This is a genomic window from Quyinboa sediminis (assembly GCF_042219855.1).
In the GTDB taxonomy this organism is placed as follows: domain Bacteria; phylum Bacteroidota; class Bacteroidia; order Bacteroidales; family UBA5342; genus JBHJHP01.
This window is the reverse complement of the sequence record NZ_JBHJHP010000004.1, coordinates 107,290-164,960: the sequence shown is the minus strand read 5'-3', so window position 1 is coordinate 164,960 and position 57,671 is coordinate 107,290. Positions and strand designations below refer to the sequence as shown.

Below are 57,671 nucleotides of genomic sequence, written 5' to 3'. Positions count from 1 at the left end.
TCCTGTTCTTATTCCTCTCAATTAAAGGGATGTATTTTAACAACATACAAATATAACCACTACCGGATGAGAAATAAAACTGAAGTCTTGAATTTACAATTTCATGCTAGTTTTTGCAGAATCTGTAATAATGAACCGTTAAAAAGTCCATCGCTTATTTATACAATATTCATGAAATGATTCGCAGTATATTTTCTATTTTAGCCGCACGGAATAAACAGGCATCATTTGGCAAATCTAAAGCACATCATATGGGAAGGCTTTAAAACCGGATTAAAAATATCGGGCAGTATCCTTTTGTTTATGATCCCAATATCTTTTGCCATAACCGTCCTGCAGTTTTACGGCATCATCGATAAACTGGCTGTTCCTTTTACTCCACTCTTCAAACATCTGGGTTTATCTGGTGAAACAGTGATCGTATATTTTACCGGCGTTCTGGTAAACTGTTATTCAGCTATTGCCATTATGATAACCATGCCACTCACCTTAAAGGAGATTACCATTCTTGCCGCCATTCTGCTGATTGCGCATAATATGCCCATTGAGTCCATGATCCAGAAAAAAGCAGGTGCAAATGCTCTGCTTATTACAATTATCCGGCTGGTAATGAGTATTTTTCTTGGTTATATCCTGAATCTTATTATCCCGGAGAGCGGTGAAATTCTGCACCGCAATTTTTCCCCGGAAGCCACTTTAAGCCTCACAGGAACTTTGCTGTTATGGTTGAGTACCAATTCAATACTTATTCTGAAAATTCTGGTCATCATTAATGTATTGACTGTACTAAACCGCATTCTGGATCATTACGGCATCATCAGAACAATATCAGGACTATTTAAACCACTAATGGCTTTGTTTGGCATCTCATCTGAGACAACTGTTGTCTGGCTTGCAGCAAACCTGTTTGGTTTGGTTTACGGATCCGGAATAATCCTCTCACAGGATAAGGAAAAGCTGTCGGTCTATGATTTGAATAAACTGCATATTTCCATTGGCATCAGCCACTCCTTAATCCAGGAAACCCTGATATTTGTTGTCATCGGAGCCCCCTTATTCTGGGTCACAATACCAAGAATTATCAGTGCCATTGTTGCGGTCTGGATCTTTATACTGGTTAAGCAGTTGCGCATTAAAACGATTCATCCCGAATTCAATAATTAAATACAGAAAGTGATCTACAATTATTTCCGGCTATATCGGAACTGGCTGTTTAATTAAATTTGAAATACAACCTGTTTTGCATGTCGGGCGTCGCACTGAATCCTTTAAACCGGTGCAACTGAGATTGCGGACCGAAATTTTCAGCGGTCTGAAATTTAGTCCCTACAGCAGGTATAGCATCCAAAAATGAGATATCGCCTGAAGGATACGGCGGAAATGTAAAATTCCGTTTCGGATCATAATGCTGTTGAATAGTCGGTGTAAACAGATGCAGAAAAACATCTTCTGAGGCACAGTATACTTCAAACGGTGTCGGGCATTCCAGTTTCATGCCGTAAAACAGGGAGTAGTAACCTTTAAACTCAGGATATTCCCATACCTCTCCCGTTATGGCATCGTTGTAAGTTTTATCCCATACATTAAGCGAACCACCCTTTAACCGGTTGTTATAAACCCTGTACGGTCCATTGGCAAACAACTTTGCTCCGGTTATTTCCTGGTCGGGGAAACTGAAGGTTATCCCGCTCATCTTAATCTTATCTGCAGGCCGGTAACTGTAATCCAGCTGCAGGATTCCGTTTTTCTGCATAGTCCACGAAAAACGATAGGCATCCCATCTGTTTGGATAACTGTAAACAACATCTATTGAGGAAACTCCATCTTCAGTTCTCAGCTTTACGCTCTTGCATCTTAACTTTTGATCCGTGATGAAAACAGGACCATTAGAAAGTGGAATCATCCCATCAGCATTGTCAACCTGTTGAAGCAAACCGGAAGTCTTACTTATTTTAACAGATACGCCGGATGCTGACAAAGTATATAATGAATCATCTTCGCTAATGAGCACATCCTTTTGTTCTGAAGGTTGCTTCTTCATCATTCTGTGTGCAAAAAATGCAGGGGAGCTTAATTCAAAACTCCAGGTGAACAGTTCACTGCCATCGGGGGCATTTGCCGTGACATAAAGCACATCATAATCTTTCCAGTCATCAGGTAACGAAATATTCAGTTTCCCCTTGTTCCAGGGTTCGATATCCGGAGCCTCAATTTCACCTTCCACTTCATTGACAGAGCTATTCAAAGAACTGAACTTTTTCAGGGCATACGAAAAACCACACTGCTTTGTATTGGTAAAATCATACCTGTTTTCAATATTCAGTGTCCCATCCCAGGCGGGTGTTATGTATTTCTTTTCAATGTAAACCGGCGACCAGATTTCCTTAATGGTGTAAAAGCTGCCTTCCTTTTCCCTGTAAGGCCCCAGAATACCATCGGCACCTGAAGCGTTATCGGTATCAAGTATGCCGTCTTTATCGGTTCGCACAACACCTTCGTCAGAAAAATCCCATAAAAACAATCCTGCCGATAAGGGATTGGAAAGCATCAGATTCCAGTAATCATCGAGGCCGGCACCATGACCGCCATCGTATAATCCATGTAACAATTCTGTGGGCATAAAAATATCCCGTCCGTTAAACATGTTTTTAATCCCTGAATTAAAGGATATGTAATGCACTGTATTAATGTCCTCATGCAATCCAAACGGATGTATCACGGGACGTTTCTGTAAATCCAGATCCTTGAAAAGCGGATCAAGATCAAAATTAAATCCACCCTCATTCCCATTTGCCCAGAATATGACGGAAGGATCATTCAGATCTCTTTTCAGCATTTCATTTACCAGTATGGTACCCACTTCAGTATCATAAGGCGGACGTTGCCAGGAACAAAGCTCATCAATAACATAAATCCCAGCGGAATCACACATTTCCAGAAAACCCTTATCCGGGGGATAGTGCGACATACGAACCGCATTCATATTCATCTCCTTTAACAGCTTAATATCCTCCAGACTGTGCGCTCTGCTGACTGTACGTCCGGTTGAAGGCCAGAAGCAATGGCGATTTACGCCTTTAAACATGATGCGCTTATTGTTAATATAAACCCCGTCCCTTTCACGGACTTCTATCGTTCTGAATCCAAACCGTTCTGTTACAGTGTGAAGCTGTTTTCCCTTCCTGCTCACTTTGATAACAGCATCATACAGGTTTGGCGTTTCTGCTGACCACGATTTAATATCCTTTATTACTGAAGAAGCTGTCAGTTTTTTATGCTTACCTTTTGATTCCGAATGGAATGATCCGACTTTATTTCCGGATACCGCTTCTATAATATCAACAGTAAAATCTGCGCCGGATACTTCTTTATCCAGGAAGACATTCATGTTGATCGTACCGTCATGTCTGGCATCAATTCCGGTGTACTCAATAAAAGTTTCCGGAACAGCTTCCAGGTATACCGGTCTGAAAATACCACCAAACACCCAGAAATCGGCATCACGTTCCGCACTGTTTACGCTTGAATTCGCGGATTGCTTGCTCACCTCAACCTCCAGTTTGTTCTCTGAATCCGGCTTCAGTAAATCGGTTATTTCTCTTTTGAACCGATAAAATGCTCCCTGATGAATATCGCCCGCCTGCTTGCCGTTGATTGAAACCTTTGTATCGGTCATTGAACCGTCAAAAACAATAAAAACGCGTTTATTCCTCCAGGCATCCGGAATAGAGAATGTGGTTTTGTACAATCCTTTTTCTGAAGATTTATGTCGTTCGTAGCCATAGTTATATTCTCCGAATCCTTCCAGCTCCCAACAGGACGGAACCCTGATCTTTGTCCATTCTCCACTGTTTCTTCCTGAAGTACAAAAGAAATCCCAGGTCACATTATCCTCTGTACTGTTGCCGGACAACATCATTTTCCCGGTTTCCTGCGCATTTATTGTACTGACAAAAACACCCAGAAATAAAATAAGAATAATAAAATGCCGGTATTTCTCAACCCGAACCTGAAACAGCTCCGGTAATGGAATTACCTGTTTCAATAAGAGACTTTTACGTATTGGTATCATAACAGATTTGAATTTAATCAACTCATAGCACAACTCAAATGGCACTACCTAAGAGGTTTAACCTATGTAAATTTTTCTGCAATATACAGAAATTTATTGATGCATAATTATGTTGTACGATGCTAATTCCATCAGCCAATGGTCAGAATTGATCAAAATCTTCATGCTCTGCATTTGTCTTCTAACACCAGTGTGGCATGCAGTATAATTCTGAACAACTTTTAATGTTAAACCTGCCGTTTTACTCTAAAACAGACCTTATAATCTGCGAACCGGAAGAATTCTCAATTTTAATCAGATAAACGCCTTTCTCCAGGGCGCTGACATTAACAGCCTGACTTCTCTGCCAAAGTCTTCCAGACAGTACTTCCTTACCACTGACAGTATAAAATGTGTACGTCCCGTTATAGTCATTACTGTTCATCTGTATTGTCATGATACCGTTAGCCGGATTTGGGAATATTTTTACCATTCCGGAACCGGTAAGCTGTCCAATTCCGGTTACCTCTGAAACGATCAGACTGAAATTATCAAAACTAAACCAGGTATCAGCGGTTCCTTCTGTAACGATATCAAATCCGATTAAAAGATTTTTGCCTTCCGCAGACTCCGGCAGTGTGTACGAAAAGATAAAATTGCCCCAGCCATTTTCGTCGTGTGCAACCGCATCAAAGGGTTGCGTTAAGGTTTCAAGCAGTGTAAAAGCGGAAGGATCAGGACCATCATATACAGCAAATTTAGCAACAACACTTACCCCTGATTGTCCTTTAGGAAAGCTTTCCCAGGCCCAGAACGATAAATCCAGATTCCGTTTATCTTTCTGAACAGTACCGGCAACAGCCCAAATTGAGCCGTAGTCATTATTAAAAGCATATCCTGTATATTTTCCGTCATAGGCAGGCTTGGAAGTATTCTGACGTCCACAATCTGTAGCATCACCATCAGCCCACCAACCCGGCACATTTCCATTAAAAAGTCCACCATCACTGTTTCCGTCGGCCCTGTATTTCAGATCCTCTTCTGGCAGTTCAAAACTTCCATTCTGAATTTCAAGTTTCGTATATATTATGCCCTCCAGCTGAGTTAAATAAATAAAGTTTATTTTGGCATTGGAAGCTCCGAATGCAGGTCTTACGGTCAGTTTGCCATCGGTAACCGTAACCGTATCCGTAGCTACCTTCATTGCTGTTGCTGTATTAAAACCTTCAAGAACAAGCTGTCCCTCCACAAGAATTTTGTGATAACTGTCGGTATAATCCGGATCACCACAGCCAATGCTTACCTGGTATACCCCATTATCCACGGCAATTTCCCAGGTATAAGCCACATCGTTTTTAATGATATGATTAAAGGTATTGAAGACCGGATCAGATATAAAACTTCTTTCCCTTGTGTTTTCTGTATTCGAAGGAATCCATCCGTAAGTAAAACCATTATCCCTGTCACCATAGGCTGAACCGACATCCGGCAGATAGCCTTCTGGTGTAGCACTCCCGGCAGGTTGGAAATTAATCTTTAAATCCCCCGGCAGCAAGGTATCATTTGCCGTCTTATTATAATTCCATACACAGGAATCGACAAATGTATTGCCTCCGGAATAACCATTTACCAGAATCTTATTCTCACCTTTAATCAGATTTATATCTTGCCAGGTAAAAATATGATTTTCACTTTTGAGGGATTCGAACAGTTCATTATTGACTTTTAATTCAACGGAATCACAGTTGGAATAGACCTTAACTTTTGTATTGCCATTGGTTCGTTCGGTAAAGCGCCGGCTTGTGATGTATACAAAAGGATCATCTGACCAGTTTGCCTTATAATAGAAAAACGCATCCTTTTTAACTTTCCGGTCCCTGGTGACGAGGCCTTTATCATTTATACCTGCTGCATCCCCTTCATTCCTGTAATCCGAAGCAAAATCAAATGCTACCCACACTGCACTCGACCATATAAAAGGTCTTTCAAGCATAGCCTGATAATAGGCTTCATGATAATCACACTGATATTCTTCAGGGTGAAACTGGCCACCCGGATTAGGCCGCACAGAACTTTCCTGGTGATGATATATGCTGGCACCGGCACCATACTCACTGAGTCCTATTTTTGTACCAGGATGGGCGGAACGCAGCCAGTCTGCCCAGGGGCCAAAATCTTCAAATGATCCGTCGTACCACCCCATGTATTTATTCCAGCCGCATACATCAAGCACCCAGTGTGTTTCTGCTTCATCATTTTGCGCTGCACCTGTCGTCAGACGGGTAGAATCAAGCTGATGAGCCAGAGTATTTAATTCGCTGATGAGCGCTGCCGGATCAGGTCCTGTATGAAAGTTGATTTCATTAAACATGCCCCAGAAAAATACGGAAGGGTGATTATAATTTTGTTTTATCAGTTCATTTAGCTGCGATCTGGAGTTTTGGGTAAATGCAGTTGTTGAATTAATCCGGTTTACCAGTGGAACCTCTGTACTTAAAATCATGCCGGCACTATCGCAGTAATCATAAGTATATTCCCCATGCTGATAATGCACCAGCCTTAGATAAGTACATCCCAGATCCTGCAGTATTTCAAGATCCTCCCTTCGGTTCTCATTACTGATAGCCCTACCTACATCCGGACGATCCTCGTGCAGACAAACGCCATGCAGGTTATATTTTTTACCATTTAACACAAACCCTGTATCGGCATCCACAGAAAATGTCCGAAAACCCAATGGCTGTATTACGGCATCGTTAATAGAATTATCAGATTTCAGACTAACTTCAACACTGTACAGATACGGATTAAGCATTGCATCCCATAGTACAGGATTCTCTACATCAATATCCATTGTAGCTTTTACGATTGCCTCCGGATCAACAGAAACACTGGTTTTAACACTGTCCGTCATTTCTCCGGCCATATTCCTTATATAGGCAGTCACTTCAACATTTTTGCTCCCGGTATTGTGATTTCCCACCAAAACCTGAATATTGACGTCAGCCTTATTTTCTGTAATGTTATGAGGCGTAATATAAACCCCCGGTGAGGCATAATCCAATGGGGATATAAACACTTTATCTGTAATGATTAACTCAACATCGCGTGTTATACCACCGAAAAAAGAAAAGTCGCCCGAAAGCGGTGGTGCATCAATTGAGGCAGAGTTATCTACCTTTACCGCAATTACATTTTCAGCATCAAAATTCAGGTATTCAGAAATATCAAAAATAAATGCAGCATATCCGCCGGTATGCGCCCCAACTGCGGTTCCGTTAATATACACATCGGTTTTCATATTGGCTGATCCGAATCTCAAAAATACTTTTTTGCCTTCCCAGGCTGATTCAGCAAAGAGTGTTTTTCGATACCATCTTACGCCTCTGAAAAGATCATTACCACCATCCTGTCCATCCAGACCATTCCATGTATAGGGAAGATTCACGATATTCCAGCCGGAATCGTTAAAATCAGTTTTTACAACTTCCGATTCGGTTCCAGACCCGAATCGCCAAGAATCGTTTATGTTCATATTAATGCGTTGAGCATATAAAGTACTTAAACCAACAGTAAACTGAATAGCAAATAGAATGCTGAGTAACCTTTCTTTCATATCTTACTTTTTCAAAATTTCATAAAACCGGATTTGCCTTAAAACATATCAGGCCAATACATTTATTATTTATCATTATTATTTTGAAGGGCGGAGAATAACAATGTACGCAGATTACCACTGCCAGTCGGATTAAATACCAACCTCTTATGGCAACGCCTATAAATCTTAAAAATTAAATAATTTAATTTAGCAAATCAATCAAGATCCGGTACACATCAGAAAATAAATTTTCTGATATTATTCCACCTTCAAATATATCTAATTATTTCATATTACAGAGACCATGCATTTACAAAGTCTGCAAAGCACAGGATTCAAATTTAACAGAACTGTTAAACGATTGAAAATCCTGTTGAATCTAAACGTTTAAAATACAACGGAACTGTGCGTTTAAAATATAAGTATAATTGTTCGTTTTTCAAAACTTTTGATCGGGCATATTGTTATGTCTAGCATGAATACTATACCGGAAACTCAAAACAAACCAAACGTAGAAAACAGATTTAAAACCATTCTCATTCTGGGTATACTAACTGCTTATGTGCCATTTTCCATCGATTCATATTTACCGGCTGTACCTGATATCGCAGATTATTTCGGAACAACTTCCGCGCAAATGACCTTTTCACTTTCCACCTTCTTTATCGGTTTTGCTTTGGGGCAGATCATATATGGCCCTCTTCTGGACAGATTTGGAAGAAAGACACCGTTGTATTTTGGCATAATCATCAGTATACTGGCCAGTTTGGCCTGTATCATATCCTGGGATGCCACCTCGTTTGTAATATTCAGATTTTTACAGGCCTTAGGAGCTTCGGTGGCTTCGGTTTCAGCTCTTGCGATGGTCCGCGACTTTTTCCCACCAGAGGAAAGCTCAAAAATATTCTCACTGCTTGTTCTGGTCATTGGTGCTTCACCATTACTGGCACCTTATCTGGGAAGTCATATCATGCAGTATTTTAACTGGCACTGGATTTTTGTGTTTCTCATTCTGATGGCCACTGCATTATTAATTCTTGTTCGGTTTGCACTGCCAACCGGATATGTACCGGATGAAAATGCGACCTTAAGGTTAAGGACAATTGGCAGAAATTATCTGAATATCATTACCACACCCCAGTTTTTAACCTATGCTGTTGGTGGTGCATTTTCTTTTGCTTCACTCTTTATTTATGTCGCAGGATCCCCAATAATTTTTATGGAACATTACCAGATCACACCAAAAAATTTCGGATATATATTTGCTGGACTATCGGTTGGGTTCATTGGCGGAAGCCAGTTGAACATCCTGATGCTGAAATTCTTTAAAAGCCAGAGTATTTTCCGTTTTGCCCTGATCAGTCAGTTCGTAATTGGTATTGTTTATTTTATAAGTGTATCCAACCACTGGCTGGACCGGAATATGAATATTGCATTTCTTTTTCTTATCCTCCTGTGTATCGGTTTTACTTCCCCAAATGGCATTGCACTGGCTCTGGCACCCATCCGTAAAAATTTAGGGAGTGCTTCGGCATTGGTGGGAATGATAAGAATAGGGGTGGCAGGCTTAACATCCACAAGCATTGGATTACTTAATGCGACCAACAGCATACCTGTGGCAGGAATGATTTCTGTTACTGCTTTTTTATCGCTTATTATTATGACATTTGGTCTGAAACGAATGAAGCTGAAAGGTGTCGAAGTGGTATTAAAATAGACTCAGGCCAGTTCTGCCAAAGCTTCCGTTCATCTGTTTCATACAGTTTTTACGTTTTGTAACATAATACACCAAAAGCTGTAATTCCCATCAACAAAGATGAAATTTACAGCTTTTAACCAGGTCCAATGGCAGACAATGTCATCGGATCAATTCAAAAAATGATATTCCGGTCAGTATACCCTGACCGTAGCGGCTTTAGCCCTTTCGCTGATCATTGAATTCAGGTAAGGACTCTTACTGTATTTCCGGCGGTAAGCATCATCAATCTGTTTATTGATATCTTCTCCTGAAACAGCTTCAAAATGTATGTCTTTTACCAAACCTGCCGCCTCAATTTTTCCGGCTTTTTGTTTCATGGCTGAACCATACCATTTGGAACTGGTTCCATTGTATGCCCTGACATAAAGCTTATCATCTACCGAAACCGACCATATCCAGGTTGGTGTGCCGTAGGTTTTCCCATCGTCCCGGAACGGTGCGATATGAAAATCATCCTTTTCAGCTATCTGAGCTATCTCTTCTTTTGATAATCCTGTTGTCATCTTCAGTATTTTTTACATTTCATAACCCGGCTCTTTATAGAGCATCTCCTTTTTCCCTATAATCTCATTCGGATAAATGTCTTTTCTCCATTCATCAAAAGTGAAATCTTCAATGGACACCGAGTATGACTCATCACCATACCCAATGACCTTCTGAGCAGCCTTAACGACTTCCTTAGCCAGTTTTTGTTTCTGCTCCTCAGTTTTACCTTCCAGTAAGCTTATATGAAAGTGTGGCATAGTACTATTTTGAGTATTGCTGATCTGAAACTTTTTCCATCCATGTAACAGCTTCCCCGTTAACCTCTTCCTGGATTGCAATATGGCTCATCGCTTTGTTTTTTGATGCACCATGCCAGTGTTTTTCATCCGGTTCAAACCATACTACATCTCCGGGCTGTATTTCTTCTATCGGGCCACCTTCGCGTTGTACCCAGCCTAAACCGGAAATTACAATGAGTGTCTGTCCTGCAGGGTGTGTATGCCAGGCTGTTCTTGCACCGGCTTCGAATGTTACAAGTGCACCTGCACCATGTGTTGACTCTTTTTTTGCATATAAGGGATCAATTCTTACATTTCCTGTAAACCAGTCTTCAGGTCCCTTTACTGAAGGTAAGGTGCTGTTTTTTATAATTTCCATAACTTATTTATTTAATTCATTACGAGGATTTAATGCAATAGCTTCATAACCGCTAAAACCTCTATCAGGTAACAAATCCCGAATAAAATCAGAATTTATCTTAACCTTATTTAACCCGTTCTTTTTGATTATTTTATCTGAGCATTCCAAAAACGCAGACAAAGAGAAAGACTTAAATCTGACACGTATTTAACAATATATGTTTACCGCTCCGGAATGTATCCGGAACGGTAAAAACCATATTATTTCATCTTCCCCCCATAAACCGGAAACATACTGGCATCGCCATAGTCCTTAATCTGTTCCATATTTTTCAGAACTTCCATATCCTCTGCCGAAATCGCGAAATCTACATCCGCATTGTTTTTCATGTGATCCGGATTCGCTGTTTTGGGTAATGGCAGCAGATCAAGCTCCAGACAATAGCGAATGGATAACTGTGGTATGGAGACACCATATTTTTCCGCCATGTTTTTCACTTCACTGTTCTTCATTAATTCTCCATGGGCAACCGGTGAGTAAGCTTCCACAAGAATATCGTTCTCCTTACAAAAGTCTATCAATTCGAAGGGTGTATTACTGATGTGTGTCAGAATCTGGTTCACCATTGGTTTTACTGTACACGACTGAAGAATATTTTCAATATCAGGCTTTTGAAAGTTTGACACACCAATGGCGCGAATTTTTCCGGCTTTATAAGCTTCTTCCAATGCTTTCCATGCTTCTCTGTTTCCTTCCTCATAATGATCATCTTCATGAAACTCCATCCATGGTTTGGGACTGTGAATAATCATCATATCAATGTAATCCAGCCCCAGTGTTTTAAGCGACCCGTCAATGGAAGCTACAGCGTCGTCATACGACTTAACTTCAGCAGCCAGCTTGGTGGTTACAAAAATCTCTTCACGTTTCAGTCCACAGGTTCTGATTCCTTCTCCTACGCCTCTCTCATTCTGATACGCCTGAGCGGTATCGATATGCCTGTATCCCATTCCAACAGCATCTTTTACTGCTTTTACCACATCATCATCACTAATAAACCATGTACCCAAACCCAGTTTGGGAATCTCAACTCCGTTAGACAGAGTGTAATTTTCTTTTAGTATCATAATTTTATTTTTATGTATTGTTTATAATTCTGTAATTCCAAGTCCTATTCCTGATATCTTTTCACATACTGACAGCAGCTTTTCCTGTAAAACTTCATCTGCAGCTTCGGGTTTAAATCTTTCCTCTTTTTTATGATACAGTAATCTGCCACTTTTTAAGGCATCCGGATCCTGAGAAACAGCCAGCCAGGCCTGTGTCTCATAACCCTTATCGAGATCGTCAGTCGCCCCGTTTCCACCCATTTTGGTTGGCACCCAACCCGGATCGACCGCATTAACAATCATATCCGGATATTTCCGTGCCAGCGCCAGTGCCAGCATTAAATCATGGAGTTTGGTATCCGAATAGCCTGGGAAATTGGTTCCGTCCACTATCAACTCCAAACGATCCTCAGTAACGGTACCACTACGATGCAAGCCGGAGCTGAGATATATCAGGCGCTCAGGACGATTAATTAGTGCAGTAAGGATATATGGGGCAAGACTATTGACTGCAAATAAAAGCGGAATGCCATCCCTGCTTTTAGCGTTTGATGCAACATGTAATATTCCTGCATTGTGAATAATGGCATCAAAGCTGCCCAACGCGTTCACATTTTGTGCCAGCTCTTTGGTCTCACCTATATCTGACAAGTCACCGGTTAGTACGGCCTCCGCATCGGGGACCAGTTCTCTGGCATCCTCTGCTCTTTTGTCGTTTCGTGCATGAAGCACAACGCGATGGCCTTCTTTAATAAGCTTTTGAGCTGTAAGTAATCCAAGTCCGTCTGATGATCCCGTTATAAATATCCGTGACATAATATCTTTTTTATACGTTTTCCTCCGAAATATATTTAATAACTTTTGCCGGTATTCCTCCAACAATCACATTATCAGGCACATCCTTATTGACAACAGCCCCTGCCGCAACAATTGAATTTTCTCCTACTGTGACACCGGGCAAAATAGTGGCAGCAGCACCGATCCATGCATTGCGTTTAATGATGACAGGCTTCACTTCCAGTGCCTTTCTTTTAGCCGGATCAACGGGATGTCCCTCAGAGATCAGATTCACCTTTGGCCCGATCAACACATCATCTTCTATGATAATTTTACCAAGTGCGAGCATGGTACACGCGTGATTGATGTAAATGTTTTTACCCACACGCACAAACCCGGCATGATTAACGAAAACCGGTTTCTGAATATACGTTGTAGGATCCAAAGGTTCACCCGACATTTCACCCCAGATCCGGCGCATTTTATCCGGTTCAAACGTAGCATTATACTGAATTAATAATTCGGATGTCCGCAAGCCTGATTCGCCAATCTGGTTATACTGAGGATCGCTGAAAGCAACTATCTCACCTGACTGCAGACGCTCAAAAACATTCTGACTCATTTCGCTTTTTAATCAATTTGTGCATATTCTTCATCTGTCACTGCGTCCTTCCATTCCACGATACCCTTCTCTGTATTTGGAACAAGATAGATATGACTCATGCTGGCATCTTTTGATGCTCCATGCCAGTGATCGACATTTGGGGGACATTTCACTACATCCCCTTTATGAATCACTTCAACGGGTTGCCCTTTAATCTGATGATAGCCAATTCCGGCTGTTACAATCAAAATCTGACCGGCTGGATGCATATGCCAGTTACTTCTGGCTCCGGGTTCAAAATAAACCTCGCCACCAGCAGTGGTAAACACAGAATCATTATCCACCAATCCTTTAACGTAAGCATTACCTGTAAAAAACTTTGCAGGTGCCAGCTGCCCCTTTTCAAAAACATGTTCAACTTCTGTTTTGGCATCCTTATTCTGACTGTTGGTACAGGATGCAAGGATCACCACAAAGGTCAGAACAGTTGTTTTTAAAATTATATTTAAATATCTCATCATCGTTTTATTATTTTTCAGATTAACATCAGATCCGGACTATGAACGTTTCTGTATCTTTTTTACGACAGTTCCATTTTGTCCCGTTTCAATTTTCACAAAGTAAATTCCTGAAGGAACATGATTTATATTTACTGTATTATCATGCGATGTCATGATGCTTTTACCATTAACATCGAGCAACGATATTCGGTCAAAACGCCCTGACACGTTCAGGCAATTCTCTTCCTGATCCAGATAAACCTGAAAAAGGTCCTCGTTTTCATCCTTATGTTTAATACTGGTTGCTGTATCAGCAAGTTCCAGTTTAACTGTCACATCTCCTTCACCCAACACAGCTTTTAATTCCTGCTGAGTTATGTTGTTAATTTTTCCAAGCCGGGTAAAGTTCCATGAATTTGGTGCATAATAAATGACCAGTGCACTTCCCTGGTATAGAATAATATCTCCCGGTTCTGTTGTAATCTGTTCATCATTTCTTGGTAAGCTTGTTCCAATTGAACCTACTTTTTCCATGCTGCCATAATCATGCATTTCTATGGTCAACGGCTTATTCTTTAACAACTCAATTAAAGCAGCTGTTGAAGAATTATCCACTAAAGTTGCCGTAAGCTCGGATGTATTATTGACAGTTAGTTTAATCATCGTTTGCTGAGCTGAAATTCCGGTTGCTGTTAAACAAAAAACCACCGTTAAAAAGAAGGTCCTTAATGATCTCATTGTTTTCGTTTATAATGTTTTTATGACTTATCCATAATTTCATGCTACAAAGGTGAGGAGAAAAGACAACTAAAAATTACCAAAATTACAGAGCCTCTTACCCCGATTACGGAATCATCTGCCATCGTTCTTACAACAATAAGAGTTTCGGCACTAATCGCTGAATTATAAAGGCATAACAGGTCTCACATGAAACCTTTACCGCTGCTATTCAACAGATAAAATTGCTTCGTTAACAGGAATATCACCCGTACTCAGGACCATTACCTTACCTATGGTTTCCTGATGCTTTAATGCTTCCAGAATGGTGGTAGCCACATCTTCCCGCGGTACCGTTTTCTGAAGATTCGCCGAACCGAGGGTTACTGTCACTTTTCCAATACCATCTTCATCAGTAAGCCTTACGGGCCGAATAATGGTATAATCCAGCAATGATTGTTGCAATTCCTTATCGGCAAAATGTTTGGCAATATAATAGGGCTTAATGCCGGATTGTTCCCATTTTGAACGATCATCGGCAAGGTAAGCACTGACCATCACGTAGCGTTTAACTCCGGACTGCTCAGCAGCAAGCATACTTTTTACAGCGCCATCCAGATCGACCTCCAGTGTTTTATCATAGCCTGTTTTTCCACCTGAACCAGCAGTAAACACAACGGCATCCGTACCGGTCATTGCTTCAGCTATTTCGTCAATACTGTTCTCAAGGCTTCCAACTTTTACCGAAATTCCCAGTTCATCAAAGAATGGTTTTTGTTCTTCCTTTCTGATAAAGGCAGTGGGAGAAAAATTATCTGATTCTTTCATTTTCTGCGCCACCAGTTTACCTATTTTCCCATGAGCGCCAATAATTAATACATTCATGATTATTTGGTTTTATTATTTAGTCATTTTGTTCTGAAGATTTCACAACAGCATGCAACAATTCATGCAGTTTCGCGGCACTTTTAAAAGTTGGTGCATTACGGGTATTATTCCGGATATCTCCGGCCAGAAGCTTATAGATACAAGCTACATTTCTTGCAATGGAAATGTCCGGCAGACCATCGTACATATCAGATGGAGGAGTCAATGGTTTCAGTTCCTCATCCTCTCCTTTTGCGCCTTTTATTTCAAGTTGTATTATTTGTCCATGACCGTTGGCTCCTGAAACCTGAATATCGCCATCTGTTCCATTAATTTCCCACAGAAGATTGGTGCCTTTTGACATACCTCCACGGTAATGCACAGATACTGCTGCTCCACTTTTAAGTTTCCCTGCGATTAAAATCTGATCTTCAGCTGTTTTTGGTTTCAGTTCGCCGGTATCTGTAAGCTTAACCTGTGGAACGTTATTGAACATCTGCGCTTTTAATGTTTCAAAATCGCCGAGCACGCTTGTTAATCCGGCCAGAGTATGACCTAAAGGTATGTTAAGCATATCAGCACCGTTCGCTTTATCAAACAGATAATAGGAATCCGTGGTTGCCATATCACCCCAGTTGCCTCCTGAACCAATTAAAGTGGTTGATAATACTTTACCAACATACCCGTCTTCAATCAGCTTTTTCAAATAAAGTACTTCGGGTGCATTTACCATTTGCGTTCCAACAACCGCGACTACGCCTTTACTTTCTGCTAATTCTGCCAATTGCCTGGACTCATCCAACCCATTGCCAAGAGGGTGTTCGCAGTACACATGTTTGCCGGCTTCCAATGCAGCCCTCACCAGTTCAAAATGGTGAGGAACCTTCACAGTAACTACTACTAAATCCACTTCGGGCGATGCAATAAGTGCATCAGCATTTTCAAATGCATGAGCTAAGCCCAGTGCATCTGCTGTTGCTTTCGCACTCTCCGGTGTACTGTTGGCAACACCAATGACTTCAAAATCGTCTGTTAAAGATTTCAGAGCCGGAATGTGAGCTGTTGCAGCCCAATGACTATCAGGATTCAATCCTATAAATCCTATATTTATACGTTTATTTCCCATAAACTTATTTTGTTTAAGTGTTCAATATTTAAAAAAGACCTGTATTCTAAGCCTTTATCTTTTCAAAACGGGTAAATGAGGATAACCAAAATTTAAAATTATGATACCGGACGGCATCTTTAATTTGGCCGTAGAATAAATGGGATGTGTAATACTTCTATCAAATATAGAAACTTACGATACAAAGATTGGATAAAATATCTTAAAGTATATTACCTGCATTACAGGTATCCTTACCATAATTACAGAAATGGCTTCAGTATACTTCTCCATCAATGATGAATTCCGCTTAAATAAGAATTTTCAGTTTAAATTACCGAATAATAAAAAGTCAGTTCCGCACCAACTACATCACGTCAATACGTTACACCTGTCATCTGTTCCGATAGTTCCCAAAGCCTTTTCGCTTTGCCTTCATCCCTTGAAAGTTCATTGGATTCTACTTTTACCGGATATCCCTTCATTTCCATAAAGCCATCAGGCCCGAAGTAATCACCCGGTTTTGCGTCCGGATCGGTTGCAGCTCTCAGAGTTGGCAGCGTTCCTTTCTCTACCTTTTGTGCAAAAAACAGGTTCATGAATCGGAAAAAGGGCGTATGCCTGGCCAGTTCTGTAGATGTAGCTCCTGGATGCGCCACAGTAACCAAAGGTCCATCAGGATCACCAGTCAGTTTTCTGCTTAGCTCATAGGTAAAATACAGGTTTGCCAGTTTGCTGTCGCCATAGGCACGGTTGGTGATATATTTTCGTTTATCCCAGTTAAAATCGGAAAAATCCAGTTTCCCCATACGGTGCCCCATACTCGAAGTCGCAACAATGCGGGAACCTTTTGTTTTTTTCAGGAGTGGCATCAAATGACCAGTCAGAGCAAAGTGCCCCAGGTGATTCGTTCCCATCTGAATTTCAAAGCCATCCTCTGTTCTTGAAAAAGGACACATCATAACACCGGCATTGTTAATTAAAATATCCAGCTGCGTGTATTTTGACATGAATTTATCCGCAAATGATTTCACTGATTTCAGACTGGCAAGGTCAAGGTCCATCACATCCACGTCAGCCGCAGGAAACTGATTTCTGATTTCTTCAGCAACACGATTTCCCTTTTCGGTATTTCTGACCGCCATAATAATTTTCGCTCCCTTACCAGCCAGAACCCTGGCCGCTTCCTTGCCTAAACCACTCGTTGAGCCGGTCACGATTACCACTTTTCCTTTTTGATCCGGAATATCCTGTGTTGTCCATTTTGTTTTCATTGCCTTATTATTTTAGCATTGCATTTAACCAGATTAACCTGTTCCTGTTATGTTGATGAGAATTTACATCTTCTCCATATCACTGTGATTCAATTGATAAACACATTAAGGACTAAATTGTGCGAACTTCCCCTGATAAATCTGCCATTATCCTATACGCATATACTTCAGGACTACGTATAACGATGTTACTCTTACAAATGTCCAATGCGTTAACCACTATTGCTTATTACCTAAATCCACTATTTCTTACCCAAATTACGGAATATGGTTTTACAGCGGGTCAAGCTGATAATTGTTGCCTATCTTTGTAAGTGTAACCGATAAGATTTTTATTATGAGTCAGGTTAACAGAATAAATTCAGTAAAGGAATACAACAATCAGGTTGGACAGGAAACCCTGCATCCATTGGTAAGTGTTATTGATTTTTCCAAAGTTAAGCCTTTTGAGTTTTTCAAGGTACATATGAATGTATATGCCATTTTTTTAAAGGATATCAAATGTGGTAATATAACGTATGGGATTAACAACTATGATTATGAAGAAGGCACGCTGATTTTTATATCTCCGGGCCAGGTTTATGGCGTTGAAAGCAATGGCGAAAAGCAACAGGCCTTCGGTACTGCCATCATCTTTCATCCGGATCTGATCCACGGCACATCGCTGGGCAAAAATATTCAGGATTATACCTTTTTCTCATACGAAGTGAACGAGGCATTGCACCTTTCTGCGAGGGAAAGAGAGATTATAAACGATTGTATCAATAAAATAAACTACGAACTTGAACATGCTATTGATGCACACAGTAAAACACTTATTGTTTCTTACATTGAACTCTTTTTAAACTATAGCAAGCGGTTTTACGAACGTCAGTTTATTACACGCAGCCACGTTAATAAAGACATTCTGACACGCTTCGAGCATATATTAAACAATTATTTTGCATCTGATGAACCTCTTGAATCGGGATTGCCGTCGGTTCGCTACTGTGCCGATAAGCTGTTTATTTCGCCAAACTACCTTGGCGACTTGCTAAAGAAAGAAACAGGAAAGTCAGCACAGGAACACATCCAGCTTAAAATGATTGGTGTAGCTAAAGAGAAGATTTTCGATTCTGAAAAATCCATCAGTGAGATAGCTTATGAGCTGGGGTTCAGGCATCCTCAGCATTTTACACGGATGTTTAAAAAGCAGGTGGGAATGTCGCCGATTGAATACAGGAACCAAAACTAAAATAACCTGGTACAATAAAAACCCCGACTTCTAACGTAGCCGGGGTTTGATTCCGATTATTTACTACTGCTTATAGCTTACAGTAAATACTTAATGCCTTAAATTACTTCGCTCACTGTAATTATGGTGCAATGCTGAATCAAAATCGAATGCATCCTAAAACGGATCGGTCAGTTTTTCCTGCCTTTTCTCTGCTTCATTATAAAACCAACAACACCCATAAATCCCCCCATGAATCCGCTTATAGCTCCACTCATGCCATTATTGAATGCATTCTGAGTATGTGTTTGCGGAAAAGAGATGATGAAATATACCATAATAAAACTCATAATGAATCCCATTATTCCTCCTATGAGTCCCTGTTTTACGTAAGTCTTAACCATGTTTTATTCTTTTTACAATTATCTAATTTATTGTCTACCCTACCAAAGCAGCGTACTAATGAAAATACCCCACTGGTGATCCTCCATTTTCATCGGTCCATACCAATCATAATTCAGAGCACAACCGAAAGAGAACGTTTTATACGAAAGTCCGAGTCGACCATAAGCATGGCTCCTGTCGTGTTTTCCTGTTTCGGTATTCTGATTATATAATGCCTGAGCCCTCGTGTACAGCGACCATTTGTCCTTTATTACGGGTCTGTATTCTGCCATAGCTAAGGCCTCATAATTATGGCTTTCACTTAAATATAGTCCTGATATAATAGCACACATAAAGGTTCTGCTCATGTATGCGTACTGCCCTCCGGCATATGGACGAAAGCCCCAGACCGAACTATAAGCAGCACCTGAAAGCACACTGACATTTTTAACCAGCTCATACTTCAAAAGCATCAGGTTCAAAGATTCTCTCAGGTATTCATCGTTGTCGTAATTTGCTTTTATATATGAAAGTGAAAAAAAACCTAATTTGCTTTCCGGACTAAATTTTTTATCGATGATTAGTTGTGATGTCCAGCTTTTGGTTCCTAAAACAACTTCAAGCGGAATTGGTGCAGATGTTTGTGCTGCCTCACTTTTGGATTGTGCACTGGTTGGAAAAGAAACGAACAATGCGATTATCAACAACACAACAGAAAAAGTATAAACTCTAAATTTATTCATGAAAATTATGCATTATAATGATTATAATGCAAAAGTAAAGGCCGGGAAAATGAAATCCTTTTACATTTGTTAAAAAATCATTTTCTTGATCGGATCCGGCTTAAAGAAACCTGTGAAATGCCAAGAAATCCTGCCGTATCACCTAGGCTAATCCGCTGTTGCAGATGGCCATATTCCTCAATAAACCGGGCATACCGTTCTGTGGCGTCCAGATAAAGCAGGTTCTTCAGATTTGAAATTGCGGTATAGGCTACCATGGAAACAAACCTGCGTGCAAAGCTTTCAAACGAGTGATATGTCTGGCAAAAGCGCTCAAAATCTTCATATTCGAGATAACTTATCCTTGTATCTTCGATGGCGATAGTTGAATACTCAGCGGGCAGATTATTAAAAAAACTGTCGGTAGCAATAAAAAAATCCTCCTCTTCAAAAAACCGTAGTACATACTGATTGTCCTTATGATAATAGTTATGCTTTACCAGACCTTCCTCAACAAAAAAAAGACATTTACATATTCTCCCATGTGCATGGATCACCTCTCCCTTTTTATAATCCCTGGTTTGAAAACAATCCGACAGTTCTGCAGATGCCTCTTCAGATAAAGGGAATAAACTATTTACACCTTTAATAAACAAACTCATAATTCTGCTTTTATGGCAAGAAGCCAGCATTGCTTATACCCGTATTTCAGATACAAGCAGAAATATAAGTCCATTATTGGAAAATAACAATTAATTAAGCCCTTTCCACCAACGCTCAAACACCTGGGTTGTATCATTTAAAAATACTACTTCTCCTATTTTAGGCGTTAAAACAGGTATATCTGAACCGGATTGGTTTTCCGTTATTTTATTTAAAGGTTCATCCCACGGATGGTTTGCCAGTGCAAATTTCGAATTATGAACCGGCAGAATCCGCTGAGCCTGTAATTGGCCTGCAGCCTTAAACAGCTGTTCCGGAAGCAGGTGAATCAGGTTCCAGTTTTGATCGTATTGCCCCTGCTCCATTACCGCTAAATCAAACGGTCCGTATTTTGAACCAATATCTGAAAAATGCGTATCATACCCCCCGTCGCCACCTATAAAGAGTTTAAAATCAGGAGCCTTAAGTACAAATGATGCCCACAGGGTTTTATTCCGTTTTAACCCTCTTCCTGAGAAATGCCGGGCCGGTGTTGCTGTCAATTGCCATCCCGCATCCAAATTCATTGCTTCATACCAGTCCAGTTCTGTAATAACTTCCGGATCAAACCCCCAATGTTCAAAATGCTGACCAACACCCAGTCCAGTCACAATATGCTTAATATTCTGTTTGAGATCAAGAACCGTCTGATAATCGAGGTGATCCCAGTGATCATGCGTGATGATTAAATAATCGATGGCAGGCAGATCACCGGCGTGAAAAACCGTGGTACCTTTAAATGCCTTATTGATAAATGAAAAAGGTGCAGCATAAGGACTGAAAACAGGATCGACCAGAAATGTTTTTCCGTTTAAACGGATAAAATACGATGAGTGGCCGAACCATACCAATGCATCATCTTTCGGATCTAATGCATTTATATCTGTTTTTATTACAGGCAGGCTATCGTCAGGTGTTACCCTGATCTTTTTTCTGAACATAAAATCCTTCATCACCTGAAACCTGCTTTTATCTGAGGTAAATGTTGGCGTCTCACTCAGATTTTTGAACTCACCATCTTCGTAATGCTCTGATTGTTTAATCCGTTCTAACCGTTCTCCTTTTGGAGACTGCCCGAATCTTGCCTGATTTAATATCACCATACCTGTGAGTGTTATAATTAGTGTAAGTGCAAAAAATAGTATAAAAACCCTTTTCATATTAACGAGGTGCTTTATGTTAAGCGCTAATTTCCATGTAATAACAGAATTGCCGGTTAACAGTTCATGATTAAGCGATTACAAATATGGCAATGATAACTCAAAGAAAAGTATCCCGATTACGGATTAACCTACCTTAATTACTTGTTGAAACAGAATTTTAAATTTGCCATTTTCGACATTAACCTTTTTTAAAAATTACACAATTCACTAGAATACAACCTAATACAATAATTCACAAAAAAACCTTCCCGAATACAATTGATAGAATCATGAATAATGCATAATTTTGACCAATTAAATATTTTAGTCAGATAGTAGATTATTATGAAACAGGAAGCCAAGCAAGCTGAAATTATTAATGCAGCGCAGGAATTGTTTACTGCATATGGGTTTGAAAAAACGACCATGACAGATATCGCACGACGTCTGGGAATTTCCAAAGCAGCGTTGTATTATTATTTTTCTGACAAGGAAAGTATTATTAAATCACTTGCCATCAGAGAACAGGAGCAATTTATTGCAGAAATTCAAACGATTACTACTGAGGCAACCAGCACGCTGGAAAAGTTGCTTGCGTATGCAACAAAACGCATAGAATTATTGCAGCGACATCTTACCTTAAGCAGCATGAACCTGGGAACATATGCATCTATTAAATCCTTGTTTGTATCGATATTAAAGGAATTTCGCAAACAGGAATCAGAGTTGGTAACGGAGATTATCAGTATTGGCATAGACAAACAGGAAATTCAAACGGAGTTGGCAGCAGCTGAATATGCCGAACTTTACCTGGATGTTCTTATGGGGCTGAGAAAAAATGCGTTTTACAGTTCGGAACGGATCGAAATGAATAATCTGCAGTTTGAAGCTATAAAACAGGTTAAACATCAATCGCAATTATTTACTGAAATTTTTATAAAAGGTATCTCTGATTAGCATGTAGAAAAAACCGGACTAAACTAAAGCACATGTGGCCTTCATGATGGTTTTGGATCAGTACAAATAAAACGGCCGCAGACACGCATCTTTTACCCCAGGAAAATATATTGTATGCATACTAATTGCTGACAACATCAGCTTAATGCAATAAATGATTACGAATAAAACAGAAATAATGGAAAAGGAAAGACCTGAAAAAAGCAGGAAGAGCAGAAAAAGCAGAATAATTGTTTTCGCACTTTTAGGTATCGGAGCAATAGTAGCCATTGTGGCTTATTATCGTTCACTAAGGTATGAAACAACAGACGATGCACAGATAGATACCGATATAACTTCAGTTACTTCAAGGGTATCAGGATATATTGCACAGGTAAAATTTAATGACAACGCCTATGTACATAAAGGAGACACCCTGGTTATTCTGGATGACAGAGAGCTAGCATTAAAAGAGGCTCAGGCTGAGGTAGCACTTGAAAATGCTGTTGCAATGTTAAATACAACACGTGAGAATACACGGTCAGTCAGACAAAGTGGCCAGACCAGTACCATCAAGATCGATGAACTCCGGATCCTGATGGACAATACCACTAAAGATTTTGAACGCTACAAAAAATTATACGAAGAGGGTACCGTTACCCCGCAGCAGTTTGACAAAATTCGAACTGAAAAAGAAACACTGGAAAAACGCATTGAAGCGGCTCAACAAACGGCAAAAGAAGTGGATTCAAGGATAAGTGCTGCAGATAAGCAGATTTCTGTTTCTGAAACTGTAGTGGAACAACGGCGCATTGAGCTGAAGTATGCAAAACTCAATCATTCTTACGCATTTATTACGGCCCCGTTTGATGGTATTGTATCAAAAAAGAATGCAGTTGCAGGTCAACTTATTCAGGCTGGACAGGCATTATGTTCCATCATTTCAACAGACAATATATGGGTGACGGCAAATTTCAAGGAAACCAAGATTAAAGATATTAAAGCGGGCATGAAAGTTGATGTCAGTGTGGATGCCTACCCTGATGAGACCATCGAAGGGCATGTTGCATCATTCTCTTCAGCAACCGGGTCAAAATTTTCACTCATTCCTCCTGACAATGCGAGTGGCAACTATGTAAAAGTAGTGCAGCGTATTCCCGTACACATCAACCTGGATCAAAACAGTCCGCTTTATAAACGGATTAAACCAGGCATGAATGTATTTGTTCGGGTCATTTTAAATTGAAGCGAATGTCAAAAATCAGTTTTGATAAAATATTAGTTATCATAACCGTAGTTGCCGGTGCATTATTACAACTCATCGATTCGTCAATTGTGAATGTTTCGTTGACCCAGATGATGGGTAACCTCGGCGCGACATTAGGCGATATCAGCTGGGTAGTGACAGGTTATACTACTTCCACAATTATCATGATAACACTCTCTGGATGGTTAAGTGCCAAACTCGGACGCAAGGTTTACTTTACAGCATCCATCATTTTATTTACGGTCGCCTCTGTGTTTTGTGGTTTATCAACATCTATTTCCCAGTTAATCCTATTCCGCATAATACAGGGCATTGGTGGCGGTGGTTTATTAACAACGGCACAGGCCATACTAATTGACACTTTTCCACGAGAAGAGCTGGGAACAGCTAATGCCATATTCGGTATGGGTGTTATTATTGGCCCATCCATCGGTCCGACACTTGGAGGTTACATCACGGATCATTTATCATGGCACTGGATATTCTTTATAAATATCCCGGTTGGCATCGTGGCATCCATCCTATCCATACTTTATGTAAGGGATTCAGAATACAGATTAAAAACAGGGAAAATGGACTGGGCGGCTCTTGTACTGCTTATTCTAACCATCGGTTCCCTGCAAATCATTCTTGAGAAAGGTCAGGAAAAGGACTGGTTCCAGTCAAATTTTATAACCGCACTAACGGTCATTTCCATTTTTGCGGGCATTCTTTTTGTGTTCAGACAACTGAAGGTAGAAAACCCGATTCTGAATTTACGTTTGTTAAAAAACAGGCAATACGCTATCGGAACCAGCTTCGGATTTGTGCAGGGAATCGGACTGTATGCCTCCGTATTTGTGATACCGATTTTTTGTCAAAGCATGCTCGATTACACAGCTAAAGACACCGGCTGGTTAATGCTTCCGGGCAGTCTGGCAGCTGGCGTCATGATGCCGGTGGTAGCCACAGTCATGAAAAAAACAAAAATTTCACCCGTTGTTCTTGCAGGCATAGGATTCTCATCATTTGTTCTTTTTGTATGGTTGTTGTCAGGTATGAACCAGAATACGGGAGCCGGAGACTTTTTCTGGCCGTTGATTCTGCGTGGTGTTGGCCTGGGTCTTTTATTTATTCCATTACTTACCATTACGATCTACCCGCTGCATAATAAAGATGTACCACAGGCAACTGCATTTACCACCATGGTAAGGCAATTGGGAGGTGCATTTGGCATCGCCATGGCTACCACTTATATTAGTATTCGCAGTGTATTTCATTACAGCAATCTGAGCGAACACGTCAGTATATTCAACTCCATTTCCTATGACCGTCTACAATCCTATGCTCATCTGTTCATGTCAAAAGGCAGCGACCTGGCATCATCTTACATTAAAGCAGCTGCTGCAATAAAAGGCAACCTGATGAAACAGGCTATGATCCTGACATATAATGATGTATTTTTGATTGTAGGCGTATTTTTTGCGGCCTGCATTCCATTTTTATTACTTTTTAAAACAAAACATAAAAAGGGAGAAGATTCAGAAATACGTACAGATCAGTTAATCGAATAAGCAACTAATCCTACTTGCGCGTTCGTAAAAACAAGTTTGTTTTACATCTGAAAAGTTGATTCAGCAAAGTGTTTTTTATCGATGCATGTTCATCTTTGAAAATGATCCGGGGCTTGAACCAATGTGCTTGGTGAAAATACGTGTAAAATAATACTGATCACTGTAACCCAGTCTGTAGGCCACTTCCTTTATTTTCAGCGACTGATTCGTTAGCAGCCTTATGGCTTCCTGCATTTTTAAATTGATAAAATAGTCCATGGGGGAAGTCCCTGTTTTATTCCTGAAGATTTTATTGAGATGCGATTCAGACAGCTTAACATGTTGAGAGATGTCGGCAATTTTAATGGTTGAATTAATATTCTTTTGCATAAAAATAATGGCCTGGTCTACAGGATTAGTCACACTAAACCCTTTCACTGCCCTATATGTTTCGACATAAAAGAATGATGCGAGTAAGCCATTCAGGCTAAGATTAGCATAATTTATATTTTCCTTCGAAAAGCCTGATTCAAGTGCTGTAAGTAATTCATTAAACTGTAAAATGCGATCATCAATACGTGATTTACTGGATTGCTTTATCCAGTTTACCTTACTAAAATGCTCCGTAAAGAAGGAGCTGCGTTCGCCCCCGAAATGCAGCCAGTAAATTGACCATGGATCTTTTTGTGAAGCCCAGTAGGAATGTGCATTATCAGCGTGAATGACAAAAAAAGTATTAGGTTCCAGTTGATGTTCCGTTTCCCCGATTTTAATCGTGCCATATCCATCAATACAATAAATGAGGATGTGTTCCTTTATGCCCAGAATTCTTTTTCTGTAGTGATGCTTAGCATTCGGGTAAAATCCTATATCTGTTATATAAAGTCCGCTTATCAAAGGATTTTTTCTGATCTTCTTTAATTGCTTCTTCGATAAAACGACACTTCTGTCTCCGGTAAAATTCTCCGATTTACCTATTTCAGGAGAACTTGTTTTATAATTTTTTGTACCTCTGTTTTGTTCTGTTCCCTGCATATCTAGTCAGTTTGTTAAAATAATCAGATTGTCAAAACCGTAAATTTTGTTAATATAGGGATCGAATAAATTTTATAAAATTGTCCACAAAAGCTTCTTTAAAAATATTCATTTCTAATTTATTTAATTATCTGTTTTATTGTTAGTTATAAATTAATCACAAAACGTTATTATATTTAAAACAGAATATAACTAAATGACATTAGAAAATATTTAGATTGATTTTAAAATTTACACTTAATAAATTCTTGTAATAAATAATCGGATTGTACAAATTTATGTAAAATTATCCATTTCCTTCACATGCCAATCTCCATAAGTTTGCATTTGTTAACTAAAAAATCTGATGTTTATGAACTCAACAAGCAGGAATAGCATTAAGAATGCACTTCTTATACCTGTTTGGATTTTTCTTATTCTTTTTTTGGGATTTGGTTCTTATTTGGAAGCAAATGCAGCCACTAAAGGTAAAGATGATTTAAATGCTATTCAACAAAAGGTGAAAATTTCAGGAACAGTCGTGGATGAAACGAATGAGCCCATTCCTGGAGTAACTATTATTGTTAAAGGAACCTCTGATGGTACGGTAACAGACATTAACGGTAACTTTAGCATTGAGATACCTGTAGATGGAATTTTATTGGTGTCTTCAATTGGCTTTGGAGCACAGGAAATACCAATTTCTAAAAGTGAGACAAACCTGACAATTGTTTTAAAGGAGGAAACTTCAAATCTTGAAGAGGTAGTTGTGGTCGGATATGGTATTCAGAAAAAGGAAACCGTAACTGGATCAATGTCTTCCATTTCTTCAAATGACATTGTACAGCAACCCGTAAGTAGTGTTTCACAGGCCTTAGCGGGCAGGCTCCCAGGACTTGTCGCAAACCAATCCGGCGGTAGACCCGGAAAGGATGCCGCCACGATAAAAATAAGGGGGATAGGTACCCTTGACGCAGGTTCAGGCTCAAATCCATTAATTTTAATAGATGGTATTGAACGGGATCAAAATGCATTTAATTTCCTTGACCCCAACGAAATTGAATCCCTTTCCATATTAAAGGACGCCTCATCAACAGCGGTTTTCGGTGTAAGGGGAGCAAATGGTGTAATTCTGGTTACGACTAAACGTGGTAAAAGCGGGCCGGCACAGATTAATTACAAAGGTTCCATGGCTGTCCTTGTGCCAAGTTTCAGGGTTAATCCCCTTGACAGCTATACCCAGACAGGACTGGCAAACGAGTATATGGGCTTTGCTGCTAATTCCACGGATCCTACAGCTCCTTATCCTCAGTCGGTCAGAGACAGGTTTAAAGGAGTGATTGACAATAATCCGTTGAACACAAGTGATCCATACTTCTTTCCCAGTAGCAACTATGCAGATTTGATGATTAAGGATTATGCATTGCAGGAACAGCATAACGTTACTATTAGTGGAGGGACAGACAGGTTAATGTATTTTGCTTCACTGGGATATTTTAACCAGGACGGTATGTTTAAAAACCTGAATCCAGATATTAATAAATCAACCAGTTATAAAAGATACAATTACAGAACTAACATAGACGTAAAAATAACCAATACTACTTCAGCAAAGATTAATATTGGGGGAAGTTTTAATGAAAATATTTCGTTGGGACAAGCAGGAAGGGAGCCTGCCGAAGGTTTTTACTGGAACATGCTGGTTCACTCGTCACCATGGGATGGATATGTGAAGGATGGTAAAGTTGTATTGCTTCAGGATAATGCAAACTCTGTTCTGCTGAACAGTGACATACGCGGTTATACTGTTGAACTTGAAAACACGGCAGACTATAGTTTTATTCTCAATCAAAACCTTGATTTTATTACCGAAGGACTTTCCGCAAAAGCTACAGTATCGATGGTAAGTTATTTTGAGAATTTCATTCGTAGAGACAAGGACGAAAAGAAACGCCCTTACTGGAGACCCTACTTAAATGGAGACGAGAGTGTAAGCTTTTACCAGGTTCAGGAAAATGTATTGCCTTATAATACAACTTCACAGGCAAAAACCAGAAAAGAGTACTATGAATTTGCCCTGAATTATAACCACAATTTTAGCGGAGGACATAATGTTACGGCTTTAGCACTCGTAAATGCTGATAAATCACACTTTACGGAAACGTATTGGAATGAAATACCCAGATCCTACCTAGGTTTAGTAGGACGTGTAACGTACAATTATGCCAATAAATACCTTTTAGAGTATAACCTTGGTTATAATGGGTCAGAGAATTTTGCAGAGGGTAAACGTTTTGGATTTTTCCCGGCATACTCTGCGGGATGGACTTTTACGGAAGAAAGCTGGATCAAAAACCTGATAGGAGAACGAATATTATCGTACGGTAAATTAAGGTTTTCCTATGGGCTGGTCGGAAATGACAGAATGAGCCAACGTTTCCTTTATCTTCCGGATGTGTATGTGATGAATAATGATGCCTATACCGGATGGCGTGAAATTGGAATTAACTTTGGTTTACCGGGTCAGATACAAAACTATCCCATGGCCTACCAGGGTGCTGCAGGAAACCCCAATGTAACCTGGGAAACTTCTAAAAAAATCAATTACGGAACTGATCTGTATTTTATTGATAGCAAGTTATCGGTAAAGTTTGATTATTTCACAGAAGACAGAAAGGATATATTAATAAATCAAAGAGTAGTTCCAATTTATCAGCAGACAGGAGAACTTGCATTGAACCTGGGCCGTGTCAAAAATTCAGGTTATGAATTTGAATTAGGCTGGAACCAAAAAATGAAAGATACCAGATTCTGGGTAGATTTAAACTATTCTTTTGCCCGAAACAAAATCATAGAAATGGATGAACCACAACAAGCCTATGATTACAGGATGCAAACCGGAAGACGTGTAGGTGAACTTTGGGGATATCAACAGGAAGATTTTTTCATGACTGAAAATGAAGCCAGTGCGTACCGTGATGAATTATGGGCTACCTATAGCGCTTTAAATCCAGGTGAAAGTAAAGAAGATTATCAGGCTTATCAGATCTTTACAGCAGGGCATGATGTTTCAGCCGGTGATTTAAAATTTATTGATCGAAATGCTGATGGTTTAATTAATAATCTTGATGAAGGATATTTAGATACACCCAGTTTTCCGGAAACTATGTTTGGATTAAATACCGGAATAGAACACAAAGGATTTTCGCTATCTGTATTGTTACAGGGCGCATCAAATTTTTCAATTAATACCCGGACAAATTATAGTCCTACTCCCAACCAGGGAACGGTACTGGATTTTGTATTGGATCGGTATACTCCTGAAAAATATGCAGCGGGTGAAAGTATTTCGTACCCTCGCCTGATTAGTACAAATGACAACTGGAAATACACAGGTTCATACTGGATTAAGGATGCAACATATCTTAGAATAAAGAATATAGAGGCCGGATATACCTTTAAATCTGGTGTGAGGTTTATTGAATACTTAGGCTTAAGAAGCCTTAGAATTTATGCGAACGGAATGGATTTAATGACATTCTCAAAAATTAAAAACATTGATCCGGAAACGACCAATGGAGTACTCAGATACCCCAGATCAAAAGTCATTAATTTAGGGATTAATGTTCAATTTTAATTGTAAATAAATTATCATGAAAAAGAATATAATTCATTCGGTAATATATACGTGTTTAGTAATAATTGCCACATCGTTGTTTTCCTGTCAGGAAAGTTTTCTTGAGAAGCCGGCAGGAGCTGACATTACTATTGACACCGTATTCGCATCGACCAATAATGCACAACAGTTAATTTTTTCGCTTTATCACGATAATTACTTTGGGGCTGACAATATAAACCTGAGCTGGTGGGACGGTTACCTTAGCTGGTCTGACATTGGTGAACAAATGTATGTTCCGAATATCAGCGACAACCAATATATGAAATATGTAAATGGAACACTCAGTTCTGCAACGACACAGATCTATCCGCTTGACTATTTATTCCAGGCGGTGAGAACCTGTAATACATTTATTGAAAAGGCAGCTTCAATACCTACTACATCATCAAGCGAAGAGGAATATATCCAACGCATGCTAGGTGAAGCTCATGCTCATATCGCCTACCAGTATTTTAAAGGTTTTAGAGTATGGGGAAGTTTACCCTGGATTAATAAAAGGATGGAAGGTGGTGAAGAACCTGTTCCAAGAGCTGCATTTGGAGATATGATCGATAGTATGGCTTATCATTTGGATTTAGCTGCCACGCTGTTACCCAGGAATTGGGAGGACCGATGGACCGGAAGGTTTACAAAGGCAGCAGCCAAAGCACTTAAAGCAAAAATACTGGTTTATGCTGCAAGCCCTTTGTATAACGGGCCGACTCCTGATTATGCAGCCGGATATGAACACCCGGAAGTTCTGGGTTATGGAAACGTAGATGATCAACGCTGGACAAGAGCTGCAAATGCCTGTAAAGAGGCGATAGACGAAGCAGAGGCAGCAGGCCATGCTCTTTACATGGCTGCAGGTGTTGAGCACAATGTGTATGAACTGGCTATAAACCATAATGATGAAAACATCATCTACCAGACGTTTGGTTCCTATAATTCAGAAGGAGGATGGGAGTATACGCATAACATGATGAACTGGCCTTATGGAATTGGTTGGTATAACCGTGTAGATGTCACCTATCAGCCTACTTTTCAGCATGTTGACGGATACCAGATGCGAAACGGAAAATTTCCTATTTCAGGTTATGAAAATGGAGACGGAACTAAACCAATTATCTCTGATGCCGGAATTGCAGCCGGATATAACGACCAGGAATACTGGAAAGACAGGGACCCACGATTTTATCAGAACATTGTATATCACGGTTCTGAATTTGGGACCAGCTATAATGACAAGCTGATTAATTTTGATATTGACCCGAATGTACCGGACAGAACACACGGTGACTGGCCCGAATTTAAAACCAGTTTTATGGTGCGAAAATTTGTAAATGAGGAGTTGGGAGCAGGTCCTTCAGTAGTATATACTCCTGTGCATCCGATTATTCGTCTGGCAGATTTATACCTCCTTTATGCTGAATCTTTAAGTGAAGCCAATAATGGTCCAACGGCAGAAGCCATTCAGTATCTGAACGATATAAGATCGCGTTCCGGAATGCCAGGATATGATGCGGCAAATTATCAGGGTTCAACCGAAAGGGAAAAGTTTCACAACGCAATTAAGTATGAACGCCAGGTAGAATTTTTCCTGGAGGGGCAGCGATACTTTGACCTTAGAAGGTGGAAAGAAGGAGACGAGTTGCAACTCGATATGGTTGGAGCGGTAATTGAAGATGGAGTTGTTTCGAGAAAGAAGATCAACTGGGTAGACTTCTTTGAGGATAAATATTATTTCCATCCATTTTATAACGACTGGGTTAATAATACTCCCGGACTATACCAAAATCCAAAATATTAACCAGCCAAATTATCGAATATTATGAGAAAGAATATAAATAAAATAGCATTGCTTGTTATCTCTTTTCTGGCACCAATATACGGATGGGCCCAGAATGATACATCTGAGATAGCAATGGCAGATCAGTTAAAAGAGATTAATATTGCTTACGGAATTCAGGAAAAAGGCACTATTACCTCTTCCATGTCTACTGTTACAGGAAATCAGCTTTCAAAAGGTGCGGTTAGCAACTTTGGCAATACCCTGTACGGGAAATTAGCAGGACTATTTGTTGAGCAGGGAGGCGGCGAACCAGGATATAACTCACCGACGCTCAGAATAAGAGGGGCAAACGGAGCACCGCTGGTTATAATAGACGGATTTGAAAGAGATATGACCTATTTGAATCCGGAAGAAGTTGAAACCATTTCTGTGCTTAAAGATGCTTCTGCAGTTGCATTATATGGAATGAAAGCAGCTAACGGTGCAATTATCATAACGACAAAAAGAGGTGAAGTGCAGAAACGTAATATACGGTTCAGAGTGCAATCCGGCATGCAAAGTCCAACTAATTTAATTAATGTTCTTGGTGCTCGTGATTACATGAACATCTACAATCAGGCAGCTGTGAATGATGGACTGAGCCCCAAATATTCTGACGCAGATATTGCAGCAGCCGGGTCATCACCTCTTTTTCCCGATGTGAACTGGTATGATCAGGTTGTTAAAAAGGCATCGAACGTTTCAAGGGCGAACCTTGAAGTACAGGGAGGCTCAGACTTTATCCAATACTTTATTAATGTTGGGTTCCTTTACAACGACGGGATTTATAAACCTGTAAACCCCGATATGAAAGCCAATGCGAACCTGACCCAGTTTAATCTGCGTTCCAATATAGATATTAATATATCGAAAAGAACGCGGTTTTCCATGGATCTGGCAGGAATGGTAAACAACAACAGTTTCCCGGCATATTCAGCAGGCGAAATATGGACAGCCATGTATACCTTGCCACCGAATGCGTTTAATGTAATAAATCCAAACGACAGTTACGGTGGTACCTCGTTGCTTACTAATAATCCTTATGCAATGATTGAGTATGGAGGTAGAAATAATTCAGTTACCAATTTTCTGAATGCAGGATTCTATTTAACACAGCAACTCGATTTTATTCTGGATGGACTTTCAGCCGGAATAGGTTACGTAATTGATAATGGAGCTGTTAACGGTGATGGCAACTGGAGGTATTTTCCCGTTCAGCAGATTGGGTCTGCTGCTGGAAATACCTACAGCTACTATAGATATGGCGAAGATTCTCCGTACAATACATGGAGCAATGCAAGTAGCGTAAGAAATAATGTGGTCAATGCCGATATCAGATACAACCTAACATCTGTAAAGAAGCATGACTTAAACGTTTTACTCCGTTACGAGGGAGATAGAGAATACCGTGCAAATTCCGATTTATCACCATACCTTACCAATAATTATGGAGCAAGAGTAAATTATGCATATGCAAAAAAGTATGTATTGCAGGCTTCGGCCAGCTACTTTGGCTCAGATCAGTATAAAGAGGGTAGCCAGTACGGTTTATTTCCTTCGGTATCTGCAGGCTGGGTATTTTCGAAAGAAGATTTCCTGTCTGACAACAGTTTTATCAACTTTGGTAAGTTAAGAGCGTCTTATGGTATTACAGGCTTAAACCGTTATGTTAACGGAAGGTATCCTTTTATGCAGTTCTATAATGGAGGTGGTTCATTCCCGATTGGTACAGAATGGAAAATTATTGAAGGTGGTGGTATTCAACCCGGCATGTTGGCTAATTCCGATATTCAGTGGGAGATTTCCAAAAAAATGGACATTGGTATTGATTTGGAGATGTTAAATCATGTGTCCTTGGCTTTTGATTATTTCATGGACAAAAGGTCGGATGTTTTGTATATTGATTATACTCATCCATCTGTTACCGGAGCTGATCTTCCGTATGAGAACATTGGCAAACTTACCAATTCCGGATTTGATCTCTCGTTAGGTTATTCCTCTCAGGACAAAGATTTTAAATGGCATACAAACCTGGTATTTTCATATTTCAATAATACAATAGATGAAATGGGAGAATCGCTTAACGGATCATCTTTAGCACATCTGAACAAAACGGGTAATTCTGTTTCCACTGTTTACGGGTACGAGGTTGATGGCTATTTTGAGAGCACAGGAGATATACAGGCATCTCCGGTTCAAACCTTTGGCACGCCAAGGGTTGGTGATTTAAAATATAAGGATTTGAACAACGATCAGATTATTGATTCAAGAGATATGGCAGCAATTGGAGATATGGTAGGCAATATGGATGCTGGTCTCAATCTTGGATTTGAGTATAAGGGATTTGACCTTGATGCCATGTTTCAGGGAAAGTTTAACAGGGATATTGTACTATCAGGAAATCAACTATACCAACCTTTCTTAACGGGTAATGCTGTGACTGAAATTGTAAACGAAAGTGGTTTTCCAGCTTTGTCGTTAACCAATGCCAATAATTATCAGCCTTCCTCTTATTGGGTACGTCAAGGTAACTTTATTAAACTTCGGAATCTGGAACTTGGATACTCACTTTCTGTGAATACTTCCAGAAAAATTGGATTAGAAAAAGTCAGGTTTTTTATCAGAGGTGTTAATATGCTGACAATGAGCAATTGGAAATATACAGATCCTGAATTTACAGGAATAGGATATCCCCCGATGAAATCTTATTTCCTGGGTTTAAATCTTAACTTTTAATACAGAACTGATATGAAACATTATATAAAAATATCAACGATTTTAAGTATCCTGATTATTATATTCTCATCGTGTCAGGAACTCAGTATGGAACAGGACACCGGTGTTACTGATGGTCTTATGTGGAACAATCCGACATATATCGATCGGTACATGGTTGATCTGATCAGTGAAATGCCCAACGGATTTAGTCCTGAAGGATTTAGCCAGGGTGAATTATTTGGCAGTGCTACTGATGAAGCGGAAAATGCCAATCCTTTGGCAGGCATTCAGAACTTTAATTCAGGCAACTGGAATGCAGTTTCTCATCCCGATAATATCTGGATCAAATATTACCATGCCATTTATAAGGCGAACCTGTTTTTGAAGAAAACCAAAAACACAACGTATGACACCTTTGAACCGGCAAACAGGCAGGTTTACCTGGATAATCTTGAGTCGTACAAGTCTGAAGCTCGTTTTTTAAGGGCGTTGTATTATTATGAGCTGATTAAAAGATATGGGGCAGTCGTTTTGGTAGGTGACAATGTAGTAGAAGACATCAGTGATTTGTCAAATTCTGCATTTGACGCAACAAGGTCTCCTTTTGTGGCCTGTGCCAAATACATTATTAATGAATGTGACTATTTAATCGATAATGAACTTCTGCCATTGCTGGATGAAGGTGCAGATCAGGGCAGACCCAATGGCACTGCAGTTAAAGCGTTAAAGTGCAAAACATATTTATTGATGGCCAGTCCTGCATATAATAGTGCAGTAACTGAAGGTTCTGAACAACAAAAAGTTTACTGGAAGGAGGTTCTGGATATCGCACAGGATATTGCTTTTGACCGCGTATTTACTTTCGGACCCTATGACCAGTTTGATGGTACCAGTCCTGAAATCATCCTGGGATATCGTCAGGCTGATATTAATTATATAGAGAGGGTTAACTTTCCGGTTGGATCAGAAGGAGTTAATGCCACGGGAAGCACCAACCCTACCCAGAACCTGGTAGATGCTTACAGGATGTTAAATGGTAAAAAGATTGATGATCCTGATTCTGGTTACGATCCGGCAAACCCATACGTTAACCGGGATCAAAGATTGTTGCATACCGTAATAGTAAATGGAAGCAACTGGGACGAACGAAACGCTGAATCAAGAATAATCGAGATTTTCAAAGGAGGCCGTGACGGTATGGATCGTGCCTACGGAACAAAAACGGGGTATTATCTGAGAAAATTTCTGGATCCGACGCTTGACCTGAGGCAGGATCAGACATCAAACCGCGAATGGCCTGTTTTCAGATTCGCCGATATAGTGTTAATCTGGGCTGAAGCTGCCAATGAATTGTATGGTCCTTCAACGTTGGGAGAATCATACCTGACTGCTACAACCCTCTTGAATCAGACAGTTGTAAGACATGGTGGATTACCGGAAATTGAGCTCAACAGCATGACGCAGGCAGAAATGAGAGACAGGATACGTGAAGAACGTTTTATTGAGTTTGCGTTTGAGGATCAGCGAGCCTGGGATTTACGCAGATGGGGAATTGCTGTTGATGTATTAAGTCAACCGGTATATAAAATGGAGGTAACTAAAAATGCTGATGGCACCTATAGTTACCAGGAAAAGGAACTTGAAAAAAGGTACTTCGAAGAACGCATGAATTTATACCCCATCCCTCAGAGTGAAATAAACAATGGTTTATCTCAGAATCCGGGTTGGTAATGTAATTTTGAAATTTAAAACTTGAAGAAATGAAACGAATAAAATATTTAATTGCATTATTACTAAGCTGCTGGTTTTTCGGTCAGGTAAATGCACAGGAGCATTTTATGCCCAAAACGGATGGGACGAAATATTACCTGCTTATTTATGATGGAGCGGGAAACGAAAAAGTACTGAGCTATCATCCTGAGGTAGCATCGTGGTCCGATCAGGTCGGTTATTCAGAGTATTTTGACGGTTCGGGCTCCCAGCTTTGGGTGTTTGATGAGCAGGAAGGAAATCCGGGTTATATCAATGTTCGGAACCTCGACGAAAGTTTGTCAGATAAGTATTTTTTGAAATCATGGAGCAATCTGGCCTATATAGAGCCACAGGATGCAGAACATGGGCGTGAAGGAAACGAGACTCATGATAAGGAACTGGCATTTCGATTCACCAATATTTTTGATGATTGGTATGCCTTCGAAACCATTGATAAGCCAGCCGATTTAAGTGGAATGAATTACACGCCTGGTCCGAATGCTCTGAATTTTGACGCAAACGGTGTAGCTGCCTTTCGTCTAAAGACTGCTGACATAACACAGGAAAATGCCACCAACTGCGTTTTCAAACTGGTAGAATTTGATCCTATTGCCCTGTTCGAATCTTCTATCGAAAAAGGCATGGAATTGTATAATGCTCATTCTGATATTTCGGAGGTAGTATTGGCTGATTTTTTCTATGCGCTGGAAAAGGCCCGTGAAGTTAGGGTATTTGGAACAGATGGAGAAATGCTTAACTATCAGGCAAATATTGATGAAGCACTGGCATTCTTCAATAACTATCTTGATTTATCCTCTGATGTTGAATCTGCAAAATCCTTTATTGCATCGTCTGAAGCAGATGAGGATGTAAAAACTTCGTTTGCGGCCATAATATCTAATCTGGAGGAGTTTTTGAACTCTGACCAACCGGATTATGCAATCATCGATAGTTTAAGGAACAACCTCTCTGTAGCAAAGAATTTAGTTGATGCTATTATACAGTCAGAAACATATGCAGCAACATTGATTGATCTTGATGATACAAGATATAACTCGGGTATGCTATTATCGGTTGAATCAGCAAAAACGATACTGGCTGATCCCACAGCCAGTGCAGATAACTATAACAGTGCCATCTCAGTTATGGATAAAGTGCAACAACTGATCAATGAATTGCTTTCTGCAAATGATCTGATTGCCAATACGCCGGAATTTGATGAGGCGAAACAGGAATTAGGGAATGCGATTGAAGATGCTCTGGTGCTGATAAATACTGCGGGACTGACTGAACAGCAGCTGGATGATGCCATTAAAGCCATGCAGAATGCTATTGTTACATTTCAGAAAGCTTTGGAAGCAGGAGACACCAGTGTTGAACTGGTAAATCCTGGTTTTGAAAATGATTTTGAAAAATGGAATTCAACTTCAGATACCGACTGGTTACCATATATAGAAAATAAAGGTGTGGATGGCTCTAAAAACATGACGATCTGGCAAAGCGCCGATTATACGTTTATTAGTTATCAATCACTTTCAAATCTTCCAAACGGAACCTACCAGATAAGTATGATGGCGGTTGTAAGTAATGACAGTACCATAGCGCTGTTTGCAAAAAGTGGTGACAATGAGGTAACAGAACCTCTCGCTTTTGAAGAGTGGACAAATACAAAACGATCACTTACAATTGAGGTAACCAACGGGGCACTTGAATTTGGTGTAAAAGGTGTTGGTGACGGCAACAGCATTCCTGGCAATAACTGGGGGACCTTTGACAATTTCGAAGTAAAATGGTTGTCGAATATTGGGCTTGTAAATCCAGGATTTGAAAATGATTTTGAAGGCTGGTCATCGACATCAGACACTGACTGGTTGCCGTATATTGAAAACAAAGGTGTTGATGGATCCAAGAATATGACGATTTGGCAAAGTGCCGATTATACGTTTATAAACGGTCAAACATTGGAGAACCTCCCAAACGGTAAATATCAGGTTTCTGTCATGGCTGTCGTCAGCAACGACAGTACGATCTTCCTGTATGCTAATGGAGGTGAACAGGTGGAAAAACCCCTGGCTTTTGAAGAATGGACAAATACAAAGAGGAAGATTGTGGTTAATGTCACAAACGGCAGTCTGATTTTTGGGGTAAAAGGAGCAGGAACAGAGAACTCAATACCAGCCAATAACTGGGGTACTTTTGATAATTTTGAGATCGTTCGGTTACCTGACATAGATCTGGTTAACCCAGGTTTTGAAGAAGACTTTTTAGGTTGGGATCATGAATCAGATACCGATTGGTTGCCTTATATCGAAAATAAAGGTGTTGACGGATCAAAAAATATGACGATTTGGCAAAGTGCCGATTATACCTTTAAAAACTGGCAAACAGTCAATGGATTGGTTGACGGTTCTTATCAGGTTTCCGTAATGAGTGTTGTCAGTAATGACAGTACGATTTTCTTATACGCCGATGGAGGTGAGATGACAGAAAAACCTCTGGCATTTGAGGAATGGTCCAACACCAAACGAGATCTGACGGTAGCAGTAAATGGTGGCTCATTAACCTTTGGTATTAAGGGGGCCGATACAGATAACCACATACCTGCCAACAACTGGGGAACATTCGATAATTTCGAACTTAAGTTACAGTCCATAATTCCTGTATATGTAACAGTTACTGCTAAAGCTGTTACTACAGATTTAGAATTTAACGGGATGGATGTCAATATAATCTATTGGCAAAAAAGACGAAATCTTAATGTTCTGGCAAACGAAAATATCGTAAAATACTCGGTATACACCATTACAGGTAAAAAAGTGGACGCTGCTGTGACACATGACAAGTCCTTGACTATACCAATGAAACAACAAGGCATTTATATTGTCAGAGTGCTAACCGAAAATGGTTTTATCAGTACTGAAAAAATTATCATCAAATAAATTATTTTATATTAGTAGCAGGAGATTTTCAACTGAATATCTCCTGCTATTATTAATGGATTGCACCGACACAGTTTATCTAAAAGCTACTGGATTTTAATGACTTTTTTAAAACTATCTTTCACTCTTGTATTATTTTATGCAAATTATTCAATATTTGCTCAAAGTAATATTATTCCTGTTGCAGACTACAGTTTCAATAATAATATGGTTATAGATGAAACAGGAAACTCAGAATTATCGCTTTATAATAACGCAAAATTAATTACGGACAGCGAAAGAGGAGCGGTACTGCATTTTACGGCAAAGGATAAAAGTTATGCTGCTTTTAACAAAAACTTACTCAATACTGATACGTGTACAATTTCATTCTTCTTTTATTGGGAGGATGCAGGTGCCGGATCATGGCATCAGCTTTTTGAAATACACAATAAGGCGACAAACTCTAATTTCTTTTTTACACCACAAATTGGCTGGGGAGATTATGGGTGTGCATTAATTAGCGACAGCCGGGATTACGGGCTTTACGAAACTGTTGAATCCATCACATTACAAAAAAATAAATGGTTACACATCGCCATAACAATAGAAGATAAACGCGTAAAGATCTACCTGAATGGTTCTGAAATATCGACAGGTTATTTAGCGATCTCACCAAGACTTATTAAGGGTAGTTCCTTATATCTTGGAGGAAATCCTGATCGATCTGATAACTATTACATATCAGCTCGTTTAGATGAGATTACAATTTTTAATCAGGTACTTTCAGCTAATCAGATTCAGGCTGTTTATAATGAAACCAATATTCCTGCACCGGTTAATAATAATACAAACTGGGGAACGGTCGGTTCACCAATAGACCTGACCATAGATCTTTCCGCAAAAAAGCAAACCATACAGAATTTTGGTTCTTCAGATGCCTGGAATACAGAACGAATAGGAAAATACTGGCCCATTGAAAAAAAAGAAAAACTTGCTGAATTATTATTCAGTACAGACATCGATTCATATGGAAATCCCAGGGGTATCGGCTTATCGGCATGGCGCTTTAATATTGGTGCGGGGACTGCAGAACAAGGGACTGCCAGTCGGATCAGTATAGAATCGCGGCGGACTGAAGGTTTTTTGAATGCCGATGGGAACGGATATAACTGGAACAAACAAATTGGACAACAATGGTTTTTACAAAAAGCCAATCAGTATACTGTACACCATTTAATCGGCTGGCAAAACAGTCCTCCGGTAGCTTACACGCAAAATCATCTTGGTTTTCGGGATTATGGTACCGCAATGGCAACAATTCTTATGCCGGAGTACTTCGATGATTATGCAGGATTTTTAGCTGATGTTTGCGATCATTTCAGTAAGGAAGGAATAGATTTTGATTATTTAAGTCCGCTGAATGAGCCCCAGTGGGGCTGGGCACCTACAACAAATGGTGGCACAGTAACTCAGGAGGGAACACCATGGACTAACGAAGAAATTTTTGATGTGGTGGCTGAGATTGACAAAGAATTTACTTCCCGCAGTATTTCTTCAAACATAATTATTACAGAGGCTGGTTCTGTGGATAGAATGATTGAGGGTACGGGTCATGCCGATAATCAGCTTAACAAGTTTTGGAATTCAGGTTCACAACTTTCATTGCTTGAAAAGGCTTCGTTTTCAGATATTGCAACCTATCACAGTTATTTTACAGATTATGGTTCAAGCCTGATTGATTTAAGGAATGAAATTTTTCAGAAATCACAGGCTTTGAATTCAAAGCCAATTTTATGGCAGACAGAGTATTCCTTGCTCGACAATGGTTATCGGTACGGTTATCCATCAGGAATAAATTTAACGGAGATGGAGTGTGCGCTTTCCCTGGCGAGGGTTATAATGGCTGATCTGAACATTGCAAATGTATCAGCCTGGCAGTGGTGGACAACGTTTGATGAAGTCAAATTTGACGGAGAATCACGTTTTGGACTGATAGAAGCTTTAACAAAAAAAGATAACAGCGATGGCAATTATCATTTGACAAAACTCTTTTATACATTTGGTAGTTTTTCACATTTCATTCGACCGGGAATGACCAGAGTTGGTTTTACCCGTTCGGATAATATAACAGTTGAGGAATCTTTTAACAATGTTGTTTTTTCAGTTTTTACGAATGCAGAGATCAATAAACTGGTACTGGTTGCTGCAAATTTCACGAAAGATTCACGCATGGTAAGTTTATCACTTAAAAATATTGCGCAGAAAGGACTGAAAAATCAAAACCTTTTTTTAACTGATGAATATGCAAATCTTGAAAAGCAGGCTATTGATCTTTCTGATGACAAACTTATTGTCCCGGCTCATTCAGTGATTACGTATACGGCAGACATTGCAGAAGAAACTCCGATTGACCAAAACCATACAGAACAAAACATGGTTGTCTGGTACAACAGTAATACCAGGGAGGTCATTGCCATCCTACCTTCTGGTCATTCGTATAAAAATCTTAAACTGTACTCGGTTTCAGGCGATCTGTTAAAAACAATCACAGTGAATCAACAACAACGGATTATAATTCCGTCAGATCAGTTAAGTAACGGTGTTTATTTCCTTACGGGAATGACATATGATCATTATGAAACGACGAAAGTTATAATACATTAAATAATCGGATAAGGATGAGACGCATATTAATTTTATTATCAATACTGTTATCAGGTCATTTACTTGCTCAAACCAGTGAGGTGACTATTCTGGTAAACCCTGAAAGAACATACCAAAGTATTCAGAATTTTGGGGCATCCGATTCCTGGCGTGTACAGTTTGTGGGCGAAAACTGGCCAATATCTAAACGTGAAAAAATCGCCGATCTCCTCTTTAGTTTGGACACAGATGAAAACGGAAATCCTAAAGGGATCGGGCTTTCAAACTGGCGTTTTTACATCGGAGCAGGCTCAATGGAACAAGGTGATGATTCTGATATCAGAAATGTTTGGCGACGATCTGAGTGCTTCCTTGACGCTGAAGGCAAGTATGACTGGTCAAAATATAAGGGCCAGCGTTGGTTTTTACTGGCCGCAAAAAAACGGGGTGTTCCTGAATTTACGGCTTATACTATTTCACCACCCGTGTTTTACACAAAAAACGGCCTGGCACATGCCACAAAAGGTGATTTAGGTTTTAACCTTAAGTCGGATAAATATGAAGCTTATTCAAAATTTCTGGTTGACATCATAGAGCATTTTGAAAAAAATGAAAAGGTATATTTTAATTATTTGAGCCCGTTTAACGAACCTCAGTGGGCATGGGATCAAAGCAACCAGGAAGGCACACCTGCCACAAATCAGGAACTGTACAGATTTATAAGCATCCTTTCAAAGGAATTAAAGGCTCGCGGCTTAAATACCAAACTTATTATTGGTGAAGCCGGTGATCTGGAATATCTGTATAAAAAGAAAGGGAATAACTCAAACGGGGATCAGATCAATATCTTCTTTAATCCTGAATCAGAGATGTACCTTGGCGATTTGCATAATATGGAATATGCTGTTACAGCACACTCCTACTTCACGACATGGCCAGTAAAAACACAGCTTGACGTTAGGCAAAAACTTGCTAATCGTTTGGAAGAGATTAATCCTGATCTGGATTTCTGGCAGACCGAATTTTGTATTCTAGAAAAAAATGATGAAATGCATGGAGGATGGGGACGTGATACCGGAATGCCAACCGCACTGTATGTCGCACGTGTCATTCATTCGGATCTTACAATTGCCAATGCGCGATCATGGGATTGGTGGACGGCGCTTTCCCAGTTTAATTACAAGGATGGACTGATACATCTGGATGATGGCAAAGGACCGGGTGTGGTAAATGATACAAGCCAGTTAAATTATAACCTACGGTTCGATGGTGAAATTACCGAGACCAAACTGCTTTGGGCTCTGGGAAACTATTCGCGGTTTGTTCGCCCCGGGATGGTTCGGATTGATGCAAAAATTGAGAATGGGTTATCACCTTTAGAGCAGGCTACAGACTTACAGGTTGCAGCATTTAAAGATACAACTTCCGGCAAACTGGTATTTGTTTTTGAGAACTACACCCATAAAGATAAACCAATCCGTCTGAAAGGATGTGACATAAGTACCGGTCAACCGGCTTTTTTTATCACAGATGAAAAAAGAAATCTTCAAAAATATCAGGTGCGTTTGGACCAACTTGTTATTCCCAAACGCTCGGTTTCAACACTGGTGATAGAAAAGCAGAATACACTTAAATCAATAAATTTATAGCAGAACGATGCATAAATTCAATACAAAATACATATTTACCATATCCATGGTTTCGGCCATGGGAGGTCTGTTGTTTGGATACGACTGGGTTGTTATCGGAGGAGCCAAACCATTTTATGAGCAGTTTTTTTATATCAGTGATGCTCCTTTTCTTCAGGGTTGGGCCATGAGCAGCGCACTTCTCGGCTGCTTACTTGGGGCGGTCACATCAGGTGCTTTTAGCGACAGATTTGGAAGAAAGAAATTGCTAATATTCTCAGCCTTTCTTTTTACCCTTTCAGCTGTTGGAACCGGTGCAACATCCGACTTCAGCTTTTTCATTTTTTATCGTGTACTCGGAGGTATAGGTATTGGACTCGCATCCAACCTGTCACCCATGTATATTGCTGAAATTTCACCGGCATCCATGCGTGGAAAATTCGTTTCATTAAACCAGCTCACCATCGTAATCGGGATTCTGCTGGCTCAGATTGCCAACTGGCAGATAGCTGAACCTGTTGCGGCAGACTCAACTGCCGCAGACATTCTGGCGTCCTGGAACGGGCAAATGGCCTGGCGGTGGATGTTCTGGGCAGAAACAATTCCGGCTGCCGCATTCTTTCTGCTTATGTTTTATGTTCCTGAAAGTCCGAGGTGGCTCGCTAAAAACGGTAATCAAAACAAGGTATTGAATATACTGGGTAAAATTGGAGGTGAAAAATATGCTAAAACTGAATACGATAATATACACCGGAATTTACTGAATGATGCAGGCAAAGCAAATTTTAAATTTCTGAATTCAAAAGGCATGCGTAAAATATTGCTGATAGGTATTGTTATAGCAGCCTTCCAGCAATGGTGTGGCATAAATGTTATCTTTAATTATGCCCAGGAAGTTTTTGCAGCTGCGGGGTATGGGGTTTCCGATACATTGTTTAATATTGTTGTTACCGGAAGTGTGAACCTGATATTTACTTTCGTGGCCATTTATACCGTAGATAAACTGGGGCGTAAATCTTTAATGCTTATTGGAGCAGCTGGCCTTTCAGGCATTTATGCATTCATGGGAGCAGCCTATTATTTCCAGCTTACCGGATGGCCACTTCTTTTGCTGGTTGTTGCTGCCATCGCCTGTTATGCCATGTCATTAGCACCCGTAACCTGGGTTGTCCTTTCAGAAATATTCCCCAACAGAATACGTGGCGCTGCCATGTCTGTTGCAACGGTATCACTTTGGTTGGCAAGTTTCCTGTTAACCTACACGTTTCCACTTCTGAACAAAGCATTCAACGCTTCCGGGACATTCTGGGTCTACGGTCTGATTTGTGTCGCAGGACTGATATTTATATATAAACGTTTGCCTGAGACAAAAGGTAAATCACTGGAAGAAATTGAAGCAGAAATATTAAATTAGCATAAATACAGGATCCATATATAGGAGAAGGATAAAATGAAACATGTTGAAGCATATAAACGAAAGCTGGTGCTACCAACTTATGAACTTGGAAAATCAGAAATAAATCCCGTATTTTTTGAAAAACGTGTTTATCAGGGATCATCGGGTAAAGTTTATCCGGTTCCGTTTATCGATAAAGTTTACGATCATAAAGTTGATAAAGAATACCAGGCGGCAATTCTGGAAAATGACTTTGTTAAATTAGTGATGCTACCTGAGATTGGCGGCAGGATATTTGAAGCGCAGGATAAAGCCAACAATAATTATAATTTCTTCTACCAGCAAAAGGTGATTAAACCTGCCCTTGTTGGTCTGGCAGGTCCTTGGATCAGTGGTGGCGTGGAGTTTAACTGGCCTCAGCACCACCGCCCCGGAACATACCTGCCTGCTGATGTTTATATCGAAGAGGAAGCAGATGGTGCCAAAACTGTCTGGATGTCGGAATACGACCCTATGTATCGTTTAAAAGGCATGCACGGCATACGTATCCGTCCTGATAGCGCTTTAATAGAATTAAGAGGGCGTTTATTTAACCGCACCCCACTGACTCAAACCTTTTTATGGTGGGCAAACGTGGCCGTTGAAGTCCATAAAGATTATCAAAGCTTTTTCCCGCCCGATGTACATTACGTGGCCGATCATGCAGTGCGTGCAATGAGCAGCTTTCCGAATGCAGAGAATGATTATTATGGTATACCCTATCATAAAAGACCGGGAAAAAACGATTTGCGAAACTATGCCAACATTCCTGTTCCAACCAGTTATATGGTTTGCGATACCAAATATGATTTTTTCGGTGGATATGATTTTAAGGCTGACGGTGGTTTTATTCACGTTGCCGACAGACATATTGCTCCCGGTAAAAAACAATGGACCTGGGGAAGTGAAGCCTTTGGAAAAGCATGGGATCGTGAACTGACGGATGAAGGTGGACCCTATTTTGAGCTGATGGCAGGAGTTTATACCGATAATCAGCCTGATTTCACATATTTGCTACCATACGAGACCAAAACCTTTTCGCAGTACTGGTGGAGTTTTAAAAAGTTAGGCCCCGTTCAGAATGCCAATAAGCAAATGGCCGTACGACTTGAAATCCTGCAAGGGAATAAGTTGGATCTGGGTGTCGCTGCCAGCAGTGTTTTCGAAAACATCCGTATTAATCTGAAAATCGGCGAAAGTATAAAAACATACACTAATGTCTGTGTTTCGCCTGATGAACCATGGATAGATAAGACCATGACAATTGAATCAGGACAGGAGAATTCAATTTCATTGATTGTCCTTGATGAATACGGTAAGGAGTTAATTGCGTATCATCGACGTGAAATCTGTAAAGAAAGGAACCGCAGGCTTGCATTTGAACCCAAACTACCTTCTGAAATTGAAAGTGCAAATGAGCTGGAATTAGTAGGTGAACACCTGGAGCTGTATCGTCATCCAACCCGATATCCTGAACCATACTGGAAGGAAGCTATTAAACGTGATCCGAAAAGCTATAAATCATACATCGCTTTGGGACGTGTTGAGCTTAAAAACGGCAGGTTCGCTGAAGCTGAAAGAAACTTCAGAACGGCTATTGACATCATGACCACATATCACCCAAATCCCGTATCCGGTGAGGCGCATTATTTTTGTGGATTAGCCTGTTCATTCCAGGATAAAAAAGAAGAAGCTTACAGCTTGTTTTATAAAGCAACCTGGAATTATGAGTGGCGTTCAGCTGCTTATTATCAGCTGGCAACACTGGATTGTTTAAAGGCTGATTATAAAACAGCCCTGGAGCATCTCGATGCTTCTTTGGATACAAACCGGCAGAATAATAAGGCACATATCCTGAATTCTGTTATCCTGAAACGTTTGGGTCGTAAAGAAAGTGCTCAGAAGATATTGTCAGAATTGTTCTTAAATGATTCACTCGATCAGTGGGCAAAATTTGAATCAGCAACTTTATCTGAAAACTATAGTGAATTTATTGAATCATCACGAAATGATGCGCAAACTATCATCGATATTGCTTTCGATTATGCTGAAGCCGGCTTTTATACAGAGGCTATTGCTGTAATTGAACTGCACCATAGCAGTGGGATACCGGAATGTGTTGTGCCCAATCCGATGGCAAAATCGGTAATGACAGACTTTATTCTGGCCTGGTTGTATGAACGGAATGGTGACCCAGCGAAATCCCTTGATTTACTGAAAAAGACAAAATCAGCTTCCTGCGATTATGTTTTCCCATCGCGAACATACGAGCAACTGGTATTGGAATGGGCGTTGCAAATGGATAAAGAAAATACAGTGGCTGCATTTGGATTGGGAAACTACTATTTCAATTTAAAGCGACACACAGATGCCATTAGGGTTTGGGAAATGGCTTCCAATGCCAATAGCCATTATGGAACTTTGTACCGCAATTTAGGTATTGCTTACTGGAATACCTTTGAAGATGGTAAAAAAGCCAGACAGGCATTCCTTAAAGCCATTGAATGCTCTCCAAACGACATGCGGATTCGCTATGAATATGACCAGCTGAGAAAAAAATTAAATGATGATCCAAAAGACAGATTGGATGATTTATTGCCTGTTATTGATCAGATCACAACCCGCGATGATTTTTCGGTGGAACTGGCAGCGCTATACAATTTCAACGGGGAATATAACAAAGCGTTGAATCTGTTGGAAAAACGAAATTTCCATCCATGGGAAGGTGGTGAAGGCCAGGTATTGAGACAATTCACCTATGCCTGTTTGAAATTGGGGCAGGCAGCACTACAGAAAGGAGATGCTGAGACGGCTTTGGAATACTTTAACAGATCAGTGAATACCCCGGATAACCTGGGTGAAAAATACCATCCGCTCCAGGCGGTTGCCCATATTAACTACTGGAAAGGTATGGCTTTAAAGGCTATGGGAAAAGAAGAAGAAGCCAATGCACATTTTATGGAAAGTACCAACGAAGAAGGCGATTTTATTGACATGGCAGTCAGTGCCTATTCTGAGTTATCGTACTACAGGGCAATTTCGTTAAATGAATTGGGAAAAACGGATGAAGCGAATAGATTATTGTCAGATATCAGAATATTTGGAGAATCTAAACTGAACCAAAAAGCACAGATTGACTATTTTGCCACATCATTGCCTCTGTTGCTTGTTTTTGAAGATGATATTCAAAAACGAAATACAATAGATGCAAAGTATCTAATTGCACTGGCACAGGTTGGCTTAGGATCATACAACGATGCGATGCAAAATCTGAATGATCTTTTGAAGTTAAACTCCATGCATGTGGGATCAAAAGATTTACTGGAGCAAATCTCCGTAAAGATATTGCGCTAATTATTAAAAATGAGTACATGAAGGCGGTATTACATTATTTGGTAGTAGTCATGGTTGTTATGACTACAGGGTGTTCAAAATCATCGGTTAAGGAAATTGATCTCGCAGGAGACTGGACTGTAAAACTGGATTCCATGAATTCAGGCCAGGATGAAGGATGGGCTGGCAAAAACCTTGAAGGCGTGACCATTCAATTGCCGGGCACCCTTGACGATGCCGGATTGGGAACAACAAATACGCAAGTGCCGGTAATGGATAACAGTGTCATGTGGGGATTAACCCGAAAACACCAGTACATTGGCAAAGCCTGGTACCAGAAGGACGTTGATGTTCCGGAAAACTGGGAAGGCAAAAACATTCACCTGGAACTGGAACGGGTCATCTGGCAATCCCAGCTGTTTATTGATGGGAAACTTATTGGGAAAAATGAAAGTTTAACAACGCCACATCGCTTCGATTTAGGTTCATCATTAACGCCTGGAAAACATACGGTTACAATTTTAATAGACAACGCTGATATTTATCCCCTGATTAATGTAACAAGTGATAAATATCCTGACCCGGTCAATCAGGAACTGGCGCATTCTTATACCAACCATACACAAATTAAATGGAATGGTGTTATCGGCAACATAAAACTTTCAGCCTCTGAACCCGATGAAATAAAAGATCTTCAGGTCTATTCCAATGTAGCTGAAGGAACAATTAAAGCGGTATTCAGTGTTCATTCCAATTCTGAAAATGATTTAAAATATCAGATACTGACAACTTCCGGAGTTGTGCTTGCAGAAGGAATTGTGGAAAACGGGAAAGATGAGATAACAATCCCAAAACCGGATGAAGTCAAACTCTGGGATGAATTCAATCCGAATCTGTATGAATTCAGGCTGTTTACAAATGATGTAAGCTCAAGTGTAAAATTTGGTTACAGTCAGATCCAAAAAGACGGGAATGTACTAACCTTAAACGGGAAACGTATTTTTTTACGTGGCAACCTCGAATGTGTCATATTTCCGTTAACCGGACATCCGCCAATGCATAAAGATGGTTGGGCAAAATTATTGGCACAGGCCAAAGCGTATGGTTTAAATCATTTGCGCTTTCATTCATGGTGTCCTCCCGCAGCAGCATTTGAAGCGGCCGATGAAGCCGGATTTTATTTTCAGGTGGAACTTCCTCACTGGAGTTTGCATTTTGGTGAGGATGAAAAAACGACCCGCTTTTTATTGAACGAAGCAGACCGGATTCTAAGCGAATACAGAAATCATCCTTCTTTTATATTGATGTCTCTGGGCAATGAACTGCAGGGCGATGCTGATCTGATGAATTCCACCGTAGCTGAATTACGTGCTAAGGATAACCGTCATCTGTACATGACAACCACCTATTCGTTTCAGTATCCGTTAGGTACAATAGCCCAACCGGAGGATGACTACTTTGTCACTCAAAAAACCGATAAAGGCTGGATCCGTGGACAGGGAATATTTAACGCACAGCCGCCAAACTTTAACGAAGACTATACGGCCGCCAGCGAACATGTACCGGTCCCATTAATCTCTCACGAAATCGGACAGTACTCCGTTTATCCTGACATGTCAGAAATTGAAAAATATACGGGAGTACTTAAACCGCTCAATTTTATGGCAGTAAGAAACGAACTGGAAAAAAACGGATTACTGGATCTGGCTCCTGAGTTTACATATGCATCCGGGAAACTGGCTGCCATGCTTTACAAGGAGGAAATTGAAAGAGCCTTAAAGACACCGGCTTTTGATGGTTTTCAGTTGTTACAGTTACAGGATTTCCCAGGCCAGGGAACGGCACTTGTAGGTTTGCTGAATGCCTTCTGGGAATCAAAAGGCGTGATCAGTGCCGAAGAATTCCGTCAGTTTAATTCCGAGCTTGTTCCGCTTCTTCGTTTTGAAAAAGCCGTTTATGAGGATGGCGATATGTTTACTGCCTCCCTGGAAGTTGCCAACTTCTATAAAGAAATGCAGGATCAAACCTTAGACTGGACCGTAACAAACAAACACGGTGAAAAAGTGCTGGAAGGAACCGAAAACAATATCAACCTGGCTTTAGGTAATAATCCTGATTTAGGATCAATTGCGTTTAAAGTTTCAGCCGTTAAAGCAGAAAAGTTGTTGATCAGTGTGGCATTACGAGGTTCTGATTATCAGAATAGCTGGCCTATTTGGGTCTATCCGAAAAAGGTAATCCTATCTTCTGATAATGTTGTGATTACTTCATCGTTTGCCGAAGCGAAACGGGAACTGGATAAAGGCAGAACTGTACTGCTCAATCCTGATTACAAAAAGTTAAAAGGCATTGATGGACGTTTTGTTCCTGTATTCTGGAGTCCGGTTCATTTCCCGAATCAACCCAGTACAATGGGCATGCTGATGGATGAAAATCATGCGGCGTTTAATGATTTTCCAACCAGTGGTTATACGGAATGGCAGTGGTGGGATCTTTGCATCCATTCCAAATCCATGATTATCGATTCACTGAATGTGACCCCCATTGTCAGGGTTATTGATAATTTTGTTACGAACCATCACCTGGCTAGTGTTTTTGAAGCTAAAGTTGGAAATGGCAAGCTCATTTTTTCTTCAATCGATTTAATTAACAATCTTTCCGAACGTTCTGTAGCACGTCAGTTGAGGTCAAGTTTGTTACAGTATATGGAAAGTGATACCTTTAAACCTTCTGGTTCAGTAAATATGGATGAACTTGATTTTACTGATGAAACTCAGCAGAAACAGTTTGAGGCTTCTGATATTTATACGGAGTAAATCATATCGACAGATATCAGTACGCTAATACCGGTTTCTTATGTACAAATTCGTCAGAATGAATTTGTTTAATGATAAAATCAGCAAGATCTGCCCGACCAATTTTTCGTCCTCCTTTCGGGCAATGCCTGTCCTGTACTCTGTATTTCCCTTGTAAAGGTTTATTAACCAGATACGTGGGCCGCACAATTATCCAGTCAATGTCTTTTGTATCATCCAGAATAGTTTCCCATCTGGTCTGATCATAATATACCTTATTATAATTGGGCCGAATGATCCTGTTTAAGAAGAAGTTATCGGTTGAAGGATCGCTCATATCAATAGTACCGGCAGTAATTGTGATCAGTTTTTTCACCCCGTTCAACCGCATAGCTGAAAGAATATTTCTGCCACCCTGAGAATATATTTCAGTATAATTGTTCTTAGTACCAGTTCCGAGTGCAGAGATGATCAGATCACACTCCCTGAAGTTAATATTGAGCTTATCGGTATCAAAAACACCACCTGTTATCACTTCAACCTGACCATCCTTTATCTTTCCTGTTGCAGACAATTTCAGTTTGTCAGGGTTTCTTACCAGAACTTTGACCTGATGGTTATCCTGAACCAGTCTTTTTAAAACTTCATACCCCGTATCTCCTGTGGCGCCAAATAAAAAAACGTTCATATTGTTTGCTATTTCGATTTCTTCAGTTACCTACAAAATTAGCAAAGTAGTGTATAACCCATTTTTCAAAATCGTGTAGTAATTAGGACAAACCGTGCATAATCTGCTTTTTAAATTCTGTTGGTGTCACTCCGGTAATCTTTTTAAACAGTCTGGAGAAATATGACCGATCATCATAACCAACCTCCAGGCTGATTTCGCCAATATCCTTTGTAGAGTTAAACATAAGAATCTGACTCTGAAGAATTGTTGTTTCCTGGATTACTTTTTTACAGCTCTTGTTAAACCGGGACCTGACACAACGGTTAAGATAATTCTCAGAAACATTAAGTTCCTGTGCATAAAAGGCAAGAGCCTTTTTTGTTTGATAGTGTTTTGTCACCAGGTTTTTGAACCTGTTTGCAACTTCATTTTGCCGGGAAAACACTTTCTTACTACCCGACAGATCTTTTAGTTTGAAAAGCAATGCCTGTAGAAGTCCGGATCCGATATTTCTCTGTGGATTTTCTGAGGACACCTCAGCGAATAACAGCTTGCATAATGAATTAATCCAGTCATTACTTTGGGCATCAGGAACGAGTTTTGTATTGATAGTGATAAAATCGGTCAACTCCATTTTACCTGTTATTGCCGTGACGGTTTTGTTTTCAAGTAAAATAAAAAAACCACATAAATCATCACCTACAGATTTGATAGAAAAGGCCTCACCCTCGGGCACAAATAAAACAGAAAGTGAAGTAACATGGTAAGTCTCAATACCAACCTGCTGGTAGAAACTACCTTTACTTAAATAAACTATAAAGTGGTAATCAGCCTTTAACAGAGGGGTTGGTAAGATGAGATATTTTGAAATAAAGTCCAGGGGGTAAACCTGAACCGGTGTTCTTTGCCATCTGAACTCAGAAGGAAGGCTTTTTATGTGTGTATAAATAAAATTAGTATATGTTGTTTCTTTTACCATTCCTCTCGACGTCTGAATCCTTTTTTATTCTGCTAACGAAGCGAAATAATTAATACCTGATGTTATATTTATTCAATTCTTGCCGAAAGTTTCTGCCATGTACCTTTACTCAGGAAGCTCTCGTCAACCTCAGATTCCAATTCAATAAAACGTTTATACGGTATACTGAACGATAACAGGTTTTTATCAATATATTGCCTTGCTGAAGGGTCTGTTAATCCTACAAAACATGTTGTTCCGTTGTTTTCAGCTTCACTAAGTGGATACATAACTGATTGCTGACAGCCGGAACCAAAGTCAATCTTCACATTATCCTGACTCGGTTTATCATAATTGGCAAACCACATCAAAGCAGAAATCTGATCTGCATTGGCAAAAAAAACAACAATTTCCGGAACCTCAGACTCCTTTAATTCTGAAAGTGGCTTAAATACAAGATAATTGTCCGTTTGAAGTGACGGGAGTTGATTTACAAAGTCTTCAGCCAATTTCGGGCTTTTCTTGTAAAATTCACCTTCTCTGCCACCCGGAACACCGGTGGACAGGAATTGTGAAATAAAATCCATATCATAACAACCAAAGCCAAGCCCTACTTTACCACCGACACACGTTGTTGTTTTACCATCAGACACTGCTGTTCTTCCCTTTGATGCCGCATATAACAATGATACAACGCATCCCCATTTACCTTCTTTAAACTGAACAGCATTCTCCGGTTTTACAGGAGTACGAAAAACTGCGACAGGATGGTTTTTAAGTTTAATTGAAGATGCAATTTTGCTGTTGGTTATTACCTTCATATCTTTTCTTTAAACGAAATATCGGGTTGATAATTTACTTTATATGGGTTATTTACATGCAAAAGAAGCTAACAAATCTTCACCACCGGGATACCGAATAAAAATCCCAGTTTTTGAATTTTGTCAGCAATATGGCCTGTACCGATTGCACAGTGGTGAGCCGGACCTTGTTTGCTCCAACGGTTCATAAACTCACGCGCTCCAGGTGAAAAACGGTAACGGCTGTTTGTGTTACCTATATTCAGTACCGGCCCTTCCACAGACTCCCCTTCCGCCACAAGAAAAGAAAATCCTTTTCCATCCTCCACTACCGAAAGTAGTGTGACAGGCCCGTGTTTTACGGTCATTTGTATGGAAAGACCTTTTCCCGGTTTTCCATGATAGACGGGTAAAGGGACCAGTTTTACACGTTCCTCCGCGATTGCAGAATGTGCAGGCCCGTCATGACCAAGCAGGATAACATCTTCATGAAAATCCATAAGGTAGAACTCCGAGAATGATCCGCCAGCACCAAACTCGGCCATAATCTTCATAGCCTGTGCATTTTTCACCTCACACTCTCCTGCAACTGGAATATTTTTCCCAGTCAGAATAGTATTACCGGCAATAACGGATGTTACGATATTCTCATACTCATTGCCTGGCATCCCTTCATAATAATAAGCAAGCGATCCCAAACGGTGTTTGCCAATCAGTTTATCCATTGCAACGGCAGTCTGTGCAGCCCGTATGATTTCGGCAGCTTCACAGTCCGGATCAACCTCAAAAACAGTTTTGAATTCCGCTATTTTAGCATTAACCTCATCTTGTGATACGCTATCCCGCATGGCTTTCACCTCACACATCTCCAGTAATTCAATGTGCGTTCCAAAAACAGCAGACAACTTTGCAGTATCGGTGTAAACATCAAGCATACCACCATAGTAATGTCCAAGGATTCCAAAACGGTTGAGTTGAACTGAGCGATGCACTTTTGCTGCCATTGTCCATTCCTCTATTTCCTTCCAGGCGATAGGGTCATCCAAATAACCACTTATAATATCATAGGTGATACCGGACCTATTGAAAACGCCAGCTATTTCCGGCACGGAACAAGCCTGGCAGTGTTCCAGCCATTGACCAGTCATTTTACCGCGGTCGTCGAGCCTGTTAAATGCGTTGTAATTGAGCGCGGCAACAGGCTGTAGGTTTAATATGATGACCGGAACCTTGACCTTCTGAGCAACAGGCAAAACCGTTGAAGAAAGGGCATAAGTTGAAACAAAAAGGAAAACCAGATTCACATCGCTGGTCTTTAAATGGCTGGCTGCATCTTGTGCCTTTTCTGCATTGTCAACCATACCTGCATCAACAACCTCCACGTCAAAACCAGTCAGTTTATTATAAATCATGTGCTGATATGATTCCAATTTATTCAATAAGCCATCGAATTGGGACCAATAGGTGTCCAGACCAATACCAAATAAACCTATTTTAGTCATAATGTTGTTATAAGGTTTTTTAAATCACAATACCTGCTTACTTTTTAACCCCGGCATTATTTTGTTAATACCTAAGTGGAAAAGAATCTGCTTACAAATCTTTTATCAATTCTATTCTAATTCAATTAGTTCCATCATATAATCATCCGGGAATGGAGCTGCTGGTTTTCTATCATTGCTGGCTCCCATGGTCTCCCAGCGCAGAATATGTCTGCCGTACTGATTAATATGAACCTGGACCGGTTTTGAAAATGCCCCCTTTGTCGTTACCTCATTCAGTTCAACCGGATAATCGGGTTCAATCTCCCTTACCGCAATGGGTTTCAGTGTGTTTTCGTCGAGAATTATTTCTCCGGTGCCATATTTTGAGTGGTAATAACTTACGCCAAGTTTTCCATTCCCTAAGTTCTGCATACCTAACAGTTTTATTTCAAACACAATAGAACCCCATCCTGAAAAATTAAAACGATAGACCCAGTTTGTGATACATTGTTCTTCCCACCTTCCCTGACCGGTAAAACGATAAACATAGAGCTGCGAATTACCCAATGAATCGTACTTCATATTACACAATACAATCCGGTTCTCAGCATCAAACGTATGGCCCTGTACGCCGTTCAGCATACCTGTACCATAATGCTTTGATGAGGGATCCACTTTAAGTTTGTCCTCAGAAAATACGATCGGACTTGTAACCGGATCACCCGCTACATTCTCCCACTGTTGTAAATCTTTACTTCGGGCATAGGAGAAATTATGATTAGTAGCACAATCCGGAGTTTCCCTCCAAACCCAGTACAAATGATAATAATTATCCGGACCGAATACAGGACCTTTCATATATGCATTTCGCTCTCCAAGTCCATCGATAAGGGGTTTATCCAGAAAACGTTGCCATGTTTTAGTTTGAGGATCCCACTTGTTGTAAATTTCAAATCCGTTTCCACTTCCACCCGAACGATAGTGAAACAGCAGATCTCCTTTACTTGTTTTCATAAATTCCGGATAGGTCACACGTTGTTCTTCCCTGCCTGTCATATAGTTTATCTCCTCAAATTCTGAGGCATCATAAGGTTTTTTTGAACGCCAGTATTTAAGCGGTACATTATGCATATTTCCGCTTACATGAATATATCCGTCATTATCAACAATTATTTCGGCATAATTATGTGAATCCCAGGCGATTTTTGAATTCAGAATGGTCTTATTAAAACCACTGTCTTCCAGTTTTCTGTATCCAACACAAAAGTTTTTATCCTTATCGTAATAAGCAATATAGTGATTCTCTCCTGCTGTGACCTGAGAAAAATCAACCGGAAAGGATGCTTCTACCAGGTCTATATCAAACCGTTTTTTAATACGGAAATCCGGTGTATTTGCTTTTTCTTTTTTTATGGTAAACAGTAGACTGTCTTTTTTTGCTATTTCCCTTTCAATTCTTGTTGAATCCCATGAATTACGCTCTGTATCTCTGACCAGACTCTGGTAATAACCTTCTAAATCTGTTCTGCCGTAAATAGTTATGGCAGTCCTGATTTCATCCATATAACTCCCGGGCAGGAGTTTATGCTCATCCCATTCCTGTCCATGGATTTGTATACAGTGAATGCTAAACAATCCGAATAATACTATCTGCAATACCTGCTTAATCATGTTGTTTCCAATAGATGTTTTATATAACGATCTGTTAATTAGTTTTTTGAATAGTCTCACATTGACTATAAACATAGGGAGTATAAAGGTAATGGATTGAAACAAAAAATTGACTTCACAAGCGTTTTTTATTAATTTTTTAAAACGCTATAATCATTACAGCGTATAATTAAAGTAAGGTATTAATCAAGATATAACAAAGCTGTAAAAACAACTTCAGAGCTCAAACAAAGTAAATCAATAGAGAGCGCTTTATTGATTCAAACGACTTAAACGAATCTGTTTATATTTATTTATCAGTACCGGCAATGATGGATCAGGAGACAATTCAAAATATACTTTACGAAAACTTTTCGACGAAAGAACATAAACAAAATATAGTGTAGTCAGGGTGTAAATGTGGGGCGTACTGTCCCGAAGCATCGGGAGAACCTGTGACCTCTTGCTTATATAATTCTAAGTACTGAAATGATTAATGGAACTGCGGCGTACTGTCCCGAAGCATCGGGAGAACCAGTGACCTCTTGCTTATATAATTCTAAGTACTGAAATGATTAATGGAAGTGGGGCGTACTGTCCCGAAGCATCGGGAGAACCTGTGACCTCTTGCTTAAATAATTCTAATTACTGAAATGATTAATGGAAGTGGGGCGTACTGTCCCGAAGCATCGGGAGAACCAGTGACCTCTTGCTTAAATAATTCTAAGTACTGAAATGATTAATGGAAGTGGGGCGTACTGTCCCGAAGCATCGGGAGAACCTGTGACCTCTTGCTTAAATAATTCTAATTACTGAAATGATTAATGGAAGTGGGGCGTACTGTCCCGAAGCATCGGGAGAACCTGTGACCTCTTGCTTAAATAATTCTAATTACTGAAATGATTAATGGAAGTGGGGCGTACTGTCCCGAAGCATCGGGAGAACCAGTGACCTCTTGCTTAAATAATTCTAAGTACTGAAATGATTAATGGAAGTG

At 40.0% G+C, this 57,671-nt stretch carries 39 protein-coding genes; 16 read left to right on the top strand and 23 right to left on the bottom strand.

All coding sequences use genetic code 11. The features are described 5' to 3' along the window. Positions 1 to 228: 228 nt before the first annotated feature. Complete coding sequence (locus tag ACE1EF_RS11200) at positions 229 to 1,164, top strand: hypothetical protein (RefSeq protein ID WP_375720755.1); 936 nt, start codon at positions 229 to 231, stop codon at positions 1,162 to 1,164. Positions 1,165 to 1,213: 49 nt separating this feature from the next. Here the strand turns inward: ACE1EF_RS11200 and ACE1EF_RS11195 are convergent, their stop codons facing one another. Continuing rightward, the gene (locus ACE1EF_RS11195) at positions 1,214 to 4,072 is read right to left on the bottom strand and encodes a glycoside hydrolase family 2 protein (RefSeq protein WP_375720754.1); all 2,859 of its coding nucleotides are present in this window, start codon (positions 4,070 to 4,072) and stop codon (positions 1,214 to 1,216) included. Positions 4,073 to 4,313: 241 nt separating this feature from the next. Next, on the bottom strand, positions 4,314 to 7,667 hold the full coding sequence (locus ACE1EF_RS11190; protein WP_375720753.1) for a glycoside hydrolase family 2 TIM barrel-domain containing protein: 3,354 nt from the start codon (positions 7,665 to 7,667) through the stop codon (positions 4,314 to 4,316). Positions 7,668 to 8,124: 457 nt separating this feature from the next. Here ACE1EF_RS11190 and ACE1EF_RS11185 point away from each other — a divergent pair, with 457 nt between their 5' ends. After that, positions 8,125 to 9,366: a multidrug effflux MFS transporter gene (locus ACE1EF_RS11185; protein ID WP_375720752.1), complete on the top strand. Its 1,242-nt coding sequence runs from the start codon at positions 8,125 to 8,127 to the stop codon at positions 9,364 to 9,366. A gap of 173 nt (positions 9,367 to 9,539) precedes the next feature. Here the strand turns inward: ACE1EF_RS11185 and ACE1EF_RS11180 are convergent, their stop codons facing one another. The 11 genes from ACE1EF_RS11180 to ACE1EF_RS11130 form a co-directional block, all read right to left on the bottom strand. Continuing rightward, positions 9,540 to 9,911 (bottom strand): DUF2255 family protein, encoded by a 372-nt coding sequence (locus ACE1EF_RS11180; protein ID WP_375720751.1) that lies wholly within the window; start codon positions 9,909 to 9,911, stop codon positions 9,540 to 9,542. Between the two features lie 12 nt (positions 9,912 to 9,923). Continuing rightward, positions 9,924 to 10,151, bottom strand: coding sequence for a tautomerase family protein (locus ACE1EF_RS11175; RefSeq protein WP_375720750.1), 228 nt, complete (start codon positions 10,149 to 10,151; stop codon positions 9,924 to 9,926). A gap of 4 nt (positions 10,152 to 10,155) precedes the next feature. Continuing rightward, positions 10,156 to 10,551, bottom strand: a complete 396-nt coding sequence (locus ACE1EF_RS11170; RefSeq protein WP_375720749.1) for a (R)-mandelonitrile lyase — start codon at positions 10,549 to 10,551, stop codon at positions 10,156 to 10,158. A 242-nt stretch (positions 10,552 to 10,793) separates the two neighbouring features. After that, positions 10,794 to 11,660, bottom strand: coding sequence for an aldo/keto reductase (locus tag ACE1EF_RS11165; protein ID WP_375720748.1), 867 nt, complete (start codon positions 11,658 to 11,660; stop codon positions 10,794 to 10,796). A gap of 21 nt (positions 11,661 to 11,681) precedes the next feature. Next, positions 11,682 to 12,458 carry an SDR family NAD(P)-dependent oxidoreductase gene (locus ACE1EF_RS11160; RefSeq protein ID WP_375720747.1) on the bottom strand — a complete coding sequence of 259 codons (777 nt, stop codon included), beginning with the start codon at positions 12,456 to 12,458 and terminating at the stop codon, positions 11,682 to 11,684. Between the two features lie 10 nt (positions 12,459 to 12,468). After that, entirely contained in the window at positions 12,469 to 13,041 is a 573-nt protein-coding gene (locus tag ACE1EF_RS11155; protein WP_375720746.1) for a DapH/DapD/GlmU-related protein, read from the bottom strand. Positions 13,042 to 13,049: 8 nt separating this feature from the next. Beyond that, a complete protein-coding gene (locus ACE1EF_RS11150; RefSeq protein WP_375720745.1) occupies positions 13,050 to 13,544 on the bottom strand; it encodes a cupin domain-containing protein in 495 nt (164 codons plus the stop codon). Between the two features lie 36 nt (positions 13,545 to 13,580). Then, positions 13,581 to 14,261, bottom strand: a complete 681-nt coding sequence (locus ACE1EF_RS11145) for a cyclophilin-like fold protein (RefSeq protein ID WP_375720744.1) — start codon at positions 14,259 to 14,261, stop codon at positions 13,581 to 13,583. A 207-nt stretch (positions 14,262 to 14,468) separates the two neighbouring features. Beyond that, entirely contained in the window at positions 14,469 to 15,125 is a 657-nt protein-coding gene (locus tag ACE1EF_RS11140; RefSeq protein WP_375720743.1) for an SDR family oxidoreductase, read from the bottom strand. Between the two features lie 19 nt (positions 15,126 to 15,144). Further along, positions 15,145 to 16,233: a Gfo/Idh/MocA family protein gene (locus tag ACE1EF_RS11135; protein WP_375720742.1), complete on the bottom strand. Its 1,089-nt coding sequence runs from the start codon at positions 16,231 to 16,233 to the stop codon at positions 15,145 to 15,147. A 356-nt stretch (positions 16,234 to 16,589) separates the two neighbouring features. Beyond that, positions 16,590 to 17,486, bottom strand: coding sequence for an oxidoreductase (locus tag ACE1EF_RS11130; protein ID WP_375720741.1), 897 nt, complete (start codon positions 17,484 to 17,486; stop codon positions 16,590 to 16,592). A 337-nt stretch (positions 17,487 to 17,823) separates the two neighbouring features. Here ACE1EF_RS11130 and ACE1EF_RS11125 point away from each other — a divergent pair, with 337 nt between their 5' ends. Then, positions 17,824 to 18,720 carry a helix-turn-helix domain-containing protein gene (locus ACE1EF_RS11125; RefSeq protein WP_375720740.1) on the top strand — a complete coding sequence of 299 codons (897 nt, stop codon included), beginning with the start codon at positions 17,824 to 17,826 and terminating at the stop codon, positions 18,718 to 18,720. 170 nt (positions 18,721 to 18,890) lie between these two features. Here the strand turns inward: ACE1EF_RS11125 and ACE1EF_RS11120 are convergent, their stop codons facing one another. From ACE1EF_RS11120 to ACE1EF_RS11105, 4 genes are all read right to left on the bottom strand, one after another. Then, positions 18,891 to 19,103 carry a hypothetical protein gene (locus ACE1EF_RS11120; RefSeq protein ID WP_375720739.1) on the bottom strand — a complete coding sequence of 71 codons (213 nt, stop codon included), beginning with the start codon at positions 19,101 to 19,103 and terminating at the stop codon, positions 18,891 to 18,893. Between the two features lie 39 nt (positions 19,104 to 19,142). After that, positions 19,143 to 19,826, bottom strand: a complete 684-nt coding sequence (locus ACE1EF_RS11115; RefSeq protein ID WP_375720738.1) for a hypothetical protein — start codon at positions 19,824 to 19,826, stop codon at positions 19,143 to 19,145. A gap of 77 nt (positions 19,827 to 19,903) precedes the next feature. After that, positions 19,904 to 20,467 carry a Crp/Fnr family transcriptional regulator gene (locus tag ACE1EF_RS11110; RefSeq protein ID WP_375720737.1) on the bottom strand — a complete coding sequence of 188 codons (564 nt, stop codon included), beginning with the start codon at positions 20,465 to 20,467 and terminating at the stop codon, positions 19,904 to 19,906. Between the two features lie 90 nt (positions 20,468 to 20,557). After that, the gene (locus ACE1EF_RS11105; RefSeq protein WP_375720736.1) at positions 20,558 to 21,610 is read right to left on the bottom strand and encodes an MBL fold metallo-hydrolase; all 1,053 of its coding nucleotides are present in this window, start codon (positions 21,608 to 21,610) and stop codon (positions 20,558 to 20,560) included. Positions 21,611 to 21,994: 384 nt separating this feature from the next. Here ACE1EF_RS11105 and ACE1EF_RS11100 point away from each other — a divergent pair, with 384 nt between their 5' ends. The 3 genes from ACE1EF_RS11100 to ACE1EF_RS11090 all read left to right on the top strand — a co-directional run bounded on the left by ACE1EF_RS11100 (position 21,995) and on the right by ACE1EF_RS11090 (position 25,405). Next, the gene (locus tag ACE1EF_RS11100) at positions 21,995 to 22,606 is read left to right on the top strand and encodes a TetR/AcrR family transcriptional regulator (RefSeq protein ID WP_375720735.1); all 612 of its coding nucleotides are present in this window, start codon (positions 21,995 to 21,997) and stop codon (positions 22,604 to 22,606) included. A 178-nt stretch (positions 22,607 to 22,784) separates the two neighbouring features. Next, the gene (locus ACE1EF_RS11095; RefSeq protein WP_375720734.1) at positions 22,785 to 23,831 is read left to right on the top strand and encodes an HlyD family secretion protein; all 1,047 of its coding nucleotides are present in this window, start codon (positions 22,785 to 22,787) and stop codon (positions 23,829 to 23,831) included. A gap of 5 nt (positions 23,832 to 23,836) precedes the next feature. Continuing rightward, positions 23,837 to 25,405: a DHA2 family efflux MFS transporter permease subunit gene (locus ACE1EF_RS11090; RefSeq protein WP_375720733.1), complete on the top strand. Its 1,569-nt coding sequence runs from the start codon at positions 23,837 to 23,839 to the stop codon at positions 25,403 to 25,405. A 75-nt stretch (positions 25,406 to 25,480) separates the two neighbouring features. Here ACE1EF_RS11090 and ACE1EF_RS11085 read toward each other — a convergent pair whose 3' ends face one another. Next, positions 25,481 to 26,419 (bottom strand): AraC family transcriptional regulator, encoded by a 939-nt coding sequence (locus ACE1EF_RS11085; RefSeq protein ID WP_375720732.1) that lies wholly within the window; start codon positions 26,417 to 26,419, stop codon positions 25,481 to 25,483. Positions 26,420 to 26,771: 352 nt separating this feature from the next. Between ACE1EF_RS11085 and ACE1EF_RS11080 the strand changes: the two genes are divergently transcribed. The 10 genes from ACE1EF_RS11080 (at position 26,772) to ACE1EF_RS11035 (ending at position 51,133) form a co-directional block, all read left to right on the top strand. Continuing rightward, positions 26,772 to 30,035: a SusC/RagA family TonB-linked outer membrane protein gene (locus tag ACE1EF_RS11080; protein WP_375720731.1), complete on the top strand. Its 3,264-nt coding sequence runs from the start codon at positions 26,772 to 26,774 to the stop codon at positions 30,033 to 30,035. 16 nt (positions 30,036 to 30,051) lie between these two features. Further along, entirely contained in the window at positions 30,052 to 31,866 is a 1,815-nt protein-coding gene (locus ACE1EF_RS11075) for a RagB/SusD family nutrient uptake outer membrane protein (RefSeq protein WP_375720730.1), read from the top strand. 21 nt (positions 31,867 to 31,887) lie between these two features. Next, complete coding sequence (locus tag ACE1EF_RS11070) at positions 31,888 to 34,623, top strand: SusC/RagA family TonB-linked outer membrane protein (RefSeq protein WP_375720729.1); 2,736 nt, start codon at positions 31,888 to 31,890, stop codon at positions 34,621 to 34,623. Positions 34,624 to 34,635: 12 nt separating this feature from the next. Next, positions 34,636 to 36,336: a RagB/SusD family nutrient uptake outer membrane protein gene (locus ACE1EF_RS11065; RefSeq protein ID WP_375720728.1), complete on the top strand. Its 1,701-nt coding sequence runs from the start codon at positions 34,636 to 34,638 to the stop codon at positions 36,334 to 36,336. A gap of 29 nt (positions 36,337 to 36,365) precedes the next feature. Beyond that, a complete protein-coding gene (locus ACE1EF_RS11060; protein WP_375720727.1) occupies positions 36,366 to 39,296 on the top strand; it encodes a T9SS type A sorting domain-containing protein in 2,931 nt (976 codons plus the stop codon). A gap of 99 nt (positions 39,297 to 39,395) precedes the next feature. Further along, positions 39,396 to 41,942: a glycoside hydrolase gene (locus ACE1EF_RS11055; RefSeq protein ID WP_375720726.1), complete on the top strand. Its 2,547-nt coding sequence runs from the start codon at positions 39,396 to 39,398 to the stop codon at positions 41,940 to 41,942. Between the two features lie 14 nt (positions 41,943 to 41,956). After that, complete coding sequence (locus ACE1EF_RS11050) at positions 41,957 to 43,570, top strand: glycoside hydrolase (protein WP_375720725.1); 1,614 nt, start codon at positions 41,957 to 41,959, stop codon at positions 43,568 to 43,570. Between the two features lie 7 nt (positions 43,571 to 43,577). Further along, entirely contained in the window at positions 43,578 to 44,963 is a 1,386-nt protein-coding gene (locus ACE1EF_RS11045; protein WP_375720724.1) for a sugar porter family MFS transporter, read from the top strand. Between the two features lie 36 nt (positions 44,964 to 44,999). Further along, entirely contained in the window at positions 45,000 to 48,338 is a 3,339-nt protein-coding gene (locus ACE1EF_RS11040) for a DUF5107 domain-containing protein (protein ID WP_375720723.1), read from the top strand. Between the two features lie 17 nt (positions 48,339 to 48,355). Beyond that, positions 48,356 to 51,133, top strand: a complete 2,778-nt coding sequence (locus ACE1EF_RS11035; protein ID WP_375720722.1) for a sugar-binding domain-containing protein — start codon at positions 48,356 to 48,358, stop codon at positions 51,131 to 51,133. Positions 51,134 to 51,149: 16 nt separating this feature from the next. On the opposite strand, the gene ACE1EF_RS11030 is transcribed toward ACE1EF_RS11035, so the two are convergent. The 5 genes from ACE1EF_RS11030 to ACE1EF_RS11010 form a co-directional block, all read right to left on the bottom strand. Continuing rightward, complete coding sequence (locus ACE1EF_RS11030; protein WP_375720721.1) at positions 51,150 to 51,800, bottom strand: NAD(P)-dependent oxidoreductase; 651 nt, start codon at positions 51,798 to 51,800, stop codon at positions 51,150 to 51,152. 82 nt (positions 51,801 to 51,882) lie between these two features. Further along, entirely contained in the window at positions 51,883 to 52,761 is an 879-nt protein-coding gene (locus ACE1EF_RS11025; RefSeq protein ID WP_375720720.1) for a helix-turn-helix domain-containing protein, read from the bottom strand. 68 nt (positions 52,762 to 52,829) lie between these two features. Continuing rightward, entirely contained in the window at positions 52,830 to 53,561 is a 732-nt protein-coding gene (locus ACE1EF_RS11020) for a DUF169 domain-containing protein (protein WP_375720719.1), read from the bottom strand. 68 nt (positions 53,562 to 53,629) lie between these two features. Further along, on the bottom strand, positions 53,630 to 55,042 hold the full coding sequence (locus ACE1EF_RS11015) for a hypothetical protein (protein WP_375720718.1): 1,413 nt from the start codon (positions 55,040 to 55,042) through the stop codon (positions 53,630 to 53,632). Between the two features lie 111 nt (positions 55,043 to 55,153). After that, positions 55,154 to 56,695 carry a BNR repeat-containing protein gene (locus ACE1EF_RS11010; RefSeq protein WP_375720717.1) on the bottom strand — a complete coding sequence of 514 codons (1,542 nt, stop codon included), beginning with the start codon at positions 56,693 to 56,695 and terminating at the stop codon, positions 55,154 to 55,156. Between the last annotated feature and the right edge of the window lie 976 nt (positions 56,696 to 57,671).

Bases quoted from the DNA above. Each gene is read 5' to 3' on its own strand.
- ACE1EF_RS11195 (WP_375720754.1), bottom strand. From the start codon at position 4,072: ATGATACCAATACGTAAAAGTCTCTTATTGAAACAGGTAATTCCATTA.
- ACE1EF_RS11190 (WP_375720753.1), bottom strand. From the start codon at position 7,667: ATGAAAGAAAGGTTACTCAGCATTCTATTTGCTATTCAGTTTACTGTT.
- ACE1EF_RS11185 (WP_375720752.1), top strand. From the start codon at position 8,125: ATGAATACTATACCGGAAACTCAAAACAAACCAAACGTAGAAAACAGA.
- ACE1EF_RS11180 (WP_375720751.1), bottom strand. From the start codon at position 9,911: ATGACAACAGGATTATCAAAAGAAGAGATAGCTCAGATAGCTGAAAAG.
- ACE1EF_RS11175 (WP_375720750.1), bottom strand. From the start codon at position 10,151: ATGCCACACTTTCATATAAGCTTACTGGAAGGTAAAACTGAGGAGCAG.
- ACE1EF_RS11170 (WP_375720749.1), bottom strand. From the start codon at position 10,551: ATGGAAATTATAAAAAACAGCACCTTACCTTCAGTAAAGGGACCTGAA.
- ACE1EF_RS11165 (WP_375720748.1), bottom strand. From the start codon at position 11,660: ATGATACTAAAAGAAAATTACACTCTGTCTAACGGAGTTGAGATTCCC.
- ACE1EF_RS11160 (WP_375720747.1), bottom strand. From the start codon at position 12,458: ATGTCACGGATATTTATAACGGGATCATCAGACGGACTTGGATTACTT.
- ACE1EF_RS11155 (WP_375720746.1), bottom strand. From the start codon at position 13,041: ATGAGTCAGAATGTTTTTGAGCGTCTGCAGTCAGGTGAGATAGTTGCT.
- ACE1EF_RS11150 (WP_375720745.1), bottom strand. From the start codon at position 13,544: ATGATGAGATATTTAAATATAATTTTAAAAACAACTGTTCTGACCTTT.
- ACE1EF_RS11145 (WP_375720744.1), bottom strand. From the start codon at position 14,261: ATGAGATCATTAAGGACCTTCTTTTTAACGGTGGTTTTTTGTTTAACA.
- ACE1EF_RS11140 (WP_375720743.1), bottom strand. From the start codon at position 15,125: ATGAATGTATTAATTATTGGCGCTCATGGGAAAATAGGTAAACTGGTG.
- ACE1EF_RS11135 (WP_375720742.1), bottom strand. From the start codon at position 16,233: ATGGGAAATAAACGTATAAATATAGGATTTATAGGATTGAATCCTGAT.
- ACE1EF_RS11130 (WP_375720741.1), bottom strand. From the start codon at position 17,486: ATGAAAACAAAATGGACAACACAGGATATTCCGGATCAAAAAGGAAAA.
- ACE1EF_RS11125 (WP_375720740.1), top strand. From the start codon at position 17,824: ATGAGTCAGGTTAACAGAATAAATTCAGTAAAGGAATACAACAATCAG.
- ACE1EF_RS11120 (WP_375720739.1), bottom strand. From the start codon at position 19,103: ATGGTTAAGACTTACGTAAAACAGGGACTCATAGGAGGAATAATGGGA.
- ACE1EF_RS11115 (WP_375720738.1), bottom strand. From the start codon at position 19,826: ATGAATAAATTTAGAGTTTATACTTTTTCTGTTGTGTTGTTGATAATC.
- ACE1EF_RS11110 (WP_375720737.1), bottom strand. From the start codon at position 20,467: ATGAGTTTGTTTATTAAAGGTGTAAATAGTTTATTCCCTTTATCTGAA.
- ACE1EF_RS11105 (WP_375720736.1), bottom strand. From the start codon at position 21,610: ATGGTGATATTAAATCAGGCAAGATTCGGGCAGTCTCCAAAAGGAGAA.
- ACE1EF_RS11100 (WP_375720735.1), top strand. From the start codon at position 21,995: ATGAAACAGGAAGCCAAGCAAGCTGAAATTATTAATGCAGCGCAGGAA.
- ACE1EF_RS11095 (WP_375720734.1), top strand. From the start codon at position 22,785: ATGGAAAAGGAAAGACCTGAAAAAAGCAGGAAGAGCAGAAAAAGCAGA.
- ACE1EF_RS11090 (WP_375720733.1), top strand. From the start codon at position 23,837: ATGTCAAAAATCAGTTTTGATAAAATATTAGTTATCATAACCGTAGTT.
- ACE1EF_RS11085 (WP_375720732.1), bottom strand. From the start codon at position 26,419: ATGCAGGGAACAGAACAAAACAGAGGTACAAAAAATTATAAAACAAGT.
- ACE1EF_RS11080 (WP_375720731.1), top strand. From the start codon at position 26,772: ATGAACTCAACAAGCAGGAATAGCATTAAGAATGCACTTCTTATACCT.
- ACE1EF_RS11075 (WP_375720730.1), top strand. From the start codon at position 30,052: ATGAAAAAGAATATAATTCATTCGGTAATATATACGTGTTTAGTAATA.
- ACE1EF_RS11070 (WP_375720729.1), top strand. From the start codon at position 31,888: ATGAGAAAGAATATAAATAAAATAGCATTGCTTGTTATCTCTTTTCTG.
- ACE1EF_RS11065 (WP_375720728.1), top strand. From the start codon at position 34,636: ATGAAACATTATATAAAAATATCAACGATTTTAAGTATCCTGATTATT.
- ACE1EF_RS11060 (WP_375720727.1), top strand. From the start codon at position 36,366: ATGAAACGAATAAAATATTTAATTGCATTATTACTAAGCTGCTGGTTT.
- ACE1EF_RS11055 (WP_375720726.1), top strand. From the start codon at position 39,396: ATGACTTTTTTAAAACTATCTTTCACTCTTGTATTATTTTATGCAAAT.
- ACE1EF_RS11050 (WP_375720725.1), top strand. From the start codon at position 41,957: ATGAGACGCATATTAATTTTATTATCAATACTGTTATCAGGTCATTTA.
- ACE1EF_RS11045 (WP_375720724.1), top strand. From the start codon at position 43,578: ATGCATAAATTCAATACAAAATACATATTTACCATATCCATGGTTTCG.
- ACE1EF_RS11040 (WP_375720723.1), top strand. From the start codon at position 45,000: ATGAAACATGTTGAAGCATATAAACGAAAGCTGGTGCTACCAACTTAT.
- ACE1EF_RS11035 (WP_375720722.1), top strand. From the start codon at position 48,356: ATGAAGGCGGTATTACATTATTTGGTAGTAGTCATGGTTGTTATGACT.
- ACE1EF_RS11030 (WP_375720721.1), bottom strand. From the start codon at position 51,800: ATGAACGTTTTTTTATTTGGCGCCACAGGAGATACGGGGTATGAAGTT.
- ACE1EF_RS11025 (WP_375720720.1), bottom strand. From the start codon at position 52,761: ATGGTAAAAGAAACAACATATACTAATTTTATTTATACACACATAAAA.
- ACE1EF_RS11020 (WP_375720719.1), bottom strand. From the start codon at position 53,561: ATGAAGGTAATAACCAACAGCAAAATTGCATCTTCAATTAAACTTAAA.
- ACE1EF_RS11015 (WP_375720718.1), bottom strand. From the start codon at position 55,042: ATGACTAAAATAGGTTTATTTGGTATTGGTCTGGACACCTATTGGTCC.
- ACE1EF_RS11010 (WP_375720717.1), bottom strand. From the start codon at position 56,695: ATGATTAAGCAGGTATTGCAGATAGTATTATTCGGATTGTTTAGCATT.